Source organism: Streptomyces sp. NPDC008086, from assembly GCF_042957325.1.
Taxonomy (GTDB): Bacteria; Actinomycetota; Actinomycetes; order Streptomycetales; family Streptomycetaceae; genus Streptomyces.
The window spans coordinates 1-56,511 of sequence record NZ_JBIBIA010000006.1 but is presented as its reverse complement, the minus strand read 5'-3'; the positions used below and the strand labels follow the sequence as shown (position 1 = coordinate 56,511).

The 56,511-nt window shown below is 69.9% G+C and carries 57 protein-coding genes and 1 rRNA gene (1 of these 58 only partly in view); 36 read left to right on the top strand and 22 right to left on the bottom strand.

The window, feature by feature from the left end:
* From ACFZBP_RS21525 to ACFZBP_RS21505, 5 genes are all read left to right on the top strand, one after another.
* Positions 1-575: the 3' portion of a LacI family DNA-binding transcriptional regulator gene (locus tag ACFZBP_RS21525; RefSeq protein ID WP_383457346.1), read on the top strand. 448 nt of this gene lie to the left of the window's left edge; the window shows 575 of its 1,023 coding nt (coding positions 449-1,023); its start codon lies beyond the left edge, outside the window; it ends in the stop codon at positions 573-575.
* Positions 576-808: 233 nt separating this feature from the next.
* Positions 809-1,834 carry a trypsin-like peptidase domain-containing protein gene (locus ACFZBP_RS21520; protein ID WP_391415245.1) on the top strand — a complete coding sequence of 342 codons (1,026 nt, stop codon included), beginning with the start codon at positions 809-811 and terminating at the stop codon, positions 1,832-1,834.
* Positions 1,835-1,866: 32 nt separating this feature from the next.
* Positions 1,867-2,061: a hypothetical protein gene (locus ACFZBP_RS21515; protein ID WP_391415243.1), complete on the top strand. Its 195-nt coding sequence runs from the start codon at positions 1,867-1,869 to the stop codon at positions 2,059-2,061.
* Positions 2,062-2,183: 122 nt separating this feature from the next.
* Positions 2,184-2,921, top strand: a complete 738-nt coding sequence (locus ACFZBP_RS21510; protein WP_391415241.1) for a response regulator — start codon at positions 2,184-2,186, stop codon at positions 2,919-2,921.
* Positions 2,918-4,363 (top strand): ATP-binding protein, encoded by a 1,446-nt coding sequence (locus ACFZBP_RS21505; RefSeq protein WP_391415239.1) that lies wholly within the window; start codon positions 2,918-2,920, stop codon positions 4,361-4,363. Before ACFZBP_RS21510 ends, ACFZBP_RS21505 begins: the two co-directional genes overlap by 4 nt.
* On the opposite strand, the gene ACFZBP_RS21500 is transcribed toward ACFZBP_RS21505, so the two are convergent.
* From ACFZBP_RS21500 to ACFZBP_RS21480, 5 genes are all read right to left on the bottom strand, one after another.
* Entirely contained in the window at positions 4,338-4,697 is a 360-nt protein-coding gene (locus tag ACFZBP_RS21500; protein WP_391415237.1) for a hypothetical protein, read from the bottom strand. The genes ACFZBP_RS21505 and ACFZBP_RS21500 overlap by 26 nt on opposite strands.
* Positions 4,694-5,038 carry a DUF6247 family protein gene (locus tag ACFZBP_RS21495; RefSeq protein WP_391415235.1) on the bottom strand — a complete coding sequence of 115 codons (345 nt, stop codon included), beginning with the start codon at positions 5,036-5,038 and terminating at the stop codon, positions 4,694-4,696. Before ACFZBP_RS21495 ends, ACFZBP_RS21500 begins: the two co-directional genes overlap by 4 nt.
* Positions 5,039-5,248: 210 nt before the next feature.
* Complete coding sequence (locus ACFZBP_RS21490; protein WP_391415233.1) at positions 5,249-5,464, bottom strand: DUF397 domain-containing protein; 216 nt, start codon at positions 5,462-5,464, stop codon at positions 5,249-5,251.
* Positions 5,461-5,664, bottom strand: a complete 204-nt coding sequence (locus ACFZBP_RS21485) for a DUF397 domain-containing protein (RefSeq protein ID WP_391415231.1) — start codon at positions 5,662-5,664, stop codon at positions 5,461-5,463. The genes ACFZBP_RS21490 and ACFZBP_RS21485 overlap by 4 nt, the downstream gene beginning before the upstream one ends.
* Positions 5,661-6,494 carry a Scr1 family TA system antitoxin-like transcriptional regulator gene (locus ACFZBP_RS21480; RefSeq protein WP_391415229.1) on the bottom strand — a complete coding sequence of 278 codons (834 nt, stop codon included), beginning with the start codon at positions 6,492-6,494 and terminating at the stop codon, positions 5,661-5,663. Before ACFZBP_RS21480 ends, ACFZBP_RS21485 begins: the two co-directional genes overlap by 4 nt.
* 453 nt (positions 6,495-6,947) lie before the next feature.
* Between ACFZBP_RS21480 and ACFZBP_RS21475 the strand changes: the two genes are divergently transcribed.
* The 5 genes from ACFZBP_RS21475 (at position 6,948) to ACFZBP_RS21455 (ending at position 11,848) form a co-directional block, all read left to right on the top strand.
* Positions 6,948-7,229, top strand: a complete 282-nt coding sequence (locus tag ACFZBP_RS21475; protein WP_391415226.1) for a hypothetical protein — start codon at positions 6,948-6,950, stop codon at positions 7,227-7,229.
* A 42-nt stretch (positions 7,230-7,271) separates the two neighbouring features.
* Complete coding sequence (locus ACFZBP_RS21470) at positions 7,272-7,835, top strand: hypothetical protein (protein ID WP_391415224.1); 564 nt, start codon at positions 7,272-7,274, stop codon at positions 7,833-7,835.
* A 30-nt stretch (positions 7,836-7,865) separates the two neighbouring features.
* Entirely contained in the window at positions 7,866-8,759 is an 894-nt protein-coding gene (locus tag ACFZBP_RS21465; protein WP_391415222.1) for a phosphotransferase, read from the top strand.
* A gap of 125 nt (positions 8,760-8,884) precedes the next feature.
* The gene (locus ACFZBP_RS21460) at positions 8,885-10,945 is read left to right on the top strand and encodes a pectinesterase family protein (protein WP_391415220.1); all 2,061 of its coding nucleotides are present in this window, start codon (positions 8,885-8,887) and stop codon (positions 10,943-10,945) included.
* 153 nt (positions 10,946-11,098) lie between these two features.
* On the top strand, positions 11,099-11,848 hold the full coding sequence (locus tag ACFZBP_RS21455) for a carbonic anhydrase (RefSeq protein ID WP_391415218.1): 750 nt from the start codon (positions 11,099-11,101) through the stop codon (positions 11,846-11,848).
* A 204-nt stretch (positions 11,849-12,052) separates the two neighbouring features.
* Here ACFZBP_RS21455 and ACFZBP_RS21450 read toward each other — a convergent pair whose 3' ends face one another.
* Positions 12,053-13,318 (bottom strand): LmeA family phospholipid-binding protein, encoded by a 1,266-nt coding sequence (locus ACFZBP_RS21450; protein ID WP_391415216.1) that lies wholly within the window; start codon positions 13,316-13,318, stop codon positions 12,053-12,055.
* Between the two features lie 93 nt (positions 13,319-13,411).
* On the bottom strand, positions 13,412-15,226 hold the full coding sequence (locus ACFZBP_RS21445; protein ID WP_391415214.1) for a 5'-nucleotidase C-terminal domain-containing protein: 1,815 nt from the start codon (positions 15,224-15,226) through the stop codon (positions 13,412-13,414).
* Positions 15,227-15,407: 181 nt separating this feature from the next.
* Between ACFZBP_RS21445 and mshD the strand changes: the two genes are divergently transcribed.
* From mshD to pstB, 12 genes are all read left to right on the top strand, one after another.
* Entirely contained in the window at positions 15,408-16,388 is a 981-nt protein-coding gene (mshD, locus tag ACFZBP_RS21440; protein WP_391415212.1) for a mycothiol synthase, read from the top strand.
* 92 nt (positions 16,389-16,480) lie between these two features.
* Entirely contained in the window at positions 16,481-16,867 is a 387-nt protein-coding gene (locus ACFZBP_RS21435) for a GntR family transcriptional regulator (protein ID WP_383457298.1), read from the top strand.
* Positions 16,864-17,751: an ATP-binding cassette domain-containing protein gene (locus ACFZBP_RS21430; RefSeq protein ID WP_391415210.1), complete on the top strand. Its 888-nt coding sequence runs from the start codon at positions 16,864-16,866 to the stop codon at positions 17,749-17,751. The genes ACFZBP_RS21435 and ACFZBP_RS21430 overlap by 4 nt, the downstream gene beginning before the upstream one ends.
* On the top strand, positions 17,748-18,752 hold the full coding sequence (locus ACFZBP_RS21425; protein WP_391415208.1) for an ABC transporter permease: 1,005 nt from the start codon (positions 17,748-17,750) through the stop codon (positions 18,750-18,752). The genes ACFZBP_RS21430 and ACFZBP_RS21425 overlap by 4 nt, the downstream gene beginning before the upstream one ends.
* A complete protein-coding gene (locus ACFZBP_RS21420; RefSeq protein ID WP_391415206.1) occupies positions 18,749-19,729 on the top strand; it encodes a hypothetical protein in 981 nt (326 codons plus the stop codon). The genes ACFZBP_RS21425 and ACFZBP_RS21420 overlap by 4 nt, the downstream gene beginning before the upstream one ends.
* Positions 19,730-19,878: 149 nt before the next feature.
* Positions 19,879-22,251 carry an RNA degradosome polyphosphate kinase gene (locus tag ACFZBP_RS21415; protein ID WP_391415204.1) on the top strand — a complete coding sequence of 791 codons (2,373 nt, stop codon included), beginning with the start codon at positions 19,879-19,881 and terminating at the stop codon, positions 22,249-22,251.
* The gene (locus ACFZBP_RS21410) at positions 22,232-23,500 is read left to right on the top strand and encodes a CHAD domain-containing protein (protein WP_391415202.1); all 1,269 of its coding nucleotides are present in this window, start codon (positions 22,232-22,234) and stop codon (positions 23,498-23,500) included. The genes ACFZBP_RS21415 and ACFZBP_RS21410 overlap by 20 nt, the downstream gene beginning before the upstream one ends.
* Positions 23,501-23,547: 47 nt before the next feature.
* Complete coding sequence (locus ACFZBP_RS21405) at positions 23,548-23,970, top strand: NUDIX domain-containing protein (RefSeq protein ID WP_391415200.1); 423 nt, start codon at positions 23,548-23,550, stop codon at positions 23,968-23,970.
* A gap of 259 nt (positions 23,971-24,229) precedes the next feature.
* Positions 24,230-25,354 (top strand): phosphate ABC transporter substrate-binding protein PstS, encoded by a 1,125-nt coding sequence (gene pstS / locus ACFZBP_RS21400; RefSeq protein ID WP_391415197.1) that lies wholly within the window; start codon positions 24,230-24,232, stop codon positions 25,352-25,354.
* 145 nt (positions 25,355-25,499) lie between these two features.
* Positions 25,500-26,507 (top strand): phosphate ABC transporter permease subunit PstC, encoded by a 1,008-nt coding sequence (pstC, locus tag ACFZBP_RS21395; protein WP_391415195.1) that lies wholly within the window; start codon positions 25,500-25,502, stop codon positions 26,505-26,507.
* On the top strand, positions 26,504-27,559 hold the full coding sequence (gene pstA, locus ACFZBP_RS21390) for a phosphate ABC transporter permease PstA (protein ID WP_383457272.1): 1,056 nt from the start codon (positions 26,504-26,506) through the stop codon (positions 27,557-27,559). Before pstC ends, pstA begins: the two co-directional genes overlap by 4 nt.
* Before the next feature lie 46 nt (positions 27,560-27,605).
* Entirely contained in the window at positions 27,606-28,382 is a 777-nt protein-coding gene (gene pstB / locus ACFZBP_RS21385) for a phosphate ABC transporter ATP-binding protein PstB (RefSeq protein ID WP_030050867.1), read from the top strand.
* A gap of 836 nt (positions 28,383-29,218) precedes the next feature.
* Here pstB and ACFZBP_RS21380 read toward each other — a convergent pair.
* Positions 29,219-30,217: an anion permease gene (locus tag ACFZBP_RS21380; protein ID WP_383457269.1), complete on the bottom strand. Its 999-nt coding sequence runs from the start codon at positions 30,215-30,217 to the stop codon at positions 29,219-29,221.
* A gap of 9 nt (positions 30,218-30,226) precedes the next feature.
* The gene (locus tag ACFZBP_RS21375) at positions 30,227-30,847 is read right to left on the bottom strand and encodes a DUF47 domain-containing protein (protein WP_048585568.1); all 621 of its coding nucleotides are present in this window, start codon (positions 30,845-30,847) and stop codon (positions 30,227-30,229) included.
* Positions 30,848-31,092: 245 nt separating this feature from the next.
* On the opposite strand from ACFZBP_RS21375, the gene ACFZBP_RS21370 reads away from it, so the two are divergent.
* The gene (locus ACFZBP_RS21370; protein WP_062723850.1) at positions 31,093-31,455 is read left to right on the top strand and encodes a metal-sensitive transcriptional regulator; all 363 of its coding nucleotides are present in this window, start codon (positions 31,093-31,095) and stop codon (positions 31,453-31,455) included.
* Positions 31,456-31,505: 50 nt separating this feature from the next.
* On the opposite strand, the gene ACFZBP_RS21365 is transcribed toward ACFZBP_RS21370, so the two are convergent.
* The gene (locus ACFZBP_RS21365; protein WP_383457265.1) at positions 31,506-31,697 is read right to left on the bottom strand and encodes a hypothetical protein; all 192 of its coding nucleotides are present in this window, start codon (positions 31,695-31,697) and stop codon (positions 31,506-31,508) included.
* A 113-nt stretch (positions 31,698-31,810) separates the two neighbouring features.
* A complete protein-coding gene (locus tag ACFZBP_RS21360; RefSeq protein WP_383457262.1) occupies positions 31,811-32,653 on the bottom strand; it encodes a hypothetical protein in 843 nt (280 codons plus the stop codon).
* A gap of 580 nt (positions 32,654-33,233) precedes the next feature.
* Between ACFZBP_RS21360 and ACFZBP_RS21355 the strand changes: the two genes are divergently transcribed.
* On the top strand, positions 33,234-34,799 hold the full coding sequence (locus tag ACFZBP_RS21355; protein WP_391415190.1) for an FAD-binding protein: 1,566 nt from the start codon (positions 33,234-33,236) through the stop codon (positions 34,797-34,799).
* A 94-nt stretch (positions 34,800-34,893) separates the two neighbouring features.
* Here the strand turns inward: ACFZBP_RS21355 and ACFZBP_RS21350 are convergent, their stop codons facing one another.
* The 6 genes from ACFZBP_RS21350 to ACFZBP_RS21325 form a co-directional block, all read right to left on the bottom strand.
* Positions 34,894-35,604 (bottom strand): phosphatase PAP2 family protein, encoded by a 711-nt coding sequence (locus ACFZBP_RS21350; protein WP_391415188.1) that lies wholly within the window; start codon positions 35,602-35,604, stop codon positions 34,894-34,896.
* Between the two features lie 200 nt (positions 35,605-35,804).
* Positions 35,805-36,812: an NlpC/P60 family protein gene (locus tag ACFZBP_RS21345; protein ID WP_383457254.1), complete on the bottom strand. Its 1,008-nt coding sequence runs from the start codon at positions 36,810-36,812 to the stop codon at positions 35,805-35,807.
* A gap of 36 nt (positions 36,813-36,848) precedes the next feature.
* Positions 36,849-38,615, bottom strand: a complete 1,767-nt coding sequence (locus ACFZBP_RS21340; RefSeq protein WP_391415185.1) for a protein kinase — start codon at positions 38,613-38,615, stop codon at positions 36,849-36,851.
* 27 nt (positions 38,616-38,642) lie between these two features.
* Positions 38,643-39,407 carry a trypsin-like peptidase domain-containing protein gene (locus ACFZBP_RS21335; RefSeq protein ID WP_391415183.1) on the bottom strand — a complete coding sequence of 255 codons (765 nt, stop codon included), beginning with the start codon at positions 39,405-39,407 and terminating at the stop codon, positions 38,643-38,645.
* A 66-nt stretch (positions 39,408-39,473) separates the two neighbouring features.
* Positions 39,474-39,815 (bottom strand): hypothetical protein, encoded by a 342-nt coding sequence (locus tag ACFZBP_RS21330; RefSeq protein WP_391415181.1) that lies wholly within the window; start codon positions 39,813-39,815, stop codon positions 39,474-39,476.
* A 79-nt stretch (positions 39,816-39,894) separates the two neighbouring features.
* A complete protein-coding gene (locus ACFZBP_RS21325; RefSeq protein ID WP_383457245.1) occupies positions 39,895-40,329 on the bottom strand; it encodes a hypothetical protein in 435 nt (144 codons plus the stop codon).
* Positions 40,330-41,137: 808 nt separating this feature from the next.
* Between ACFZBP_RS21325 and ACFZBP_RS21320 the strand changes: the two genes are divergently transcribed.
* The gene (locus ACFZBP_RS21320) at positions 41,138-41,554 is read left to right on the top strand and encodes a hypothetical protein (RefSeq protein ID WP_391415178.1); all 417 of its coding nucleotides are present in this window, start codon (positions 41,138-41,140) and stop codon (positions 41,552-41,554) included.
* 137 nt (positions 41,555-41,691) lie between these two features.
* Here ACFZBP_RS21320 and ACFZBP_RS21315 read toward each other — a convergent pair whose 3' ends face one another.
* Positions 41,692-42,651 (bottom strand): oxidoreductase, encoded by a 960-nt coding sequence (locus tag ACFZBP_RS21315; protein WP_391415176.1) that lies wholly within the window; start codon positions 42,649-42,651, stop codon positions 41,692-41,694.
* 146 nt (positions 42,652-42,797) lie between these two features.
* On the opposite strand from ACFZBP_RS21315, the gene ACFZBP_RS21310 reads away from it, so the two are divergent.
* A complete protein-coding gene (locus ACFZBP_RS21310) occupies positions 42,798-43,391 on the top strand; it encodes a WHG domain-containing protein (RefSeq protein WP_391415174.1) in 594 nt (197 codons plus the stop codon).
* A 259-nt stretch (positions 43,392-43,650) separates the two neighbouring features.
* Positions 43,651-44,358 carry a hypothetical protein gene (locus ACFZBP_RS21305; RefSeq protein ID WP_391415172.1) on the top strand — a complete coding sequence of 236 codons (708 nt, stop codon included), beginning with the start codon at positions 43,651-43,653 and terminating at the stop codon, positions 44,356-44,358.
* A 736-nt stretch (positions 44,359-45,094) separates the two neighbouring features.
* Here the strand turns inward: ACFZBP_RS21305 and ACFZBP_RS21300 are convergent.
* On the bottom strand, positions 45,095-45,385 hold the full coding sequence (locus ACFZBP_RS21300; protein ID WP_391415169.1) for a hypothetical protein: 291 nt from the start codon (positions 45,383-45,385) through the stop codon (positions 45,095-45,097).
* Positions 45,382-45,702 (bottom strand): hypothetical protein, encoded by a 321-nt coding sequence (locus ACFZBP_RS21295; RefSeq protein WP_391415167.1) that lies wholly within the window; start codon positions 45,700-45,702, stop codon positions 45,382-45,384. Before ACFZBP_RS21295 ends, ACFZBP_RS21300 begins: the two co-directional genes overlap by 4 nt.
* 149 nt (positions 45,703-45,851) lie before the next feature.
* Between ACFZBP_RS21295 and ACFZBP_RS21290 the strand changes: the two genes are divergently transcribed.
* From ACFZBP_RS21290 to ACFZBP_RS21260, 7 genes are all read left to right on the top strand, one after another.
* A complete protein-coding gene (locus ACFZBP_RS21290; RefSeq protein ID WP_391415165.1) occupies positions 45,852-46,094 on the top strand; it encodes a GntR family transcriptional regulator in 243 nt (80 codons plus the stop codon).
* 376 nt (positions 46,095-46,470) lie between these two features.
* On the top strand, positions 46,471-46,779 hold the full coding sequence (locus ACFZBP_RS21285; RefSeq protein ID WP_062723864.1) for a hypothetical protein: 309 nt from the start codon (positions 46,471-46,473) through the stop codon (positions 46,777-46,779).
* 190 nt (positions 46,780-46,969) lie between these two features.
* Positions 46,970-47,803 carry a hypothetical protein gene (locus ACFZBP_RS21280; RefSeq protein WP_391415162.1) on the top strand — a complete coding sequence of 278 codons (834 nt, stop codon included), beginning with the start codon at positions 46,970-46,972 and terminating at the stop codon, positions 47,801-47,803.
* Positions 47,793-49,127, top strand: coding sequence for a hypothetical protein (locus tag ACFZBP_RS21275; RefSeq protein ID WP_391415159.1), 1,335 nt, complete (start codon positions 47,793-47,795; stop codon positions 49,125-49,127). Before ACFZBP_RS21280 ends, ACFZBP_RS21275 begins: the two co-directional genes overlap by 11 nt.
* Entirely contained in the window at positions 49,124-50,680 is a 1,557-nt protein-coding gene (locus ACFZBP_RS21270; RefSeq protein ID WP_383457213.1) for an SCO6880 family protein, read from the top strand. Before ACFZBP_RS21275 ends, ACFZBP_RS21270 begins: the two co-directional genes overlap by 4 nt.
* 6 nt (positions 50,681-50,686) lie before the next feature.
* Positions 50,687-52,102, top strand: coding sequence for an ATP-binding protein (locus tag ACFZBP_RS21265; protein WP_383457210.1), 1,416 nt, complete (start codon positions 50,687-50,689; stop codon positions 52,100-52,102).
* Positions 52,103-52,126: 24 nt separating this feature from the next.
* On the top strand, positions 52,127-53,719 hold the full coding sequence (locus ACFZBP_RS21260) for a TraM recognition domain-containing protein (protein ID WP_391415156.1): 1,593 nt from the start codon (positions 52,127-52,129) through the stop codon (positions 53,717-53,719).
* A 31-nt stretch (positions 53,720-53,750) separates the two neighbouring features.
* Here the strand turns inward: ACFZBP_RS21260 and ACFZBP_RS21255 are convergent, their stop codons facing one another.
* Positions 53,751-54,314 carry a GNAT family N-acetyltransferase gene (locus ACFZBP_RS21255; protein WP_383457203.1) on the bottom strand — a complete coding sequence of 188 codons (564 nt, stop codon included), beginning with the start codon at positions 54,312-54,314 and terminating at the stop codon, positions 53,751-53,753.
* Between the two features lie 93 nt (positions 54,315-54,407).
* Here ACFZBP_RS21255 and ACFZBP_RS21250 point away from each other — a divergent pair, with 93 nt between their 5' ends.
* Complete coding sequence (locus ACFZBP_RS21250; RefSeq protein ID WP_391415153.1) at positions 54,408-55,700, top strand: histidine kinase; 1,293 nt, start codon at positions 54,408-54,410, stop codon at positions 55,698-55,700.
* A complete protein-coding gene (locus ACFZBP_RS21245; RefSeq protein WP_391415151.1) occupies positions 55,697-56,374 on the top strand; it encodes a response regulator in 678 nt (225 codons plus the stop codon). Before ACFZBP_RS21250 ends, ACFZBP_RS21245 begins: the two co-directional genes overlap by 4 nt.
* 47 nt (positions 56,375-56,421) lie before the next feature.
* Here ACFZBP_RS21245 and rrf read toward each other — a convergent pair.
* Positions 56,422-56,511, bottom strand: a 5S ribosomal RNA gene (rrf, locus tag ACFZBP_RS21240); the annotation flags it as partial.

Genomic DNA, 56,511 nt, shown 5'->3' with positions numbered 1-56,511 from the left:
GGCCCGAGGCCATCGACGACGTCGCCGTCGTCACCGACGACCTGGGCGGCGCGCAGCTCGCCGTACGGCATCTGCTGGAGCACGGCTACGAGTACGTCGCCTGTATGGGTGGCACCGCGGAGACGCCGGCGGTCGGTGACCCGGTCTCCGACCACGTCGAGGGGTGGCGGCGTGCGATGTCCGAGGCCGGAGTGCCCACGGAGGGGCGGCTGTTCGAGGCGCCGTACAACCGGTACGACGCGTACCGGATAGCGCTGGAGATCCTCTCCGGGCCCAGGCGACCGCCCGCGATCTTCTGCTCGACGGACGACCAGGCCATCGGTGTGCTGCGGGCCGCGCGGGAGCTGCGGCTGGATGTGCCGGGGGAGTTGGCTGTCGCCGGGTTCGACGACATCAAGGAGGCGGCGTTGACGGATCCGCCGCTGACGACGATCGCGTCGGACCGGTCGGCCATGGCCCGGGCAGCGGTGGATCTCGTGCTGGATGACGGGTTGCGGGTGGCGGGGTCTCGGCGGGAGCGGTTGAAGGTGTTTCCGTCGAGGCTTGTCGCGCGGCGGTCGTGTGGGTGCGCGTAGCGCTCCGCTGGTTGAGCCGTCATTCGTCTGACGGTGGTGTGTGGTTGCTCGCGCCCACGCGGCGGAGCCGCATATTGATACAGCCCCGCGCCCCTTGGTTGGCTGCATGAAGCCTTTCTGAGAAGTCTCAGCCAGCCGCCCTGAACGGCCTTTACATCGGGCATACGGCCTTCTGCCGGGCTTCTCAGGCGGTGCTCAGGAAGCTCTCATGGTCGGGCGAGAAGCTCATTTCCATGACCGAGAGCTTCCGCCGCAGCGGCGAACACGACAACCCGTACCAGGGCGCTCCCGTGAACCCGGAGTGGCCGCCCCCGCCGTCGTACCAGCCGACGGCACCGACCGCTCTGCTCTCCGAGCCCGTCGCCCAGCGACCGAGGGCGCGGCGGCGGCCCCGTGGTCCCGTCGCCCTGATCGCCGCCGTGGCGATCGTCGCCGCCGCGATCGGGGGCGGCACGGCGTACGGCATACAGGAGCTGACCGGCCACGACACCGTCGCGACCACCAGCTCCACCAGCACCAACGTCGTCCCCTCCAGTCAGAAGGGCACGGTCTCCGGGGTCGCCAAGGCGGTCAGCCCGAGCATCGTCGAGATCAACGCGACCTCGAACGCCGGGTCCTCCACCGGCTCCGGCGTGATCATCACCGGTGACGGCGAAATCGTCACCAACAACCACGTCGTCTCCGGCGCCACCTCGGTCAAGGTGAAGACCAGCGACGGCAAGGAGTACACCGCCGAGGTCGTCGGCACAGACAGCAGCAAGGACCTCGCGCTGATCAAGCTCCAGAACGCCTCCGGGCTGACGGTGGCCACGCTCGGCGACTCCGCCGGCGTCCAGGTCGGCGACGAGGTCGTGGCGATCGGCTCCCCCGAGGGCCTGACCGGCACCGTCACCAGCGGCATCGTGTCCGCGCTCAACCGTGACGTGACCGTCTCGACGGACGAGAGCCAGGGTCAGCAGCAACAGCAGCAGGGCGGCGGCGGTTGGCCGTTCGAGTTCGGTGGCCAGCAGTTCAACGGCGACACCGGGTCGTCGACGACGACGTACAAGGCGATCCAGACGGACGCGTCCCTGAACCCCGGCAACTCCGGCGGCGCGCTGATCGACATGAACGGCAACATCATCGGCATCAACTCCGCGATGTACTCGGCCGCCGGCTCGGGTTCGTCCGACGCGGGCAGCGTGGGCCTCGGCTTCGCGATCCCGATCAACACCGTCAAGGCCGACCTGGCGAAGCTGCGGTCGGGTTCGCAGACCTGACGTCGTAGCGCCCCCAGCTGAAGGAGTACGTCATGATCCAGCAGGTTGAGCACACCGCGACCGGTGCCGGCGCGGCCGACATCGCCCTCGCCCTGGCCGTCGCCGGCGCCCTGCACGCGCCCACGGCCTCGTCCCGGGCGCCGGAGCTGGCGACCGTCCGCAGCAGCGCGGGACGCCGGACCGCAGCGGCCCGCAGCCGTCGCCGTACGGCACGGCGGGCGGCCTGAGCGGCCGCGAGGCCCTCCATTGCCGCGAGGCCGAGCAGACCGAGCAGACCGAGAAGCATGCGAGGCTGAAGGCGTTCAGCCGCTCAGCCCCCGTCCACCGCACCCCCGAGGATCCCGAGCCCATGAGCCCCGCCGATGGCGACCGTGACCCCCAGCGCATCCTGATCGTCGACGACGAGCCCGCGGTGCGTGAAGCACTCCAGCGCAGCCTCGCCTTCGAGGGATACGACACCGAGGTCGCGGTCGACGGCGCCGACGCCCTGGAGAAGGCGACGGCCTACCGGCCCGACCTGGTGGTCCTGGACATCCAGATGCCCCGCATGGACGGCCTGACCGCCGCCCGCCGCATCCGCGGTGCCGGGGACACGACACCGATCCTCATGCTGACGGCCCGCGACACGGTCGGCGACCGCGTCACCGGGCTGGACGCCGGGGCCGACGACTACCTGGTCAAGCCCTTCGAACTGGACGAGCTCTTCGCCCGGGTCCGCGCGCTGCTGCGCCGCAGCTCGTACGCGGCGGCGGCCGATGCGGGCGCGGTGGCGGACGACGAGGCGCTGACCTTCGCCGACCTGCGCATGGACCTCGCGACACGGGAGGTCACGCGGGGTGGGCGGCCGGTGGAGCTGACCCGTACGGAGTTCACGCTGCTGGAGATGTTCATGGCGCATCCGCGCCAGGTGCTGACCCGTGAGCAGATCCTCAAGGCGGTCTGGGGCTTCGACTTCGAGCCGTCGTCGAACTCGCTGGACGTGTACGTCATGTACCTGCGCCGCAAGACCGAGGCGGGCGGCGAGCCGCGGCTCGTGCACACGGTTCGGGGCGTGGGGTATGTGCTGCGGCAGGGCGGGGCGGAGTGAACAGGGTTCTGCGCCGGTACCGCTCGCTCCCGATCCGCTCGCGGCTGGCCCTGCTGGTGGCGGCGGCCGTGGCGTTCGCGGTGGCGGCGGTTTCGGTGACGTGTTGGTTCCTGGTGCAGGGGAAGCTGTACGAGCAGGTCAACGACGACCTGGAGCAGGCCGCGCGGATGAAGCCCGGTCAGTGGGTGGAGCTGCAGAACGCGCTCGCCAACTGCACGGACACACCGCAGACCTCAAGGCCCTTCAGGAATCTGTACACCCAGGTCGTGAAGTCCGACGGGACCCCCTGCGTGACCGACGACTCGATCGGCGCGATCAAGGTCACCCAGGCCGACAAGGACGTGATCAAGGCCGGTCTCAGCCGCCCCGGTGTCATCCACAACGGCACGGCCGTGGACGGTACGCCGGTACGGGTCATCACCGTGCCGCAGCCCGCCCAGAACACCGGCACGGGTGAGCAGACCTACGTGGCCATCAGCATCGCGGTGTCACTGGAGGGCACCCAGTCCACCCTCAACGACCTCGCCCTCATCCTCCTCCTGGTCTCCGGCGTAGGAGTCGTCGGCGCCGGCGCCGCCGGCCTCGCGGTCGCCCGTGCGGGCCTGCGTCCCGTCGACAAGCTCACCGACGCCGTGGAACACGTCGCCCGCACCGAGGACCTGAACATCCGCATCCCGGTCGAGGACGACAGCGAGGACGAGGTGGCCCGGCTCTCCCGGTCCTTCAACTCCATGACGTCGGCCCTGGCCAGCTCCCGCGAGATGCAACAGCAGCTGATCGCCGACGCCGGCCACGAGCTCCGTACGCCGCTGACGTCGTTGCGTACGAACATCGAACTCCTCACCCGCAGCGAGGAGACCGGCCGCCCGATCCCCGAGGCCGACCGCAAGGCCCTCCTCGCCTCCGTCAAGGCCCAGATGACCGAACTGGCCTCACTGATCGGCGACTTGCAGGAACTGTCCCGCTCGGAGGGCCAGCGCGGCGAACGCGTCCAGGTGGTCTCCCTGGAGGACACGGTGGAGTCGGCGTTGCGCCGAGCCCGCCTCCGGGGCCCGGAACTGACGATCACGGCCGACCTCCAGCCCTGGTACGTCCGCGCGGAACCAGCGGCACTGGAGCGCGCGGTCGTCAACATCCTCGACAACGCGGTGAAGTTCAGCCCCGAGGGCAGCACGATCGAGGTCGCCCTTCACGACGGCACCCTCACCGTCCGCGACCACGGCCCCGGCATCCCCGCCGACGAACTCCCCCACGTCTTCGACCGCTTCTGGCGTTCGCCGAGCGCCCGGGCCCTGCCGGGCTCGGGACTGGGCCTGTCGATCGTGGCGCGTACGGTCGAGCAGGCGGGCGGTCAGGTGACGCTGGGGCGGGCGGAGGGCGGGGGGACGGTGGCCACGGTGCGGTTGCCGGGGGCGCCTACGGCTCCGCCGGAGGTTCCGTAGGAGGTTCGTAGACCTGCCAGAAGATCTCTACCACCACGATCTGCGGATCCTCAGTGCGCGGATCAAAGGTATAGATCAGCCAACCCTTGTAGTTGTCGAAGTACAGAATGCGCGGCCCCTTGGGGTCCGTGGACCGTACCGGTTCAACGCTCATGCTTTCCGGGAGCTCGGCATCGCCATCGATCCCCCGGAAATAGGGATCTTTCGCCGTGACCAGCTCAGCGCGACCCTCGTCAACCATCTTCCGTACGTGCTCCGGCAGCGCCTCACGGTAGGCAAGGGCATCGAGCCGCCAGTCCATCTGCCAAGGCGGCCCCATGAACCCGCCGGTCACTCGCCAGGCTCCAGTTCCCGCATGCTGTAGCGGATCTTCGCCACTTCTTCGAGGAGCGCCTGAGCCTCAGAGAAATCGGCGGTTTCCGCGGCACGGCGGTGCAGATCTCTCACGTGAGCGTCGAGGGCGGGATCACGGGCAATCGCGTACTCACACCACCAGCGAGCCATGAAAGCGGACACTGGGCCAACGTCGTATGTGTCGGCAATCGCGCGCTTCCAGTGCCTGTCGAAGTCAGGAAGGAGCTGGGGCGCGTCCTCGACGATGGCCCTGCGCAGCGCGTTCGGCGTCCGCTCGGGCATGGGAGAGACGACGTGATCGGGTTCCGCGTGGGCAGCCATGATCGGTGTCCTCCTTCGACGCGTCGTGTCTACGACCATAACCGCGCTCACCGTCCCCACGCCGAGCGTCCGCGAGCCGGCTCCGCCGGAGGGGGCGGGGTGGTCAGCGGGTCCAGCCCTTGATCGAGCTCGGCGCCGGTGATCGTGTTCTCTGTCATGACGCCACCGTGACCGGCCCGAACCCTTGTCCGTCCCGGTTTCCCGCCCGCTTCACCCGACGGTGGGCATACCCGCCTGAGCCTTGACGCCATCGGTGAAGGCGGACCAGGACGACGCCGAGAAGATCAAGGGGCGGGTCGTCGGGGTCTTGCTGTCGCGGACGGGGACGAGGCCGGGGTGGCCGTCGGCGACCTCGACGCAGTCGTTGGCTGCCCCGAAGCTGTAGGACGACTTTCGCCACACGGCGGTGCTGAGGTCAGGGGTCACGCGGTCTCCTTCACGCCGTGCACGAAGGCGGACCAGGACGACGCCGCGAAGAGCAGCACCTGGCCTGCGGGGACCTTGCTGTCTCGGACGGGGACGACGCCGGGGTGGCCGTCGGAGACCTCGATGCAGTTCGATGCTCCCCCGTCGCTGTACGAAGACTTGCGCCACACGGCGGTGCTCAGGTCGGGGGTTCGATTCATGATCGGTGCTCCTCCAGAAGGCGTTTGATGAACGCCGCCGACTCCACCGGAGGCAGAGCCGCGTCCCTGACCAGATCGTAGGACAAGCGAAAATCCATAACCCTGTCCGGATCCTCAAAGAGCTCGCCGAAGCCGTTGCCCTCCACATAGGCAACGGGATCTCCGACTCTCTGCCACAGCAGGATGAGGTCGCTGCTCATGAGGTCGTGCACGCCAGCGGTGAACGGAAGCACCTGTAGTGCGACCAATGGCAGTTCGGCGGCCTCCAGCAGGTGGGACAACTGGTCCGCCCACACCTTCGCATCAGGAACCGGGCGCCGCAGCGCCCCTTCGTCCAGGATCACGCGGAGACTCGGCGCCGGATCGCTGTACAGCAACTCCTGCCGTCCCATGCGCAACGCCACCTGCTCTTCGACTTCTTCGCCGTTGCCAGCCGTTGTCTGGGCTCCAGACAACCCTGACAACACCGCCCGCGCATAGTCCTCGGTCTGCAACAGGCCCGGCACGCGCAGCTGGAACATCCACATGAGCCGGGCCGTCGCTTCCAGCTCCATGAACCTCTTGTACTTGTCCTTCACGACCTCCTTGCGCGCGTCACGCCACAGGCGAACCAGCAGGTCACCCGAGCTGTGATAGCTGTCCAGGTCCTCCATGACAGCCACCTTGGACAGGCGCTCACCCGACTCCAGCCGACTCAGGTAGCTCTTGTCGTACCCGGTGTCGTCGGCCATCTGCCCCAGCGACTTGCCTGCCTTCTCCCGGAGGAGTTTCAGGGTCCGACCCAGCGCAGCCCGTCCCGATTCCCGCTCCCCGTCAACAACTTCGCCCACGTCACCCCTCCCCGTCGCCTGGCGCCCCAGACAACACCAAACCTCTTCCGCAGAGTACGCCGCACCTGTGACGATCAGGGCACGAACGGTAATCACCGCTCGTCAGACCCCAGCCATGCCAAAACCCCCGCGGCCGATTCGCACTCGGCCCGGGGGCGTGGCCGACGCGTAGAACCCAAGGAGCACCGGCATGCGCGAACGTACCGCCCGACTCGTGAAACCGCTACTGACCGCACTCGTACGTGTACTGCTTCCCAGTCAAGGTCGACACCGGGCGCCAGACGTGCCTCAACCCCCGGCCCGCACAAGGACGTTGACCACGCCAGCCCACCACCCCGTCCAACCCTGCCGCTGCGAGCGCGAACGGATCCTGCAACGCCGTCGTATCCACTGGGCCGCCGCCTACGGCACCAACACCGCCCCACGCCCCAGCACCGAAGCGGAGCTCCCCGCATGAACGCCCCCGACGAACTCCGCCTCCTCCCCTGGGCCACCCCCGACGGCAAACCCTGCTACCTCAGCGCCGACCACGACCACAGCAGGCTCTCCCGGCTCGCCGACGACATGGAGGTGGCCCAACTGGACTCGGGGGAACAGGTGCTGGCCGGCGCCAGGGCCGTCCTGGCCGACAGCAAGGCGGGCGAGCGCGCGGTGCGCTTCGCGCTGACCAGGGCGGTCGAGTCACTCGGCGACGCACTCCGCGTCGCGACCAGCCGAGGCCGGCGTATCCCGTAACCTGCGGCAGATCGGCAGGCTCCCGGAGGGCGGGGTGGACAGGTGACAGGCGCGAACCCGGGGTCGGCCCGTCTGATCGCGACCGTGGACGCCCTGCGGCTGGCGCTGGCGGAGAGCACGGATCTGCTCGACTTCACGCTGGGCGCGGCGATCGACGAGGCGACCGCGGCGGCCGCCGAGGCGGAGGGCGTGCCGCGGGAGTTCCTGGACTTCTGCCGGGTGCTGGACGGGGCGAGTTGCGGGCCGTCCGTGCAGTTGTTCGGGCTGGAGGAGGCCGAGGAGCACCAGTTCTACTGCGGGCCGGTGGTCGACTCGCCGCTGGAGCTGTCCCCGGAGAAGCTGTTCTGTGTCGGGCTGGTCCACGACACCCCGGTCTTCCTCGACCGCGCGGGGAGCGACGGCGTCCTCGGTATCCCGGACGAGCACGGGGAGTGGGTCGACGCGGAGCGCTTCGAGCGGCTCGCGCCGGGGCTGGAGGCGTTCTTCCTGGACCGGGTGGCGACGGCGGAGTATGCGCGAATCGCCCTCGTCGACGACGAGTTGGTGGAGTACGACGACTGGCTGAAGCTGCTGCGCCGGGCCGGTCTCGCGGAAAATCTCGGTTGATCCGGACCTCGGCGTACGAATACTGGCTGCATGACGATGCACGTTGACCAGGTGGACGTGACGGTCGACATCGTCGCCACCCTGGTCCAGGAACAGTTCCCGGAGTGGAGCGGCAAGCCGGTCCGACGGCTGTCGTCGACCGGGACGGTCAACGCCATCTTCCGCATCGGGGACGACCTCTCGGCGCGTTTTCCCCTGCGTCTGGCCGATGCCGACGACACGCTGGCGGTGCTGGAACGGGAAGCCCGGGCGAGCGCGGAGCTGGCACGGGTGGTGTCCCGGTTCCCCGCCCCGGAACCCGTCGCCCTCGGCGGGCCCGGAGCGGGTTACCCCATGCCGTGGTCGGTCCAGACATGGCTGCCGGGGACGGTCGCCTCGGATGCCGACCCGAGTGGGTCACACGCCTTTGCCGAGGACCTCGCGGCTCTTGTCGCCGGCCTGCGGGAGGCCGAGACGCTGGGGCGGCTCGGCGAGGGCCGTGGTGGCGTCCTCACGCACCACGACGACTGGATGGCGCAGTGCTTCGAGGAGAGTGAGGGGCTGCTCGACGTGCCCCGGCTGCGCAAGGTGTGGAGCCGGCTCCGGGAGCTGCCGCGCACGGATGCCGACGTGATGAGCCATCGCGACCTGATCCCCGGCAACGTACTGGTCGCGGGAGACCGCCTCGGCGGCGTACTCGACACCGGCGGCTTCGGCCCGGCCGACCCCGCGCTGGATCTGGTCAGTGCCTGGCACCTGTTGCAGCCGGGCCCGCGGGACGTGCTCCGGCGGGCGCTGGGCTGTGACGACCTGGAGTGGGAGCGCGGCAAGGCCTGGGCGTTCGAACAGGCGATGGGTCTTGTCTGGTACTACGTCGAGAGCAATCCGGCGATGAGTCAGATGGGCCGCCGGACACTCGACCGCATTCTGGAGTCGACGGAGTGACGCGGCCCCGGCCGTAGGCCGCTGCAGGCTCCGTCCCCGGCCCTCACCCCCACCCCGGCAACCTTTCCGCGCGTCGCGGCGACCGCTCCTCGGAGCAACCACCCCCGCACGGAACGGATCGCCTCATGAGCGAGCAGCACAGCAAGGCCCGTCATCGCAGAGGGCGGAAGGCCCTGGCGGCCGGGGTGCCGTTGGCGCTGACCGCCGCCGGCACCCTCGCCTACGGCACGGACCTCGGGCTCTTCGGAGCGGGCGCCCAGCAGCGGGCGGCCGCCGCGACCGCCGCCCCCGCCTGGGCCACCGCCACCGCCGACGGCTTCGCCTCCGTCAACTCCCTCGGCCAGAACGGCACTTACGGCGGGCGGGACGGACAGATCGTCACCGTCAGGACGCAGGCCGACCTGGAGAAGTACGCGACGGCCGCCGAGCCGTACGTCATCGTCGTCGCCGGGACCATCACCATGAGCCCGGTCGGGAAAGAGATCAAGGTCCAGTCGGACAAGACCATCGTCGGGTCCGGGACGTCCGGGCACATCGTCGGCGGCGGCTTCTTCCTCGGCCAGGGGGTCCACAACGTCATCATCCGGAACCTGACCATCCGGGACGCGTACCAGGGCATCTGGAACGACAAGGATCATGATTTCGACGCGATCCAGATGGACGGCGCCCACCATGTGTGGATCGACCACAACGACCTGCGGCACATGGCCGACGGCCTCATCGACGTCCGCAAGGACAGCACGAACGTCACCGTGTCCTGGAACAAGCTGAGCCAGAACAACAAGACCTTCGGCATCGGCTGGACCGAGAACGTCAAGACGGACATCACGATCCACCACAACTGGATCCGCGAGACCGAGCAGCGCAACCCGTCCACCGACAACGCCGCCCACGCGCACCTCTACAACAACTTCCTGGAGGACGCGGCGGGGACCGACATCAAGTCCTCGTACGGCAACTACTCCCGGGGCAGGACCAAGATGGTCCTGGAGAACTCCTACTTCCAGGGCATGAACAACCCCGTCACCAAGGACGGCACGGCCGCCCTGGTGCAGAAGGGCAACACGTTCGTCGGCACCAGCGGGCGCAACGAGAGCGGTGGTACGGCCTTCGACCCGAAGAGCTTCTACGGCTACACGCTCGACAGGACCGCCGACGTCCCGGCGCTCCTCAAGTCCGGTGCGGGGCCGCGCGGTTCCATCGGTACGACGGCCAACGCCAAGGCGGCGGCCACCACCCTCACCGTCGCCAAGGACGGCAGCGGGCAGTACTCGACCGTGCAGGCGGCCGTGAACGCCGTACCCGCGAACAACGCCTCCCGGGTCGTGATCGCCGTCAAGCCGGGTACGTACCGGGAGACCGTCAAGGTGCCGTCCAACAAGCCGCACGTCACCATCCAGGGCACCGGAGGCAGCCGTAAGGACACGGTGATCGTCTACAACAACGCGGCGGGGACGCCCAAGCCGGGCGGCGGCACCTACGGCACCGGGGGCAGCGCCACCGTCGCCGTCGAGGCCGACGACTTCCAGGCCCGGAACCTGACGATCTCCAACGACTTCGACGAGAGGGCGAACCAGAACCTGAGCGGCCACCAGGCCGTGGCCCTGCGTACCGCCGCCGACAAGGTGTTCCTGGACGGGATCATCACCGAGGGCGACCAGGACACCCTGCTGCTGGACACGGCCGCGAAGGACCGGCTCGGCCGGGTGTACATGAAGAACTCCTACGTCACCGGCAACGTCGACTTCATCTTCGGCCGGGCGTCGGCCGTGATCGACCGGTCGGTCATCACCCTGAAGAAGCGCTGGGACGGCACGTCGGCCGGCTATGTCACCGCCCCCAGCACGGCCGCGAACCGCAAGGGCATCCTGATCGCCAACTCGGCCGTGAACGGCGACGTCTCCGCGTCCAGCTTCTATCTGGGCCGCCCCTGGCACGCGGGCGGTGACGCGACCCTCGACCCCCAGACGACGGTCCGCAACACCACCCTCAGCGCGGCGGTCAGGTCCACGCCCTGGACGGACATGAGCGGCTTCTCCTGGAAGGACGACCGCTTCGCCGAGTACAAGAACACGGGCGCGGGAGCCGGGGGCGCGAGCGGGGACCGGCCGCATCTGACCGACGCGCAGGCCGCCGGGCAGGAGGTCGCGGACTGGCTGGGCGACTGGACGCCGACGGCTTCCTGAGCGCTCCCTGAGGTGCCGTTCGCCCGTTCAACGTCAAGGCGGGCGCGGGGGATCGTCAAGAACGGTCAATCGATCGATCATTACTTCTCCGCACCCGTCCATGATTCAGCAAGGTGAAATTCTGGTTCGAATCTCGGGCGTACGTTCCAGTCCGTGAACTCTGACAGAGCCAAGCGGTTCGCCCTTCCTTCTCCCGCCCGCCGCGCACTCCTGCGGTTCGGGCTCACCGGGACCGCGGCGCTGGGGGCCACGGCCGCCCTCGGCGCCGTTCCCGCCGCCGCGACCCCCAAGGCCCCCGCGCCTTCCTCGCGCCCCCGCCCGAGTACGCCCCAGGAGGCCCTGCGTGAACTCGCCGCGGGCAACCAGCGCTGGCGCACCTTCCGGGAGCGGCACCCCGACGAGTCGCCCGCCGTGCGGCAGGCCCTGACGGCCGGTCAGCACCCCTTCGCCGTCATCCTCGGCTGCATAGACTCCCGGGTCCCGCCGGAGCTGGTCTTCGACCAGGGCCTCGGTGACCTGTTCGTCGTGCGCTCGGCCGGCGAGGTCCTGGACGAGGCGGTTCTCGGCAGCATCGCCTACGGTCCGCTGGAGCTCGGGACACCGCTGATCGTGGTGCTGGGACACCAGTCGTGCGGTGCCGTGACCGCCGCCGTCAAGGCGGACGAGACCGGTGAGCGGCTGCCGGCGCACATCCAGTACCTCGCGGACCAGATAGCCCCCAACATCGACCACACCAAGGAGGGCGACGCCCGCATCGCCTCCACCATCGACGCCAACGTACGGGCTGTCCGCGCCCGCCTCGCCGCGGAGCCCGACCTCGCCGCGATGGTCGACGCCGGCAAGCTGGCCGTCGTGGGCGCGCGGTACGACCTGACGAACCAGCGGGTCAGCCGGGTCGCCTGACGCCCGCGAGCGACTCCCCCGGTATGTCCGGCGTCAGTGGAAGCCGAGCATGCCGGGGGAGTCGATGTCGACGGTGAGGAAGCCCGGAGGGTAGTCGGGCTCCTGCTCCGTCAGGATGATCGACATGCCTCCGGTCTCCATGCGCTATGGAGCAGATGGTCCGGATTTCTACCGACCCGCCCGAACGTGTGAGCACCAGGCGACTCAGCGGGAGCCGCCGATCACCAGCCCCGTCCCCTCCAACCGCACCCTGATCCCGTCCTCCTCCACCCGCACGTCCCGCAACCGCACCTGCCCGCTCGGCGGCTCCGGCAGGCGGAAGCCCAGGGAGAGCTGGTCGGCGAGGACCGGGCGGGTGAGGCGGGGCAGGGCGTCGAGGAGGGCGGGGTCGAAGCCCAGGAGCGCCAGGAGCTGCGGGTGCTCGAGGGCCAGGTCGATGAGGTTCAGCCGCATGGCCTGGTGGATGAAGCGCGGGGTGCCGGTCAGCTCTGTCAGCCTGGACTCGTTGCGCAGGGCCGCGCGGACGACCGAGTCGGGCACTCCGAGGCGCCGTACGACCGACGGGATCGACAGGAGCGCCTTCGCCTTGCGGGTCTCGTGGGCGAGGCGGGCCGCCGACTTCCGGCTCAGGTGCAGGCCCTGCGAGGTGCGGGCGCCGGGGCGGTACGTGGCCAGGTCGCCGATGTCCAGGCGCATGCCGCCGATATGCGTGGCGATGCCGCGGTCGCCGTTGCGCACGATCCGGGCCTCGGCACGCAGATCGAGGTCGTGCCCGGCGACCGGCAGGGTGCCGCGCGCCCGGACCCGGTCGTGGCCCTCGCCGGTGAACGTCACCTGGGACGCGCCGAGTTCACGGTTCAGGTCGGCGAAGGAGAGCAGGACGTCGCCCTCCAGGTGGGGGACGTCGGCGCCACGCACCGAGGTCGGACCGTCGGTGTCGAGGCGTACGTCTCGTGCCGTCGCCGTCACCTGGGCGAGCGAGACGCGGTCGGCGGCCACGTCGGGGACGGTCACCTTCACCGAGTCCAGCCGCTCGTCGACGAGCTGGGTGAGGAAGGGGAAGCCGTCGATCTGGACCTCGGGGGCGGCCGCCAGGTGCAGGCGGTCCTTGAGGGTGTCCGCCGCTCTGCGCTCGGCGTAGAGGAGGGCCCAGCGGTCGGCGAGGGTGAGGAAGGCGGCGAGGACGAGGACGCCGACCACGGCCTTCATCGCGAGCGGAAGCCCCGCGAAGCGGCCTCGGCGCCGGCGGCGGCCGTTGCGGCGGTGGTTGGGCGGGGCCCAGGGATCGTCCTGGGCCTCCGCGCCGTCCCGCTCGTCCGGCTCTCCCGGCTCTTCCCGTATGCCCTCGCGGAGGAATTCATCGAGCGGGCCGTCGTCCGTCGGACCGTCCAGCGGTCCGTCGTCCAGCCTGCCGAGCTCCTCGTAGGGGTTTGTATAGGGATGCGTCGTTATGTGGTGGGGGGAACGCATCGGCCCATCCGACCATGCGCACACCCCCCACCCGCAACCTCTACCGGGGGTTTGCGATCTAGTTCACGCCGGTTCACAAAGTACTGCGTTGAACTACTGCACGACCGTGATCCGGTTCGCCGCCGGCGGCGAAATGGGGCTGCCGGCCGAGGAGTTGGCCGTCAGGTACTTCTCCAGCACCGTCAGGTCGTCCGTGCCGACCAGGTCGTTCGTGCCCTGCCCCAGCGTGGGGAAGCCGTCGCCGCCGCCCGCGAGGAAGTTGTTCGTGGCGACGCGGTAGGTGGCGGCCGGGTCGACGGCCGCGCCGTTCAGCTTGATCGAGTCCGTGACCACCCGGTCGGCGCCCGACTTCGTCAGGTCCAGCGTGTACGTCAGACCCGACGACACCTGCAGGACCTTCGGGGAGGCCGTGTTCGTGCCGCTGACCTGCTCCTTGAGTACCTGGATCAGCTGCGCGCCGGTGATGTCCTGGAGGTTCACCGTGTTGGAGAACGGCTGCACCGTGAAGCCCTCGGCGTAGGTCACCACACCGTCGCCCTCGCTGCCCTTGGCCGCGTAGGTGAGCGGCGCGCGGATGCCGCCGGGGTTCATCAGCGCGAGGTCGGTCTCCGGGTCCAGTTCCTTGCCGTACGCCAGCTGCGCGTCGGCGATCAGGTCGCCGAGCGGGGACTCGGTGCCGGTGCTGGGGATGTCGGCGGAGATGTAGCCGATCGCGCGGTTGCCGATGGGCGCCGCGAGGGTGTTCCACCGGTCGATCAGCGCGGTCATGTCGGGCGCCTTGGGGACGTCCCGGGTGACCACGTGGTTCGCGGACTTCACGGCCGTACGGGCGATGTCGCCGGTGAAGCGGTCGTACGTCAGCGTGGTGTCGGTGTAGAGGCGGCCGAAGGACGCGGCCGACGTCACCATGCGGGGCTTGCCCGCCGGGTCGTCGATCGTGCAGACGTACGCGGCGTGCGTGTGGCCGGTGACCAGCGCGTCGACCTGCGGCGTGATGTTCTTGGCGATGTCGACGATCGGGCCGGAGATGCCGTCGCCCGCACCCGGCGCGTCACAGTCGTAGTTGTACGAGGAGGAGGCCGGGGCCCCGCCCTCGTGGATGAGGGCGACGATCGACTTCACGCCCTGGCGCTGGAGCACCTTGGCGTACTTGTTGATCGTCTCGACCTCGTCCTTGAACTTCAGGCCCTTGACGCCCTCGGCGGAGACGACGCCCGGGGTGTCCTCCAGGGTCACGCCGATGAAGCCGACCTTGACGTCCTTCTTCTTCCACACCCAGTAGGGCTTGAGGATCGGCTTGCCGGTCTTCTCGTCGAGGACGTTCGCGGCGAGGTAGGGGAAGTCGGCGCCCTTGAACTTCCTGCCCTCGACGTAACAGCCGGCCGTGGGGTGGCAGCCGCCGTTCTGCAGGCGGGCCAGTTCCCTGGCCCCCTCGTCGAACTCGTGGTTGCCGACGCTCGTCACGTCCAGGTCGAGCTTGTTCAGCGCCTCGATCGTGGGCTCGTCGTGGAAGAGGCCCGAGATGAGCGGGGAGGCGCCCACCATGTCACCGCCGGCCGCGGTGATGGAGTACTTGTTGCCCTCGCGGGCCTGGCGCAGATGGGTGGCCAGGTACTCCACACCACCGGCGTCGATGGTCTTCGTCGTGCCGTCCGGCTGCACCTCGGTGACTCGCCCGGAGGAACCGGCCGGCGGCTCCAGGTTGCCGTGCAGGTCGTTGAAGGACAGCAGCTGGACGTCCTGGTAGCGGTTGAAGTGGTGACCGTGGCCGCCCTTCGCCGAGCTCTCCGGCGTCGCCGTCGCGGGAAGCGCCGCGGCCAGCGCGCCGACGGTGGCGAGTCCGGCGGCGGTGGCGACGAGCGCGTACGTACGGCGTCTGCGGTGCTGCTGGTGGGATGTGGCTGACATCCGCCCCCCTGTGAGTCGTGGATGACACGTCGGTCCTGGGTGACCCGCGTGTCGTGAGTGACATGGCCCCGTCGGGCGGCAGCCTAGAGTCAACGCGCGTAGCGCGACAGGGGGTTCCTGGTTACAGCCTGGTTGCTTCTGTGCCGGGACTTTGCCGGAGGCGCCCCTTACCCTCGTACGCATGACCAGCGACGACACCGCACACCCCCTGCCGACCCGGGCCATCGAGACCCACGCCGCGCTCACCCCGGAGCAGACCGAGGCCGTACTGGAGCTGCTCGCGGAGGCCGCCCGGAGCGACGGGCAGCAGGCGGTGTCCGAGCAGGGGCGGCTGCAGCTGCGGTATCACATGGCGTCGCGAAGCGACTCCGTTGAGGGTGGTGGTGGGCGACGGGCGGACGGGGCACGCGAGGGGGTGTCGCATCTGCTGCTGACCGTCGCCGACGAACTGGTCGGCTACGCCCAGTTGGAGGACACCGACCCGGTCGAGGCCCCGGCCGCCGAGCTGGTCGTCCACCCGGCGCACCGCGGCCACGGGCACGGCCGCGCGCTGGGCGCGGCCCTCCTGGGCGCGTCCGGCAAGCGGCTGCGGGTGTGGGCCCACGGCGGCCACGCCGCCGCCCGCCACCTCTCCCAGGTCCTCGGCCTCACCCTGTTCCGCGAACTGCGCCAGATGCGCCGCCCGTTGGCGGACCTGTCGCTGCCGGACCCGGTGCTCCCCGAGGGCGTCACGGTCCGCTCCTTCGTGCCCGGCCAGGACGACGCGGCCTGGCTCGCGGTGAACGCCGCCGCCTTCGCCCACCACCCCGAACAGGGCTCCCTCACCCAGCGCGACCTCGACGACCGCAAAGCCGAGCCCTGGTTCGACCCGTCCGGTTTCTTCCTCGCCGAGCGCGACGGCGAGCTCGTCGGCTTCCACTGGACGAAGGTCCACGCCGAGGAGGGCCTCGGCGAGGTGTACGTCCTCGGCGTCCGCCCCGGCGCGCAGGGCGGAGGCCTCGGCAAGGCCCTGACCACCATCGGGCTGCGCCACCTGTCCGCCCAGGGCCTCCCCACCGCCATGCTCTACGTCGACGCCGACAACAAGGCGGCGGTGTCGGTCTACGAACGCCTCGGCTTCACCACGTACGAGACGGACCTCATGTACCGGACCGAGACCTGACATACCCCTCTTAAGGGGCGGCAGGCTTGACGCCGCCCCTTTCTTTCCACCACCCTTTCACTACTCAATTAGTGAAAGGGTGGTGGAACGGAATGGTCGACTACCGCATCGACCGACGCTCCGGCGTAGCCACCTACGTGCAGATCGTCCAGCAGACCAAACAGGCCCTGCGCCTGGGCCTGTTGGAGCCCGGCGACAAGCTGCCCACGGCCCGTGAGGTCGTCGAGGCGACCGCCATCAACCCCAACACCGTCCTCAAGGCCTACCGCGAACTGGAACGCGAGGGCCTGGTCGAGGCACGCCGGGGACTCGGGACGTTCGTGCGGCGCGGACTGAACACCGCGCCCGCGGAGTCCCCCCTGCGCACCGAGTTGGACGCCTGGGCCCAGCGGGCCCGCGAGGCCGGGCTGGACCGCGACGACGTGGACGCGCTCTTCACCGCAGTACTGGACACGCACTTCAAGGGGGACGATTCATGACCGAGACCGCCATCGAGGCGGCCGCACTGGGCAAGGGGTTCGGGCGACGGCGCAGGCAGGCCCTGGACGCCTGCTCCTTCCGGCTCCCGGCAGGCAGCGTGTGCGCCGTCGTCGGCCCGAACGGCGCCGGTAAGTCCACACTGCTCTCCCTGGCCGCCGGACTGCTGCGCCCCACCGACGGCACGATCACCGTCCTCGGCGCCGCCCCGGCCGCGGTCCGCGAACGCCTCGCGTACGTCGCCCAGGACAAGCCCCTGCACCCCCAGCTCACCGTCGCCGACACCCTGCGCTACGGCCGCGAGCTGAACCCCGGCCGCTGGGACGACCGGGTCGCCGGACGGATCGTCGCCGAGGGCGAACTCGGACCCGACGCCAGGATCCGCACCCTCTCCGGCGGCCAGCGCACCCGCGTCGCCCTCGCGCTCGCCCTCGGCAAGCGCCCCGAGCTGCTGCTCCTGGACGAGCCGATGGCCGACCTCGACCCGCTCGCCCGGCATCAGCTGATGGCCACGCTCATGGCCGACGCCGCCGAACACGGCACCACGGTTGTCATGTCCTCGCACGTCGTGGCGGAACTGGACGGCGCCTGCGACCACCTCCTGCTGCTCGGCGCCGGCCGCGTCCGCCTCGCCGGCCCGCTGGACGACCTGCTCGCCGCGCACCGCCTCGTCACCGGCCGGGCCGACGCATCGCTCGACCCGCACACCGTCGTCGAGTCCCGCACGACAGGACGTCAGGTCACCGCGCTCGTACGGCCCGAGGGTCCCCTCGGGGAGGGCTGGCAGGCCACCGCCCCGACCCTGGAGGAGCTGGTCCTGGCCCACCTGCGCGCCCCCGAGACCCCGGCCCTGCGGCTCGACGAGGTACGGGAGGCCGCCGTATGACCGCCGTGACGACCCTCGACACGTCCACCGCCCGCACGTCCTCCCGGGGGCCGCGCGGACTGCTCTGGGCGATGCTGCGACTGCACCGCTGGGCGCTGTGGTTCTGGCTACCGCTGGTGGCCGTCGGCGCGGGAGCGCTGCTGTGGGCGTACGGTCCCGGGGCGGACGCCGCCTGGGCCGAGTACCACAAGGCGGGGTGCGGCTCGACGACGGCGACCGGCCTGGACTGCGACCTCGTCGGTCCCGCCTACACCCGGTACGACACGGTCGTCGGCGTCGGCGTCGGAATCCTCGCTCTCGCCCCCTTCCTCGTCGCCGGCTGGGCCGGCGCCGCGCTCATCGGGCGCGAACTGGAGAACGGCACCGCCCAGTTGGCCTGGACGCAGTCCGTCTCCCCCGCCCGCTGGCTGGCCGCCAAACTCGCCGTCCCGGCCGCCCTGATCACCGCCGGCATGCTCGTCCTCACACTGCTGCACCGCCTGCTGTGGTCGACGGACGGTCAGCTGCGCGAGGCGATGGGGTCGGGTCACTGGTACGAGGGCACCACCTACGAGGCCAACGGCACCCTCGCCACCTCCTACGCCCTGCTCGGCCTCGCCGTCGGCGTCCTGGCGGGCCTGCTCCAGCGCCGCGCCCTGCCCGCGCTCGGCCTGGCGGTCGTCGTCCTCGCACTCCTGGCGACCGTGCTCGGCACCGTGCGCCCGTACCTGTGGCCGCTGAAGACGCTCACGAACAAGCACGAGTACCCGGCGTACATCGGCATGGTCGTCGACGAGGGCGCCCTCACCTCCACCGGCGCCCGCGTCGCGGACCCCATCTGCGTCGACAACGCCAAGTGCCTCGCCGACCACGACATCGTCGGCTTCTACCGCGACTACCACCCCTCCTCCCACTTCTGGCCCCTCCAGCTCGTCGAGACCGGCATCGTCCTCGCCGTCACCGCACTGGCGGTCCTGATCGCCTTCCGGCTGCTGAACGGCCGTACGGGAGCCGCCGTATGACCACCGCACCGTCCGCCGCGACGGCCCCCGCCACCGGCCGGCCGCCCCGCGGCCCCCGCGGCCTGACCTGGACCGTTCTGCGGCTGCACCGCCCGACGCTGATCCTGTGGGCGGTCGTCGTCCTCAGCGGCGCCGCGGTGCTGCTGTGGGCCTACGGACCGGGTGCCCACGCGGCCCAGGCGGAGTGGGACCGGGTGTGCGCCGGCCGCGAGGCCTGTGTGTGGGGCGACCCGATCTACGACTTCGACCGCGTCTTCAGGGCGGCCGGATCCGGCCTGACCTGGCTCCCGGCGCTCGTCGCCGCCTGGGCGGGCGGCGCCCTCGTCGGCCGCGAGCTGGAGAACGGCACCGCGCGTCTCGCCTGGACCCAGGGCGTCACCCCCACCCGCTGGCTGGCCGCCAAGCTCGCCGTCCCGGCGGTCCTGCTCACGGCCGGCACGACCGTCCTCGTCCTCCTGCACCACCTGGTCTCCGACGCGCACCCGCTCCCGCTGGGACGCTGGTCCTGGTACACCGAGGACAACTTCCAGGCCAACGGCACCGCGGCCATCGCCGCACCCCTGCTCGGTCTGGCGCTCGGCGCCCTCGCGGGCCTGCTCCTGCGCCGCGCGCTCCCGGCCCTCGCCCTCGCGCTGGTCGCCACCGAAGCACTGGGTGCCCTCGCCACCGCCGCGAGCCGCAACCTGGTGCCCTGGGAGACCGCGGTCGGCACCCTGAAGACCGGCTACCGGACACCCGCGCACATCATCACCGGCGACCAGGGCGCCCTCACCTCCACGGGCGCCCGCGTCCCCGACCCGCTGTGCGTCGACGACACCCAGTGCCTCGCGGCCCACAAGATCGTCGGCTACTACACCGACTACCACCCCTCCTCCCACTTCTGGCCCCTCCATCTGGTCGAGACCGGCCTCCTGCTGGGCGCCGCGACGCTGGCCACCGCCGCCGCCTTCTGGCTGCTGCGCCGCCGCACCCCCTGAGAACCCCGCCCGTACGTCCCTCCACGGGGGGAGGGACGTACGGTCCGGACCGACGGACCGTCACCTGGACGCCCGCGAGCCGCCCCCCGCTATCCCACACGCCATGTCTCCGTAACCGTTGGTTCAGACGGGCTTGCGACGCTCGGCCAATGACGCCCGCCGTGCCAGAGGCCTCGCCGCCCCCCGAGCGGTCCGCGGGGAACGGGGACGCCCGACGCCTCCCGATGACGCTCCCGCCCGCCGCTTCCGACGCGCCCGTAATGCTCGCAACGCGGAACAATGGGCACATGAGCCAGCCATCCAACGCCCAGGCACAGGTCCAGCACGCGCAGCCCTCCGTGGGCTCCATAGCGGCCCACCGCCCGCACACGGTCTCGGCGGTCGTCTCCGACCTGGAACCCGACATCGACGCCGACCTCGACGCGTACGAGGTCACCGAGATCGAAGGTGTCCAGCTGCCCCAGGGCCGGTTCCTGGACCGGGAGCGCAGCTGGCTCGCGTTCAACGAGCGGGTCCTCGAACTCGCCGAGGACCCGAACACACCGCTCCTCGAACGGGCGAACTTCCTGGCCATCTTCGCCAGCAACCTGGACGAGTTCTTCATGGTCCGCGTCGCCGGTCTGAAGCGCCGTATCGCCACCGGTGTCGCCACCCGGTCCGCGTCCGGCCTGCAGCCCCGCGAGGTCCTGGAGATGATCTGGGCCCGCTCCCGCGAGCTCATGGCCCGGCACGCCGCCTGCTACCACGAGGACGTCGCCCCCGCGCTGGCGGAGGAGGGCATCCACCTGGTCCGCTGGAACGAGCTCACCGAGAAGGAGCAGGCCCGCCTCTTCACGCTCTTCCGGCACCAGATCTTCCCGGTCCTGACCCCGCTGGCGGTCGACCCGGCACACCCGTTCCCGTACATCTCCGGCCTGTCCATGAACCTGGCCGTGCGCGTCCGCAACCCCGTCAGCGGCACGCCGCACTTCGCCCGCGTCAAGGTGCCGCCGCTGCTCTCCCGGTTCCTGGAGGCCTCCCCCGGCCGGTTCGTCCCGCTGGAGGACGTCATCGGGGCCCACCTGGAGGAGCTCTTCCCGGGCATGGAGGTCCTGGAGCACCACGCCTTCCGGGTCACCCGCAACGAGGACCTGGAGGTCGAGGAGGACGACGCGGAGAACCTCCTCCAGGCCCTGGAGAAGGAGCTCATGCGGCGCCGCTTCGGGCCGCCGGTGCGCCTCGAGGTCGAGGAGAACATCAACCAGGAGGTCCTGGACCTGCTGGTACGCGAGCTGAAGATCAGCGAGGCCGAGGTCTACCCGCTCACCGGCCCCCTGGACCTCACCGGTCTCTTCCGCATCGCCTCCATCGACCGGCCCGAGCTGAAGTACCCGAAGTTCGTCGCGGGCACGCACCGGGACCTGGCCGAGGTGGAGTCGGCGTCCGCGCCGGACATCTTCGCGGCCCTGCGCAACCGCGACGTGCTCCTGCACCACCCGTACGACTCCTTCTCCACCTCCGTGCAGGCGTTCCTCGAGCAGGCGGCCGACGACCCGGACGTCCTCGCGATCAAGCAGACCCTGTACCGGACCTCCGGCGACTCGCCCATAGTCAACGCGCTCATCGACGCCGCCGAGGCCGGCAAGCAGGTCCTCGTCCTGGTCGAGATCAAGGCCCGCTTCGACGAGCACGCCAACATCAAGTGGGCGCGCAAGCTGGAGGAGGCCGGCTGCCATGTCGTCTACGGCCTCGTCGGCCTCAAGACCCACTGCAAGCTGTCCCTCGTCGTCCGCCAGGAGGGCGAGACGCTACGGCGGTACAGCCACGTCGGCACCGGCAACTACCACCCGAAGACGGCACGGCTGTACGAGGACCTGGGCCTGCTGACGGCCGACCCCCAGGTCGGCGCGGACCTCTCCGACCTCTTCAACCGCCTGTCCGGCTACTCCCGCCGCGAGACCTACCGCCGCCTGCTGGTGGCCCCGAAGTCCCTGCGCGACGGCCTGGTCTCGCGGATCAACAAGGAGGCCCAGCACCACCGTGCCGGGCGTCCGGCCTACGTCCGCATCAAGGTCAACTCCATGGTCGACGAGGCGATCATCGACGCCTGCTACGGCGCGTCCCAGGCGGGCGTGCCCGTCGACATCTGGGTCCGCGGCATCTGCGCGATCCGCCCGGGCGTGACCGGGCTGTCGGAGAACATCCGCGTCCGCTCGGTCCTCGGCCGCTTCCTCGAACACTCCCGGGTCTTCGCCTTCGGCAACGGCGGCGAGCCCGAGGTGTGGTTCGGCAGCGCCGACATGATGCACCGCAACCTCGACCGCCGTATCGAAGCCCTGGTCAGGGTCACGGACCCGGCCCACCGCGCCGCGCTCAACCGGCTCCTGGAGACCGGTATGTCCGACACCACCGCGTCCTGGCACCTCGGCCCGGACGGCGAGTGGACCCGGCACGCGACGGACACGGAGGGCCAGCCCTTGCGCAACGTCCAGGAGATGCTCATAGACGCCCGGAGGCGCCGGCGTGGCACAGCAACACCTTGATCCGACGGACCCCACGGCCGGGGCGCTGACCGGGGACGCCCTCGCGGGCTACCTGCGCGCCCAGGCCACGGAGTTCCTCCGCGCCCTGCGGCTGCACCGGGAGACCGGGGGCGGCGCGTCCAACGGCACGGAGGAGTCCGTCGACGCGGCCCGCGCCCTGCGCCGCTCGGCCCGCCGCATCAGCGCCAGCCTCCACACGTTCCGCCCCTTGCTGGAGCCCGACTGGTCGGAGGCCATCCGCCCCGAACTGGCCTGGCTCTCCGGCACCCTCGCCCTGGAACACGCCTACGTCGCCCGCCTGGACCGCCTCCTCCTGGCCCTGCACCGCTTGTCGGGAGCACCCGTACTGCCGACCCAGCTGCCGACGCCGGATGTGCGGGGGGCGGGTGCGGGGGGCGGTACGGCGGGGGTGACCGTGGGCGCCCGTCCCGACGGATCGAGGACGAGCGGTCACCCGACGCCGGGCCACAACGATGCGGCGACGGGCGAGCGGGCCACCACGGCCGCGGGCAGCCGCGCGGGCGCGGCTGCGGGCAGTCGTGTCGCTGGGGCGGCGCACGTGCCGAGGGGAGCGGTACCCGGGAGCACCGGCTCCCCGGCCTCCCCGGCGCCCGCACCGGACCGCGGCAACCTGACGGTGGGCGCGGCCAAAGCGGGCGCCCTGCTCGACCGCCAGCTCACCCTCGCCCGGACCCGGGCCCACTCCAGTGCTCTGCAGGCCCTGGGAAGCAGCCGCTTCCACGCCGTCGCGGACAGCATCGCCGTACTGGCCAGCGAGGTCCCCCTCACCACCGCCGCGGCCACCACCGACCTACGTCCCCTCGCGGCCGCCGCCGAGGAGCGCCTCACCGACGCCGTGGCGGCACTCCCGCTGGTGACCGCCGGCCACCCCTACAACGCGGAGGCCCTGATCCACGGCCTCTCCCCGGACCCGGCCCCGCACCCGCAGGACGCCCCCTGGCACCAGGTCCGCCTGCTGCTGCGCCTGCACCGCTACGCCCGCGAGGTCCTGCACGGCGACACCGACCCCGTCGACGTACGGCTGCTCGCGGCCGGCCAGTCCCTGAACCGGCACCGCGACGCCTCCGAGGCGGCGGCCGCCGCGGCCCAGGCGGCCCGCACCCCGCGCATCGCCCCGGCGACGGCGTACGCCCTCGGCGTGCTGCACGCCGACCAGCGGCACGAGGTGGAGGCGGCACGGTTCGCGTTCCAGCAGTGCTGGCAACGGCAGACGGTGGGCACGCCCTAGGCCGGGTACTCCGACCAGGCCCACCCCGGCAGAAGGAGGCGTCCTCGGTGACGTACGCCAACGACCCCACCGTCCAAGCGGCCGGCTGCGTCCTGTGGCGCCGCTCGCCGGTCGACGGTGAGCTGGAGATATGCCTCATCCACCGGCCGAAATACGACGATTGGTCCCATCCGAAAGGCAAGCTGAAACGCGACGAGGACCACCTGGCCGGAGCGCTGCGCGAGGTCGAGGAGGAGACGGGGCACTCCGCCCGGCCCGGCGTCGAACTGCCGAGCCTGCGGTATCTGGCCAACGGCCGCCCCAAGGAGGTCCGCTACTGGGCGGCCGAGGCGGGCCCCGGCACGTTCACCCCGGGTCCCGAGGTGGACCGTCTGCTGTGGCTCTCCCCGACGGCCGCGCGCAGCCGGCTGACCCAGCCCAGAGACCGCTCGCTCGTGGACGCACTGCTGGCGTCGCTGCGGCCGGCCTAGGACGGGGCCTGGTCCGCACCCGATCCGCACAAAGTCTCGGGACGCTCCCGTGTCCTCGACGTAAGCGTTCCGTGACCTCACCGCACCGTCCCCAGGGGTTCACCCCTCGTTCATTTACGCCCTTCGGCGGCTTCACCTGTTCTGCCTAATTTCGGCCTTGCACGATGACGGACCGCGCCCCGGGGGGACGGTCCCGCATCGCCCATTCTTCGCACGCCGCCGAATTCAGGACGGCGGCTCCTGGAAGGAACTCCCTCAAGTGAAGCTTCAGCGCAAGAACCGGCGGGCTATCGCTCTCGGCGCTCTCGCCGTCTCCGGCGCCCTGGCCCTCACGGCGTGCGGCTCCGACGACACCGGCACCACCGGCAACGGGGGCGCCTCCAGCGCCGCGGCCGGCAACATCAAGTGTGACGACGCCTCGGGCCAGCTGCTCGCCGACGGCTCCTCCGCGCAGAAGAACGCGATCGACGCCTGGGTCGCGCAGTTCACCGCGGCGTGCAAGGACGTGCAGATCAACTACAAGGGCGGCGGCTCCGGCGCCGGCGTGACCGCGTTCACCCAGGGCCAGGTCGCCTTCGCCGGTTCCGACTCCGCGCTGAAGCCCGAAGAGGTCACCGCCTCCAAGAAGATCTGCTCCGGCGGCCAGGGCGTCAACCTCCCGATGGTCGGCGGCCCGATCGCCGTCGGCTACAACGTCTCGGGCGTCGACAACCTCGTCCTGGACGCCTCGACGATCGCCAAGATCTTCGACAGCAAGATCACCAACTGGAACGACCCGGCGATCAAGAAGCTGAACCCCGACGCGAAGCTCCCCGACCTGAAGATCCAGGCGTTCCACCGCTCGGACGAGTCCGGCACCACGGACAACTTCACCAAGTACCTGATCGCCACCGCCAAGAAGGACTTCCCCTACGAGGGCGGCAAGGCCTGGCAGGCCAAGGGCGGCCAGTCCGCTCCGCAGTCCTCCGGCGTGGCCCAGCAGGTGAAGCAGACCAACGGCGCCATCGGCTACTTCGAGCTGTCCTACGTCAAGGACAACATCAAGGCGGCCAAGCTCGACACCGGCGCCTCCGCCCCGGTCGAGGCCAACATCGCCAACGCCACCAAGGCCATCGCGGCCGCCAAGCGTGTCGGCACGGGCAGCGACTACGCCCTCCAGCTGGACTACAACACCAAGGTCGAGGGCGCGTACCCGATGGTCCTGGTGACGTACGAGATCGTCTGCGACAAGGGCAACAAGGCGGCCACCCTGCCCGGCACGAAGGCCTTCCTGACCTACATCGCCTCCGAGGACGGCCAGAAGATCCTCACGGAGAACGACTACGCCCCGATGCCCGAAGAGATCATCACCGAGGTTCGCAAGACCATCTCGAACCTGAGCTGACCTGAGTGCGGTCCGGTCCAGGGCCTCAAGAACCCCGGACCGGACCGCATCGTCCGGTGCACCGCCGCCCGGAGCCGTCGCCGATCGCGCACGGCTCCACCGAGCCGCCGCAGACCGCGTACGGCTCCGCAGACCGGAGAACCTGATGGACATATCGACGAAGAGCACTCAATCCCCCCTCCCCGCTCCACAGCCGCCGACGACCGAGCAGCAGCGCGCGGCCCGCGGCGCCACCCGACCCGGTGACCGGATCTTCCTCGGTCTCTCCCGCGGGTCGGGCATCCTGCTGCTGGTGATCATGGCCGCCATCGCGGTCTTCCTCACCTACCGCGCGGTCCTCGCGATCAGTGAGGACGAGGGCAACTTCCTCACCACGTTCGAGTGGAACACCAACACGGTCCCGCCGGTCTTCGGAATCGCCGTCCTGGCCTTCGGAACGATCGTCTCCTCGATCATCGCCATGGTCATCGCGGTCCCGGTCGCGGTGGCCATCGCGCTGTTCCTCACGCACTACGCCCCGCGCAGACTCCGGGGCCCCATCGCGTACGTGATCGACCTGCTCGCCGCCGTGCCGTCCATCGTGTACGGCCTGTGGGGCGCCATGATCCTCGTACCGCACCTGACCGGCCTCTTCGGCTGGCTGGACGAATACCTCGGCTGGACCGGCATCTTCTCCTGGGAGGGCGGCGCCCCCCGCTCGATGTTCACGGTCGGCATCCTGCTCGCGATCATGATCCTGCCGATCATCACCAACGTCAGCCGCGAGGTCTTCCGGCAGGTCCCGCAGATGCACGAGGAGGCGGCCCTGGCGCTCGGCGCCACCCGCTGGGAGGTCATCCGCATGGCGGTCCTCCCGTTCGGCCGCTCCGGCGTGATCTCCGCCTCGATGCTCGGCCTCGGCCGCGCCCTCGGCGAGACGATGGCCGTGGCCACCGTGCTCTCCCCCGACTTCATCATCCACGGCAGCCTGCTCAACCCGGGCGGTGGAACCTTCGCCCAGAACATCGCCAGCAAGTTCAGCGAGGCCACCGAGTTCGGCCGGGACGCGCTGATCGCGTCCGGTCTGGTCCTGTTCGTCATCACCCTGCTGGTCAACGGCGCGGCCCGCGCGATCATCGCCCGCCGCAAGGAGTACTCGGGGGCCAACGCATGAGCAACGCCACCATCGCCGACAAGCGCCCCAGCACGCTGCGCGGCGCCCGCCTGCCCAAGTGGTCCCCGTACGCCATCGCGGCCGGCTCGGTGGCCGTCGCGATCGGCATCGGCCTGGCCGCCGGCCTCGACAGCCGCGTCCAGTGGGGCCTGATCGCCGGACTCCTCTACGTCCTCGCCTCGTACGTCATCGCCGCCCGAGTCGAGGGCCGGCGCCAGGCGAAGGACCGCGTCGCGACCTCCCTGGTCTGGGTCGCCTTCCTGCTGGCGGTCGTCCCGCTGGTCTCCCTGGTCTGGACGACCATCGCCCGCGGTGTGAAGGTCCTGGACGTCTACTTCCTGACCCACTCCATGGGCGTGGTCCCCGACTCCCAGCCGGGCGGCGGCATCTACCACGCCATCCTCGGCAGCCTGGAGCAGGTCGGCCTCGCCACGCTGATCGCCGCGCCGATCGGCGTGCTGACCGCGATCTACCTGGTGGAGTACGGGCGGGGCGGCCTCGCCCGGTCCGTCACCTTCTTCGTCGACGTCATGACGGGTATCCCGTCGATCGTCGCCGGCCTGTTCATCCTCAGCCTCATGCTGATGTTCGACATGCAGCCCTTCGGCTTCGCCGGCTCGCTGGCGCTGGCGATCCTGATGATGCCGGTCGTCGTCCGCTCCACGGAGGAGATGCTCAAGCTCGTCCCGAACGAGCTGCGCGAGGCCTCGCTGGCACTCGGCGTGCCCAAGTGGCGCACCATCCTGAAGGTGGTCCTGCCGACCTCCATCGGCGGCATCACCACCGGCATCATGCTGGCCATCGCCCGTATCGCCGGTGAGACCGCGCCCGTGCTGCTCCTGGTGTTCGGCAGCAAGTTCATCAACGCCAACCCCTTCGAGGGCGCGCAGGCGTCACTGCCGCTGTACATCTACCAGCAGTACGGTTCCGGTGAGACCCCGGCCTACGACCGTGCCTGGGCGGCGTCTCTCACGCTGATCGCCTTCGTGATGATCCTCAACATGGTGGCCCGCGGAATCGCCCGCTGGAAGGCCCCGAAGACCGGTCGCTGACGCGCGGCCATACAGCGACCGACTGATCTGGAAGTGAAGTAGAGACATGGCCAAGCGAATCGACGTGAGCGGGCTCACCGCCTACTACGGCTCCCACAAGGCGATCGAGGACATCTCGATGACGGTCGAGCCGCGCTCGGTGACGGCCTTCATCGGCCCGTCCGGCTGCGGCAAGTCGACGTTCCTGCGCACGCTGAACCGTATGCACGAGGTGACGTCGGGCGGCCGGGTCGAGGGCAAGGTCCTCCTCGACGACGAGGACCTGTACGGCCCCGGCATCGACCCGGTGTCGGTCCGCCGTGAGGTCGGCATGGTGTTCCAGCGCCCGAACCCGTTCCCCACGATGTCGATCTTCGACAACGTGGCGGCGGGTCTGCGCCTGAACGGCAGCTACAAGAAGAGCGAGCTGCAGGACGTCGTCGAGAAGTCCCTCAAGGGCGCGAACCTCTGGAACGAGGTGAAGGACCGCCTGAACAAGCCCGGCTCGGGCCTGTCGGGTGGCCAGCAGCAGCGTCTGTGCATCGCGCGCGCCATCGCGGTGGAGCCGAACGTCCTCCTGATGGACGAGCCCTGCTCCGCCCTGGACCCCATCTCCACCCTCGCCATCGAGGACCTCATCGGCGAGCTGAAGGAACGCTTCACGATCGTCATCGTGACGCACAACATGCAGCAGGCGGCGCGCGTCTCCGACCGCACGGCCTTCTTCAACCTCGCCGCCGTCGGCCAGCCCGGCAAGCTGATCGAGATCGACGACACGGAGCGCATCTTCTCCAACCCGTCCGTCCAGGCCACCGAGGACTACATCTCCGGCCGCTTCGGCTGACAGACCCCTCGCGGTGCTGCATGGCGGTGCCACCGCGAGGCAGATAAAGGGCCCGCCCCCTGGCTCCCGGGGGGCGGGCCCGTCTGCTTGGCGACGCCTGCGGCGGCCCGTTGCGGTCGGGTGGGCGGGTGGTTGGGTCGGGGCCGCGCCGGAGGCTGTCCATCCTCGGTCCGGTGCTGGACCCAGCCCAGGAGGCGCCGTGTCTCGACACCGGACTCCGCGGGCGGACACCCCCCGACACGTCCCCTTCGCACCGTCGGCGACCGCGGGTCCGTGGGGGCACGCCGCCCCACCCGACCTGGCGCCGCGCCCAGTCACGCCCCTTCAGCGACCGCCCCAACCCCAGCCGCGCTTGAGCACAAGGCCACAGCACTGCGCCCCCCCACACAGGGCGACGGACCGTCGCAGGCCACCCGCCCTTCGAGCACAAGACCATCCCCAGCCCCAGGCCCTTCCAGCCCGTCCGGCATTTGAGGACAAGACCGTCCCCACCCCCACCCACCCGCAGGGGACTACGCCGCACCAGGCACTCCCCCCAGCCCGTCCGCCGTTCGAATACAAGACCATCCCCCACCCCCACCCACCCGCAGGGGACTACGCCGCACCAGGCACTCCCCCCAGCCCGTCCGCCGTTCGAGCACAAGACCATCCCCCACCCCCACCCACCCGGCAGGGGGCTGGGCGGCCCAGGAACCCCCCTCCAGCCCGTCCGGCGTTTGAGGACGAGGCCGTTCAGGCCGATGGGGGTCCAGGGGGCGGAGCCCCTTGGCGGGGTCGAAGGGGCGGAGCCCCTGGGGATGGGACGGGTAGGGGCGGCGGGGGCGAAGGACGGACGGCTACAGGAACGCCAGGTTCACGACCCCGAACGCCGCAGCCGCCACCACCGCAGCCGCAGGCATCGTGATGAACCACCCAAGGACGATGTTCTTGGCCACACCCCACCGCACGGCATTGACCCGCTTCGTAGCCCCCACACCCATGATCGCGGAAGTGATCACATGCGTCGTGGAGATCGGCGCCTTGAACAGAAACGCCGTAGTGAACATGATCGACGCCCCCGTGGTCTCCGCGGCGAACCCCTGCGGCGGATCCAGCTCAATGATCTTCCGCCCCAACGTCCGCATGATCCGCCACCCCCCGGCATACGTCCCCAGCGACAACATCACCGCACAGACGATCTTCACCCACACCGGAATCGGATCGCCGTAGTCCTCGACATCGGCGATGACCAGCGCCATCACCACGATGCCCATCGTCTTCTGCGCGTCCTGAAGACCATGCCCCAGCGCCATCCCGGCAGCCGACACGGTCTGCGCGATCCGGAACCCCCGCTTGGCCTTGTGCGGATTGGCCCGCCGGAAGATCCACATGATCGCGGTCATCACCAGATACCCCGCGCACAACCCCACGATCGGCGACACGAACATCGGGATGACGATCTTCTCCAGCACCCCGCTCCAGTACACCGTGGTCCCCCCGGCCAACGCCGCCCCCACCATCCCGCCGAACAGCGCGTGCGAGGAGGAGGACGGCAGCCCGAAGTACCAGGTGACGAGATTCCAGGTGATCGCGCCCACCAGGGCCGCGAACAGAATCCCCATCCCCTTCGAGCCCTCGGGCGTCTGGATCAGCCCCTCACTGACGGTCTTGGCGACCCCGGACCCGAGAAAGGCACCGCCCAGATTCATCACCGCGGCCATCGCCAACGCCGCCCGCGGCGTCAGCGCCCGCGTCGACACGGACGTCGCGATGGCGTTCGCCGAGTCGTGGAAGCCGTTGGTGTACGTGAAGAAGAGCGCGACCCCGATGGTCGCGACCAGCGCGAAGGTGTCCATGTGGCGGTCTCAGGACTCCTTGACGGCGATGGTCTCCACCGTGTTCGCCACATGCTCGAATGCGTCCGCCGCTTCCTCCAGCACATCCACGATCTGCTTGAGCTTGAGGACCTCGATCGCGTCGTACTTGCCGTTGAAGAGGTGCGCGAGAAGCTTGCGGTGTATCTGGTCGGCCTGGTTCTCGAGGCGGTTGACCTCGATCCAGTACTCCGTGAGGTTGTCCATCGTGCGCAGGTTCGGCATGGCCTCGGCCGTGAGCTCCGCGGCCCGCGCCAGCACCTCGATCTGCTGCTCGACGCCCTTGGGCAGTTCCTCGACGTTGTAGAGGACGACCAGGTCGACGGCCTCCTCCATGAAGTCCATGATGTCGTCGAGGCACGATGCGAGGTTGTAGATGTCCTCGCGGTCGAACGGCGTGATGAACGAGGAGTTCAGCTGGTGGAAGATCGCGTGTGTGGCGTCGTCACCTGCGTGTTCCGCGGCCCGCATACGCTCTGCGATCTCGGCCCGGCCGGCGGTGTCCGCCCCGAGCAGTTCCATCAGGAGCTTCGAGCCCGTGACGATGTTGTCCGCGGATGCGGCGAACATGTCGTAGAAGCTCGTCTCCCGGGGGGTCAGACGAAATCGCACGTGAGGGTCCTCAGGAAGCGTCGGTTCGGTCAGGCTGATGCTAGGCGCATCATCCGGCCACGGCTAATGGGCCGTCCTCCAGTGTCGCCCATCAGGCAGAGTGGTCGGCACGGGGGCTGCCCAGTGGTCCAGTCCAACGGCCGTTCGCGGCATCGGCCACAGGCCCTATACCCAGCAAAGTCCGGTACGATATACCCAGTAGGGGTATGTGAAGTCATGTACGCGGTTTACGTCTGGAGGACGCGATGACGACCACCGAGGCCGGCGCGGCCGCGCCCTCCGAGGCGGAGGGCACCCCCGCCGTCGTGACCGACCACGACCGCGGCATCCACGGCTACCACAAGCAGAAGGACGAGCACCTCAAGCGCCTGCGCCGGATCGAGGGCCAGATCCGCGGCCTTCAGCGCATGGTCGACGAGGACGTCTACTGCATCGACATACTCACGCAGGTCTCCGCCTCCACCAAGGCCCTGCAGTCCTTCGCCCTGCAACTGCTGGAGGAGCACCTCCGGCACTGCGTCGCCGACGCGGCCCTCAAGGGCGGCGCGGAGATCGACGCCAAGGTGGAGGAGGCCACGAAGGCGATCGGCCGACTGCTGCGCACCTGACGAGCACAGCCGGAGCGCACGGCAGGAGTGCACAGCCCAAGTGGCCGAAATCATCCCCCATCGACGCCCCGCTCCTCGACGGCCCGCTCCTCCGCGACCCTCAGCACCTCGTCGATGCTTTCCAGACTGAGCCGGTCCTCGCGGGCGGTCGAGGCCGCGATGATGAGCTCTCCGCACAGCTCGATCTCGGCGAGGGCCACGTGGTCCTGAACTGCCGTACCGCCGACCGGAGCCACGCGCATCACCTCTTCTCTGCCGTTACCGACTTCCTAGAGTAGGGAGCGGCATACACACCGCGCATGGCACGGACGGGCTAGTTCTTGACGCCCGTCACGCCCGCACACCCCGGCCCTCACTACTCGGCGATCTTCCCGGCGTAGATGTCGTCACCGTCCGGCAGCCGTACGTCGACGGGGGCCCCGAAGTCGTACAGCAAGGTCGTCGAGGCCACGGCGACGGCGTCCTTCTGCTGCCCGTTGACGAAGCTGAACCGGTGCCGGACCTTCCGGATCCGCCCGTCGTCGTCGAGGTACACGTCGAACGGGACCTCGTCCGTGGCGAACCCTTTCGCCGCCGCCGCAAGCGCTTCCGAATTCCCGTCGGAGGCCTCCCGCGAGGCAGCCCCGAGATCCGCGGTCCCGCGGTAGTGCCGCACCGCCGTACCCGCGACGTCCGTCTCCCCCACATACGTCGCCGTCCGCGCCCCGCGCAGCACCTCGGCGGCGACGTACGGGTCGGTGGCACCGCCGGTGACCAGGTTCCCGTCCGACAGCGACCGCGTATCGACCCGCACCCACTTGTCCGCGGGCACACCCGCACCGCGGTTCTTCATGAACAACGCCCCCGGCGCCAGCAACTCCATGATCGGCCGCTGCGCCGTGGCCCCCGCCGGATCCTGCGGCAGCAGCACCTTCAGCCGCCCGCGCTGCTTCCGGAAGTCGTAGACACCCTCACCGCGGATCGTGACGCGCGTCCCACCCGTCGCCATCTCCATCGAGGTCCGCGCCTTGGAACTCCGGGCCCCGACCAGCGCGTCGGCGGCCCGCCGCACCACCCGCACCGCGTCCCCGTCCCGCGCGTCCCCCACAGCGGCACCGCTCTGCGCCACACACCCGCTGCCCGCCAGACAGACACACAGGACCCCCGCCGCAACGCCCGCCCCGCGCCTCTGCCTGTGCTGCTGCCGCCGCTTGGTCATCGCCTGCCTACCCCCAGCCGGTACGTCCGTCACGGGCCCCCTGTCGTTCCGGTTAACGACGAGTAAGTGCCCCCGTCACGCACACCGGGCGCGTCGCGTCTACTTGCCCTGGGTAACGTTGTCGGTGTGGCACAGCAGGACGGACCAAAACCGGACGCCCCCGCGGAACACCGCACGACAACAGTGGAGAAGGGCCGCTTCTGCACAGCCCACTGCACCTGCGGCTGGCACGGCCCAGCCAGACGCGCCCGCAGCCTGGCCCGATCGGACGCCCAGGGACACGCCGGCACCTGAGGCCGTATCCACGCTTCGTACTTCGCCTCACATCCGCCGACGCCACTCTTCGACGCCGGTCCCGATCTTTCAGCCCGTCCGGCGTTTGAGGACGAGGCCCGGAGGGCCGATGGCGGGGTCTGGGGCGGCAGCCCCAGGGGGGTCGAAGGGGCGGAGCCCCTTCAAGGGATGGGACGGGTAGGGGCGGCGGGGGCGAGAACCTCCCGACCCGCACCGCAGGACCACCGCGCCATGGAACCCCACCCCTCTCCACCCCGTCTCGTCTCACGAACCCCCAGGAGGCGACATGGAACGGCGTACCTTCATCGGCGGCACCGCAGCAGCCCTCACCGCCCTGACGGCAACCGCCTGCAACGGCACCAAGAGCACCAGCTCCGGCACGGGCACCCGCACAGCCACCGGCACCGCCACCCGCACCCGAACCACCGCCGCCTCCACCCCAGCCAACTGGACCGCCCTCGCCAAGGACCTCGACGGCCGCCTCATCCGCCCGGGCGACGCCGACTGGAAGTCCGCCCGCCTGCTCTACAACACCCGCTTCGACAACCTGAAGCCCACCGCCGTCGCCTACGTCGCCCACCCCGACGACATCCGCACCACCCTCGCCTACGCCCGCGCCCACAACCTCCACGTAGCCATCCGCAACGGCGGCCACTCCTACGCCGGCTGGTCCTCCGGCAACAACCGCCTGATCATCGACGTCTCCAAGCTCAACCGCGTCCGCGCCACCGGCAACACCGCCGTGGTCGGCGCCGGCTCCAAACTCATCGACGTCTACCGGGCCCTCGCCGCCAAGGGCGTCACCATCCCCGCCGGCTCCTGCCCCACGGTCGGCGTCTCCGGCCTCACTCTGGGCGGCGGCCACGGCGTCACCTCCCGCGCCTACGGCCTGACCTGCGACAGCCTCACCCAGGCCACCCTGATCACCGCGGACGGCAAGCAGCTCACCGCCAACGCCACCACCCACAAGGACCTCTTCTGGGCCCTGCGCGGCGCCGGCAACGGCAACTTCGGCGTCGTCACCGAGCTCCAGTTCAAGACCCACCCCGCCCCTCAGGCCGTAACGGCGTACATGACCTGGCCCTGGTCGAAGGCGGCCAAGCTGATCAAGGCGTGGCAGGAGTGGGGCCCGACCCAGCCCGACGAGATCTGGTCGGCGCTGAGCATCTCGAACCACGCGGGCGGCAACCCGACCATCACGGTCGCGGCGTTCTCGCTGGGCACCTACAACGAGCTCAAGAACGCGGTGGACCGCCTCGCCGACCGCCCCGGCGGCCCCGGCCCCGCGAGCAACGTAGCGATCAAGCGCCGCTCGTACGAGGAGTCGATGGAGCTGTACGCCAACTGCTCGTCCTTCACCTCGGACGCCCAGTGCCATCTCCCCGGCTCCACCCCGGGCCGCTCCCCGCAGGGCGCGCTGAGCCGCGAGACGTACTCCGCGAAGTCGGACTTCTTCGACCGTTCGCTCTCACCGGCGGGCATCCAGACCCTGATGCGGCAGATGCAGTCGGTCCGCGGCGGCTCCGGAAGCGTCGCCCTCACGGCCCTCGGCGGAGCCGTCAACCGTGTCTCCCCGACGGCGACGGCCTTCGTGCACCGCCGCTCCCGCATGCTGGCCCAGTACATCGCCTCCTGGCGGGCCGGCACGTCCGGCTCCACGGCCCAGTCCTGGCTGACGTCGGCCCACGACGCGATGCGTCCGTACGCCTCGGGCGCCGCGTACCAGAACTACACCGACCCGACGCTGAAGAACTGGCGCAAGGCGTACTACGGGGACGCGGCGACGCGCCTGACGAAGCTGAAGAAGCAGTACGACCCGGAGGGCTTCTTCACCTACCCGCAGGCGCTGTAGCCACCATCACGGCTCCGTGTCCCCCGCTCCTCCCCGCCCTCGGCTAGGACCTGCCGTCAAAGTCGCACGGCAGGCGGGAAGGTGACGACTGGCCCTAGGCCGCGAGGTCCCGCTCCTCGGCGTCGGCGGCCTCTTTCCTGGCCCCCGGAATCACGGCCTTCTGCCCTCCCGCGCGGGAGCCGCCCCGCGCTTTGATCAGCCACCCGGCCCTGGGCGAGCGTTCGATGGCGGACATCAGGGGCGTCAGCAAGGCCATGGCCAGCGGCGACAGCAGCAGGGCGACGGCGGTGCCGAGCGCGAACCCGCCGATGACGTCGGTGGGGTAGTGCACGCCCATGTAGACCCGGCAGAACCCGCCGAGCAGCGCGAGCCCGATGCCGACCAGCCCGAACCTCCGGTTGGCGACGAACAGGCCGACGCCGAGGGCCATGACGATCGTCGCGTGGTCGCTCACGAAGGAGTAGTCGGTCTTGCCGCTCACCAGGACCTCGAGCCCCTGGTGGTCGAGGAACGGCCGGGGCCGCTCGACGAACCCGCGGATCGGCACGTTCACCAGGACCGCGATCCCCGCGGCCAGCGGCGCCCACACGAGCGCGGCGACGGACGAGGCGGCGTCCTCGTCGCCCCGGCGTCGCACGGACCACCAGCACCACACGACGAGCAGCACCAGGGCGAGCACGATCCCGTACTCACCGACGTACTCCATGACCCGGTCGAACCAGTGCGGTGCGTCCTTGGCCAGGCCATTGATGTCGAAGAGCAGGTCGACGTCGGGGTTCGACCCGGAATCTGCGAGTCCAGCCATATGCCGCGGCCCCTTCATCGTCTCTTCGCTCGGCGCATCGTACGTACGCCGCTCCGCCCACCCCCGTGGTTGTAGATCCGGCTACGACACCAGGAACGCACGGCCCCTGTTGATACGTTCCACACTCCACTGAATGATCACGCAGACGTTATCGAAGAGAGACCCATCACCGCAGTTCAGGGGGTGGGTTCACGCTCCGTCTACACCGTCGTGGGCAGCGCTTTCGCGCCATCTTCGGTCACCCGGGTGGCGCCGAAGTAGTCCGGGGTGTCGATCGGGTCGAACCGGATCACAGCACCCGTTCTCGGCGCGTCGATCATGTACCCGCCACCCACATAAATCCCGACATGCCGGATCGCCCGGGAGTTGGTGAGGTCGTCCGAGAAGAACACCAGATCCCCCGGCAACAACTCGTCCCTGTCCGGATGCGGCCCCGCGTTGTACTGATCGTTCGCCACCCGCGGCAACGAGATCCCCACCGTCTCGTACGCGGCCTGAGTCAACCCCGAACAGTCGAACCGTCCCCCGTCCGCAGCACTGCCCTCCCCACCCCAGAGGTAGGGCGTCCCCAGCTTCTTCTGGGCGTAGTAGATGGCGGCGGCGGCTTGTTTGGAGGGGTCGACGCGGCTGACCGGCGCGGCGAAGCTCTGCTCCAGGGTCGTGATGGTCTTCACGTAGTTCTGGGTCTCCTTGTACGGCGGCACGCCCCCGTACTTGATGACCGCGTACGCCCCGGCGTTGTAGGACGCGAGCATGTTCCTCGTCGCGTCGCCGGGTACGTCCTTCACATAGGAGGCGAGCTTGCAGTCGTACGACGCGGCCGACGGAATCGCGTCCTTCGGGTCCCATACGTCGCGGTCGCCGTCCCCGTCGCCGTCCAGCCCGTGCGTGGCCCACGTCCCCGGGATGAACTGCGCGATCCCCTGCGCCGCCGCCGGGCTCTGGGCCTTCGGGTTGAACCCGCTCTCCTGGTACAGCTGGGCGGCGAGCAGGGCGGGGTTGATGGCGGGACACAGATTCCCCCACTTCTGCACGAGCGCCGAGTAGGCGGCCGGCACGGCCCCCTTGGCCAGCGACCTGGACGCTCCGCCCGCACCGCCCGCGAGGTTCCCGGCGACGACATAGACCCCGACGACGAGCAGCATCACGAAGCTGAGCCCCGCCGCGACAGCGGCACCCGCCACGATCCATGCCTTACGCACCGTCAACCGCCCCTCGCCTGACAGGAGTCCGCTCGCGCCAGTTTAGGAGCTTCCCACGTGGAAGCCATGGCAACCGATGCTCTCGTAATCCGTCGGACTGCCGTTGACGTGGTAGAAGACGACCGTCCAGTCACCCGGGTCGTTGGTGACGGGAATGGCCTCGTAGGTGTCGCCGTCCGCCGAGTGCTCCTGGAAGTCGTCGGGGTACACCAGATCGACGAACCCGCCGTCCTTCCAGTGCTTGAAGATGTCCTGCGGCCTGCTGGTGTAGCCGACGCCCAGGTTCGGGGACTTGTTCGGCATGCCCGTGTCCGGATCGATGTCGTGCGGCGACTTCACACCGACCGAGACGTAGTAGGGATCGGGCTCCTTGGTCTGCGCGTCCGCGTACTTGAAGCGGAAGGAGATCTTCGCCCGCTGCCGGACATTCCCGCCGTCGACGTCATCGGCGTCGACCACGCTGTACTGAAGCTCCATCGGCGCGCTGACCGCACCGACCTGTCTGCACTCGCCGCGCCCCGACTGCGCCTCGTACGGGTCGTCGGAGAGGGTCCAGTTGGCGACGGATCTCTTGTTGTTCACGATATGGTCCGGGACTTTCGTCGACGCGGACGTGTTGCTCCCGGACGGTGACGACGTAGCCGACGACGCCCCGTCGCCCTGCGCCCGCGACCCGCCGCCCTTCTCTCCCTGCCCATCCAGCATCCGCAGGGTCACAGCGGACGCCGTCCCCACCACGACCGCGACGGCGAGGGCCACGATCCAGGGTGTACGACGCGACCGGCCCCTCTCCGGTACGGCTGTCGGCGTCGACGGCGCGAGCGTCGGTACGTACGCCGGGACGGCCGTCGGCACATAGCCGGGCCCCGCGGTCGGCGGATACGTCGGCGGGGTCGGCGTCCCGTGCCCCGGCGGCACCAGCCCGGCCACAACCGCCGCCCCGAGGTCCTGGGGCACGGCCTCGGCATCGCCGCTGAGCCGCCTGTAGAACGGGTCCTCGGCCAGCGCGGAGGACACCGCGCAGCGCGCGACGACGGCGTCGAGCCCAGGCCGCCGCACAGGGTCCTTCGCCACGCACTCCCTTATCAGCGCGGCCAGTTCGGGAACGACGCCCTCGACGTCGATGTCCTCGTGCACGACGCGATACGACACGGCGTGCGTGGGCCCGGAGCCGAACGGTGGCCGACCGGTCACGGCATATGCGAGGGTCGCGCCGAGTGCGAACACATCCGCCGCCGCGCCCACCTGATTGCTGATCAGCACCTCGGGGGCGGTGTACCCAGGCGTACCCGGAGCAAGGCCGGTCTGCGTCAGAGCGGTGTCGGCCGCACCGCGGGCGATCCCGAAGTCGATGAGCAGCGGCCCCTGCGGAGAAAGGATCACGTTCTGCGGTTTGAGGTCCCGGTGCGTCACTCCGTAGCCATGCACGCTCGCCAGCGCCTCCGCCAGAGCCGCGAACAGCCGCCGGGCACTGTCGGCCGGAAACGCCCCCCGCTCCCCCACCGCCCGACTCAAAGTAGGCCCAGAGACATACTCGGTGGCCAGCCAGTACGGCGCCGACTCCAGCGAAGCGTCGATCAGGTTGGCCGTATACGCACTACGCACCGCCCGCACCGTCTCGACCTCACGCCGAAACCGCGCCAACGCCTCCGGATGGTCCGTGATCTCGTCCCGGATCACCTTGATCGCGACCAGCCGTCCACCCGGCGACCGGGCGAGATAGACCTGCCCCATGCCACCCGCCCCGAGCCGAGCGAGCAGCGTGTAGGCACCTATGTGTGCCGGGTCCCGATCCTTCAGTGCGTCCACGGAACCGACCTTGCCACAGAGATCAGTTCAGCGGGGCGAGGCCCGTCCCGCCTCCCGGTACAACCCCGCCGCCTCCACCCCGAACACCACGCTGAACGACACGTCCGCCGTGGCCCCACCCCCGTCGTGCCCGCCGAGCACACCCACGACCGCCCCGTCCCCGTTGATCCACGGGCTCCCGCTGGTTCCGCCGCTGAAGCCGGGGCACTCCACGCGCTGCTGGCGGCGACCGTGCGGAGTCGGCTTGTCGGTGCAAACGATCGGTGCCGGACGGGCGTTGGGGTACCCGGTCACGGTCACCGCCGTCGCCCCGGTGGCCATCCCCGCGACGAACCGATTGCCACCGACGACGTCCTCGACCCGCCCCCCTTGCCCACGCCCACCCCGGCCCGCAGCCACCACCGCGAACGCCACGTCACTGTCCTCGTCCCGCCCGTGCACCCACGCCTGCGGCAGAAACCGCCGCCCGAGCCTCCACACCCCGTACGGCGCCTTCCCGTCCCGGTACCCGGGCGCGAAGTCGACCTCCGCGTCCCCGGTCCGGTCCAGGCAGTGCGCCGCGGTGATGACGAGGTCGTGCCGCGGGCTGTGCACGACGGAGGCCGTGCAGAAGCGCCGGCCGCCCGCGAACAGGGCCCCGACCCGAGCCGTCGGCACGGTGGCCGCGGCGACGGCGGTGACGCCGAAGGGCCCCGACCCGTCGTCGGCCGCCGCCCCGGAGGCCGAGGTGACGGAGGCGACGGCGAACAGAACGGCGAAGGCGTGGAAGGCGGAACGTGAGGTGCGTTTCATCGGACCCCACCGTTCCGCATGAAGGTGAGAAAAGAGTCAGACCGCCGGGATGGAGAGAAGAGAGAGTCAGGTCAGCCGTCGGCCCATCTTCGCCGACTGCCGATTGTGACCCTTCGTGTCCCACCACTCTTCCAAATGGGCATGGACGAGATGCACGAGCTGCCGCATTCGGTCGGGAGGGGGCGCGGGCGAGGTGAGTACGTCCGCCCAGGATTTGTCCTCCCAGGGCAGATTGACCACCCAATGCTCATCCGGGTGGCCCTGACGGCCCACAGTCAGCCAGTACGTGAATATCGCGCTGCGGTCCGGACGGTGCTCGACCGACATTTTGTTCACGTCGAAACGAATTCCGTCCGCAGTGACGTACGAGCGACTGAGGACCTGCTCAGCCGGTGTCTGTTCCTCCACGGGTACTCATCACCCTTCCACCTCGACCCACGCCCCGATCCCGGTCCGGACCGATCCCGGTCCGGACCGATCCCGCGACTCAGCAGCGAACAGCGCCCGCGGCGGCCCTCTGGTCCACCTTGTAGGCCGTCAGCAGGTCGTTGGTCCCCGCCGGGGTACCAATGATGGTGCGGAACTTCTCGACCCGCGGGCACTGGTTGGCGTAGGTGGAGTAACCACCGCGGCCGTTGGGGTCCCCGGACCATATGGCGGCGTCGATCTTCCGGTCCATCGTGCTGTTCCAGCCGTGCCGCGCCTTGATGTGCTTCCAGCCCCACGTGCTGGTGCCGCAGCGCAGGGTGAAGACCTTGGGCCCGCGGAAGTACTTCTTCAGAACGTAGTTCCGGCTGTGGCTCCTGCACTTGGCGTCAAAGCTGTCGGCCCGTACGGAGGCGGCCTTCGTGGAGGCCGCGGATTCCGAGGACGACGCCGGAGAAGCCGGAGAGGCCGCGGAAGCGGAACCCGCGGCCGGCATTACCAGTGCCGAAATGGCGGCAGCGCCACACAGCGCCGTCTTGACAGAAGTGTTGTGAAGCATGTGTTCCCCTCGTGTTCTCCCCGTGGTCAGCGGGGAGTTGGTGTGAAACGCCTCGTTGATGACGCCGTTTCACCGTTTCATCGCCGATCGCGCCCCGTCAACCAAAAACAACTCAGGCTGTCCCGACGCGTTTTTCACCATAGGGCACCCCACTGACAATCACCCGTAAGCCCAACCGCCCGGCCGCAGAGGGTCAGTCCCGTCCGGCCCCAGACAGCCAGTTCCGTCTGGGGCGGCACAGCGGAGACCCGGCGAGCAGCCCCGGTGCCGCCCCACGCTCCACCTCGGTGCGATGGGTCGGGGTGCCCGTGACGCCGCCGTAGGCATCGTGAGTCCGGTGCGCCGGCCCCGAGGATCCGCAGCGCCACGGCGAGTTCGGCACCGCGCCGCGTGCCCGGGGCCCCGGTCGTCGTCACCACGGTGCCCGGGGCCCCGGTCCCCGTCACCACGGCGGTACGCGCACCCGCGCCCGCGTGCCGGGCGAGCACCCCGCCCGAGACACAGGGCCTCGTCATCCGGGTGGGCGACCACCCCGAGCAGGATCGGCATCGACGACGCGTTCGCCGCCATCCCCACCGACCAACCACCCCCGGCCACGACCACCCACCCACCCACCCACCTGAGTACGCATACTCAGGCGCAGCCCGGCCCGCAACGGCAAACTGTGCCCCGCCCACTCAGCTGACCCAGCTACCTCAGCTGTCTCAACTGACCTATCCGCACCGCGACTTCAGGGGGAACGAACGTGAGACGAACCAGCCGCGTCCTGGCCACGACGGCGCTTGCGGCCTGCGGACTGACCGGCCTGGGGGCGGCGCCCGCCACCGCGTCGACCGACGTCCTGCTGCCCCACCCCGGCCCGGAGGGTCTGGTGTGGGTGCAGGAGCACACCGGAGACGGAGGTGTCGCGTCCGGTGGCGCATGGGACCGGCTGCCGACGGTGCTCACCGTGGCGTGCGAGGGCGGCGGCGACGTAAGGGTGACGATGTCGCAGGAGTCGCAGATCGCCGCGTTCTCGGTCGACTGCCCGGCCGACGAGGCCGGGGTGGGCTCCGTGACCATGGACCCCGGCGTGGTCCGCCCCGGGTCCTTCGTGATCGGCGTCGACACGTCGGCGGACAACATCCGCTGGGCCCTCACGGTGACCCAGCCGGAGTCCTGACCGGCCCAAACCCTGACCGGCGGCCGACCCGACCCGCCAGATCCCTGACCGGCCGACCCCTGACCTGGCCCGCCCGCGACCTGACCGGCCCGCGACCTGACCGGCCCGCCGTACGGCGTACGCCAACCAGCCTCGCCCTACCGCTCGACCCCCACCGGGTCGACACCACTCCCGCCCCCGACCTCAGCGGCCCCGACCTCACCCTTCCCCAACGGCCAGCTCACCCCCGTCAGTTCCTCCGAAACCGTCCACAACCGCCGCGCCACCCCCGCATCGCTCGCCGCCACGGACCGTCCCACCAGCGTCGGCGCACCCCGCATCTCGCCCAAACCGTCGGGTCCGACGTAGCTCGCGCCGGGCAGGTCCTGTGTCGCGGCGTACAGCGTCGGCAGCGCACCCGCCCGGTCGTCCTGGGCGAAGAACCGGTTGCCGATCTTCATGAACCCGCGCATCACCGCGCTCCCCGCATGGCTCTGCAGGTTGGTGGCGGCATAGCCGGGGTGCGCGGCCAGCGCGCGGACCGGGGAGCCGGACGCCGTCAGACGGCGCTGGAGTTCCAGCGTGAACAACAGGTTCGCCAGCTTGGACTGGGCGTACGCGCGGTTCGGGTCGTAGCCGGACGCCCAGTTCAGGTCCTCGAACCGGATCCGCGCGCCGAACCACCGGTGCGCACCGGACGACAGCGTCACGACCCGGTCGGTGACATACGGCAGGAGCAGGTTCGTCAGCGCGAAGTGGCCCAGGTGGTTCGTGCCGAACTGCATCTCGAAGCCGTCCGCCGTCCGCTGCTCCGGCACCATCATCACGCCGGCGTTGTTGATCAGCAGCTCCAGCGGCCGCCCCTGCCACCCGTCCGCGAACTCCCGCACGGACGACAGATCCGCCAGATCCAGGCGCCGCACCTCCGTACTGCCGTTCACCGTCGCGGCCGCCGCCCGCCCGCGCTCCGGATCCCGTACGGCGAACACGACGTGCGCACCCGCGCGGGCCAGCGCGTCAGCCGCCCGGAGGCCGATCCCGCTGTTGGCGCCGGTGACGACGGCGGTACAGCCGGCGAGGTCGGGGAGGCTCGTGGCGTCCCATGTCTGTTTGGCCATCTCGTCATCTCCTCATTCGACCCTGCGGCCTGATCCGCACCGCAGTCATTCCTCGAATGTAGGCGCCGCCAACAATGCTGTCAATGACAACAATGATGGCGGCGCCAACAAAGATGGCACCGCCAACATCAGGCTACGATGAGCCCATGCCCGAGACCCGCCCCTACCACCACGGAGACCTGCGCGCCGCCCTGCTCGCCGCAGCGGAACGCACCCTGCGTGACAAGGGCGCGGCCGCCCTCTCACTGCGCGAACTGGCCCGCGAGGTCGGCGTCAGCCACGCCGCCCCCGGCCGGCACTTCAAGGACAAGCAGGCCCTGCTCAACGCCCTGGCCCTGGCCGGGTACGAGCGGCTGGCGCAGACCCTGGACGCCGCCGAGAACCCCGCGCTCCCCCTGGAGCCGCGCCTCACCGCCCTCGCCCGGGCCTACCTCGGTTTCGCCATCGACAACGCCGCGCTGCTGGAGCTGATGTACGCCCGCAAGCACGAGCCGGACGCCTCCGAGCAGATGGCCGCGGCGGTCGAGGCGACGGTGGGAAGCCTCGTACGGGTCCTGGCGGACGCCCAGCGGCGGGGCGAGATCATCGACGGCGACCCGGAGGAACTCAACCTCGTCACCGGCGCCGCCCTGCACGGTGTCGCCGCCTTCATCTCCGCCGGCTGGCTGACGCCGGAGGCCGCACTGGCGGGCGTGGAGGGCCTGGTGCACCACTTGCTGCACGGCCTGAAGCCCCGCTGACAGCTCGGGCCTTCCGGATCGTTCATGACGGGCATGTTCTGCGGGCCCGCCACAAGCGGATGGAGAGTGGGCGCGGGCCACTGGGCGGACTCGATGGACACCGGCGACAGTGGCCGCCCGGGCTCACCGCATCATCGCGCCGGTTGCTCAAATCAAGCTCAGGAAATCACGCTTGTGATGGTCGTATGCATGCCGTTACGCCTAGTGTTCCTGGCACTTGATCGCCACGGGGGGCGATCCACCAGGAAATGGTGGCTTGATGAGCAGAGCCCGGATATCCAGAAAAGTCCTGGCCCTTACCTGCCTGACTGTCATCGCCGGACTGACCACCGGCGGCACCGCAGTCGCTGAGGAGCCGTCACCGACGGCCACTGACACCACCGTCGTCGAGACCGCTCCGCCGCCGGAGCCGGAGGAAACCGACCTCATCGAGGGCGCTCCCACCGGCGAGGCCTCTGCGCCGACAGAATCGCCTGTACCGGATCCCACCATGGGAGACGACGAGATCAACCTGCCGACGTCCAAACCGAGCGCCACACTGGACGCGAGGCCCTGCGAGCCGGGCTACCGCTACACGCCTACCAGTAAGAGCGAGGACTTCCACAAGGGTGTCGGCGCGGAGCAGGCCAAATACAACGGCACCTCTCGCACCGCGAGGTCCACCTTCACCTCCGAAGTGACCGGCAAGGTCGGCATCGCCTTCAGCGGCGAACTGAAGGTCGGGGGCACGGTCGTAGTTGCCGAGATCGAGGGCAAGTTCGGCGTCAACGTGTCCGTTGAACTCACGGCCAAGCTGGGCAACACGATCGCCGTCAACACCCCGCCCAAGCGGACCACCCACGCCCGCTACGGCGTGTACCGGCTCAAGTCCTACGGCTATAACCAGTACGTGTACGCCAACTGCACCAAGGGCGTGAAGAAGAACATGACCGTCTACATGCCCCACCGGACCGGCTGGGTACTGTGAGAAACCAAGTGACAGTCCACTCGCGGACAGCGGCTCTTCTGCTGGTGACCCTGGCCGCAGCGGGCTGTACCTCCAGCACTGACACGCACGATGCTGTCACGACTCCGGCACCCACGACGTCGAACCCGCCGACCAGCCAGCACAGCAGTGCGCTCACGCCTCCGCCGCTCGATTCCGAGACCGGTGAGGTCGTCGCCGGCGAGCGTGACGAAACCCGCGGCAACGCGAGCTTCTCCTTCGTGGCACGGGCACTGTCAAGGTGTCAGTGCCTGCACTGGGAACGGACTTTTCCCTCGAGTGCAGCACGCCAGAGCCCGCCGTAACCTACAACCAACTCGCCATGAACGCCGCCCACAAGGCCGGCACCGTGGCAGTCACGGCCCCCTCGACCGTCACCTGGGCCCTCACCGTCGGACGCGGCAACGTTGCTGAACAGGATTCCCCCGCAACGCAATGACACCCGTCATTAGCCCGGCACGCTGACGGCCAGTCCGCAATATGAGGCTGGCCGTCAGGGCGCACATCGCGCAATCAGTGATTACAGCCGAACGAACCGGCCCCGGAGCGCAAAGAGCACGCTTCGAGCGGGGCTGCCTCGACTGACCCGTCGACCCGCGGACGCGGGTCCACCGCCGAGGGGCGGTGCGGAAAGCCCGACTCGAACCGGAGCAGCAAGTCCTGCCACCCACTCCAGCTCCCGACCATCCCGCCCCGCCCCCGGCAGACACCACTCGGCTCACTCCCTGCCGACCACACCTCCGTACGGCACCGCACCCCCGACCATCATGCCGACGCATTCCTCAAGCGCCGCGTGCAACGGCGACACGAAGGCGGCGAGTTCGACGTCCGACACGTCACCCGCCTCCAGTGCGGCCCCGACGACCGCCACCAGGACGGCTGCGGCCTCCAGGGCGTGCTTGTCGGCCAGCGCCTCCAGAAGGCCACCTGCGCGCGCGACGACGAACGCCTCCTTGCCGGTGGCCGGGTCGACACCAAGGCTGCGGGGACGCCACGCGTCGTTACTCATACGGCGGCCTCCCACGGGAAGTGGTCCTGCCCCCTGGCGGCGAGAGCGGCAGCCCGACGCCGCTGCTGTCGCAGACGCCACCGCTCACGCTCGTCACGCTCGCGTTCCCATACGACGACGTACGGCCGCACCAGTGGCTGACCGTCGGCGGCGATGACGCCGGCCCGGCACAGCCGGGTTCGCCGCGCGGGCGCGGGACGACATGTGAGAGGGGGCGGACAGGACCTGCGGTCGTCTGGCACCGGTACCGGATCGGCGCGGTGCGCTCCGCGTCCGGGGAGGAAGAGGCTCAGGATGGCGGCCAGTAGGCTGCGCATGGGTCGACTCCAGTTCAGTCGGCTCAGGCCCCGGTGAGGAAGTAGCCGCTTCCCGTCGGGGCCGTTCTGTCTTCGGAAGCCACCTTACCCGTAGATAACCGTGGATAACCACGGATGCATGGAATGCCATGGTCACCCACGCTGACCTCATGGAGCTTGACCGCACGCGTCCGCTGTGGCGCCAGATCGCAGCGGAGATCATCCGACGCATCAAAGACGGCACGTATCCGCCAGGCAGTCGCGTGCCGTCCACCCTGGAAGTCGCCCAGGAGTTCGGCGTAGTGAACGCCACGGCGGCGAAGGCCATGCGTCACGTACGGGAACAGGGCTGGACGCGCGGCGAAGTCGGGCTGGGGACCTTCGTGGTCGACCCGCTGCCTCCTTCCCCCTAAACCCCCACCTAGCCCCCACCCCTGTCGGGCCGTCAGCTCACACACCCCACCGACGCCCGTTCACCACAGCCGGATAACCTCACCCGCAGAACACCGGCACGACCACCCCCCACCAACTCACCCGACCGGCCGTCAGAAACGGCATCCGGCGTGAGGAGGCCTAACGACGCAACCACACGACAGGTTCCGCTCAGGCCTCATTGCCCGGCGTGACCTGCCGTGATACACAGAGTGACCATACGAGGTATTCGTACGAATCCCGCCCATCAATGACGCCAAGTCGACATACGACAGCGCCATCGTCGGCGAGAATGAGGCCTGACCTCTGCGCACCGCAGGGGGACTGCGGAACTACCCAACAGGGGCGGTGACTTACATGCTCTTTGCGGCCGATAAGGGCGACATCAACACCATCATCGGCGGGATCGCTCCGGACTGGGGTCCCTTCGGCGCACTGGGGAACGAAGCGAAGACGATGATCCAGGTCGTCATGGCTGTCGCCATCCTGCTCTGCCTCGGCATCGCCATCTGGGGCGCGGCCAAACAGCGCATCGGCGCGACCGCTCTGCGCGACACCTTCAGCGCGGAGCAGGGCAAGGGGCTGATCATCGCCGGTCTGACGGGCGTCTTCATCATCGGCTCACTGGGCACGCTGTTCACCATCGTGTACGGCATGGCCGTCTAGACGGCTCCGTCCCGCCCGTCCGCTCCGGGCACTCCCGGCCACCCTCGTCCCCCACCCATCCCGTCGTGCCCACCGGCTGAGGTTGCGTTTCCCTGATGTCGAGTCACCACACCGCGCCCATGCGGGAACCAGCACGGCTACCGTCGTACTCCTACGTGTGTCCGTCCGACGTCGAGGGGGCGTACGCGGAATGAGTCTCGGAGACGAGCGGGAGTCCTCCGGCGGATACGGAGGCACCGGCCAGACCCGCACCCGCCTGCCCGAAAGCGGCGGTGACGTGTACGGCGGCGCCCGACGCGGCGGCCGTTCGTCCTCCCGAAGCCTGGTCACCGTGGTCGGCGTCGTCGTCCTCCTCATCGCCGCGATCGCCTTCGCGAACCGTGGAGGCGATGACTCCGGTTCCTCGACGGGCGACGAAAACCAGCCGAAATCGTCGACTACGGCGGCGAGTGGGACACGGCCGGTGGATGGGAAGGCCGGGGGGATTCCGACCGGGTACGCGCACGACGAACAGGGGGCTCAGAGTGCGGCGGCCAACTATGGCGTAGCGCTGGGCTCGGCGGACATGTTCAACGCGGCCAGACGGCACGACATCGTCGACACCGTCTACACCCCCGATGTCGCCGCCAGTCGGCTGCCCGAACTGGACAGCGTGTACTCCCGCGAGAGCTTCTTGAAGAGCATCGGCCTGAACAAGGACGGCACCGCACCGACCGGCCAAACCTTCATCTCCCGGGTCATCCCAGTCGGCACCAAGGTCACCTCGTTCACCACGAGCAACGCCACCGTCGAACTCTGGTACACCTCGCTGTTCGGCCTGTCCGGCGACGGCTCGACCAACCCGGTGTCGGAGAGCTGGTTCACCACGACCTACCAGCTGAAGTGGGTCGACAACGACTGGAAGGTCACCAACTTCCAGCAGAAGGACGGACCTGTGCCGGTCGGTCGGGACCAGAGGGCCTCCACTGCCGATGACATGACGAAGGCCGTCGAGGAGTACGGAGGCTTCACGTATGCGCGCTAACCGCCGTTTCCTCAAGGTCACCGCGGCGCTGGCGGCCGTACAAGCCACCGCCGTGCTTCTGGCCACCCGTGCCGTCGCCGCACCGACGCCCTCCCCCACCCCGTCGTCGAGCAACGACCCCTGCGACCTCATCCGCGGCCCCGCCAAGGACTACTGCGAAAAAGACAACGGCGGCAGTAACCGCACCGGCGGCGGATCCACCCTCGACGACCCCACCGCCACCCTCGACCCCCTCTCCTCCCTCGCCAAGGGCTGCGCCGAAGCCGCCGCCTGGACCGTCGACAAGCTCAGCGAGGCCGTGAAGGAGACCGCCAACGTCGACTTCACGAACCCCAAGTTCCTCCAGCAGTACGCGGTCGTCTTCGCGGCGTCGACGATCCTCACCCTCCTCCTCTGGCTCCTGGCCGTCGCCAAGCGAGCCGTCCGAGGGGTCCCCCTCAGCACCGCCATCTCGGAGGCCATCGGCTTCCTCTGGCTGACGGTGCTGGCGTCGGCGTTCACCCCGCTGATCCTCTACACCGTCGTATCGGCCACCGACGGCGTCACGGACGTCCTCGCGAAAACGACGGGCGACCAGACGGACACGTTCTTCGGCACCTTCTCCGGCGCCCTGGAGAAGGGCCAGGACATCGGCGGCGGCCCGATCATGCTGATCGTGGTCTCCCTGGTCTCCATCCTCGCCGCCGGCATCCTCTGGCTGGAGCTCGTCATCCGAGCCGCCCTGCTCTACGTGGGCGCCCTCCTCGGCACCGTCGTCTACGCCGGCCTGGTCGACAAGAACCTGTGGGGCCACGTCCGCCGCTGGGCCGGCATCATGATCGCCGTCATCCTCGTGAAGCCGGTCATCGTCATAGTGCTCGGCCTGGCCGGCGCCCTGTCCGCCGACGACGGCCCGAACGCCTTCTCGGCCGTCGTCTCCGGCCTGGCCATCATCCTGCTCGCCATCTTCGCGAGCGCGATGATCTACCGCTTCGTGCCCGGCTTCGGCGACGAACTCGCCGGCTCCCGCAACAACCGCATCATGCGCGGCGCCGAAGGCAAGGCCGCCGCCGTGATCAGTTCCCCGGCGACCCTCGTCGCCCAAGGCATCAAGACCCACAGCTCCCGCGCGGACAACCAGGGCGGAGGAGGCCAGTCCGGCTCGGGCGCCCGCCCGTCCAACCCCGCCTCCGGCGGCGTCGCCGCACACAGCTCGCGCTCCTCGAACGGGGGCGGCGGATCTGTCCCCTCCGCCGCACCCGCACCCCGCTCGGGCAGCCCGGTGAACACCCCCCACGCCAGCAACACACGTAACAGCAATCGTTCAGGAGGTGACGGGCGTTGACGACCGAGTCCCACGTGTCCCACGCGGTCACGCCCCGCCGTTCATATCTGATCGGCCGCGCCCGGCCGAACGCGATCGTCGGCCGCAACCGCGAGACCGGCGAGATCGCGCTGATCATCGCGGGCGCGTTCCTCGGCATGATGTGCGGGCTGCTCGTCCCCGTCCTGTCCCTGCGCATCGTGCTGCTGATGGGCTTCCCGCTGGTCGCGCTGGCCGCGGTCTACGTGCCGTACAAGCACCGGACCTTCTACAAGTGGTTCGAGATCAACCGCAGCTACAAGCGCACCCTCCGCCGCGGCACCGCCTACCGCTCGGGCGCCGTCGAGGCCGGCACCCACCTCGACGGCCGCGAGGTCGAGGTCGGCCCGCCGCCCGGCATCGGCCGCATCACCTGGCTGGCCGCGCCCTTCGGGCCCGACGAGATCGCCGTACTCCTGCACGCCGACCGGCGCACGGTCACGGCCGCCATCGAGATCGAGGGCCCCGGCGTCGGCCTGCGCGACTCCGAGGACCAGGAAGCACTCGTCGACCGCTTCGGCACCCTGCTGAAGCACGTCGCCAACGGCGACGGATTCGTCACCCGCCTCCAGATGCTCGCCCGCACCCTCCCCGCCGACCCGGACGCCCACGCCAAGGACGTCGCCCAGCGAGGCGACGACCGGGCCCTGGGCTGGCTCCAGCAGTCGTACGACCAGCTCCAGTCGATGGTGTCCACGAGCAGCGAGCAGCACCGCGCGTACCTCGTCGCCTGTATGCACTTCACCCGCGAACTGGCCGCCGAGGCCCAGGCGATGGCCCGCGCGGCCCGCCCGCACGGCGGCAAGGTCGACCGGGACGCCGGTCTCGCGGTTGTCATGGCCCGCGAGCTGACCGACATCTGCTCGCGCCTCCAGGAGGCCGACATCCGCGTCCGCCAGCCCCTCGGCCAGGGCCGCCTCGCCTCCCTCATCCACTCCATGTACGACCCGGACCACCCGATCGACCACATCCAGGCGATGACCAAGCGCAACGCCTGGCCGGCCGAACTCGACGCCATGGAGCCCACGTTCCTCCAGGCCAAGACCCGGGAGTCGTCCACCCGAGCCCCCTGGTGCCACGCCACCGCCTGGGTGAAGGAGTGGCCGATGACCCCGGTCGGCGTCAACTTCCTGGCGCCGCTCCTCGTCCACACCCCGGACGTCATCCGCACGGTCGCCGTCACGATGGACCTCGAACCCACCGAGGTCGCCATCGAACGCATGCTCACCGAGAAGACCAACGACGAGGCGGAGGCCAGCCGCGCCGCCAAGATGAACCGCACCGTCGACCCGCGCGACATCGCCGCCCACAACCGTCTCGACCAGCGCGGAGAAGACCTCGCGAGCGGCGCCGCCGGCGTCAACCTGGTCGGCTACATCACCGTCTCCTCCCGTTCCCCCGAGGCCCTGGCCCGCGACAAGCGGACCATCCGGGCGTCGGCCGGAAAGTCGTATCTGAAGCTGGAATGGTGCGACCGCGAGCACCACCGGGCATTCGTGAACACACTCCCCTTCGCCACCGGCATTCGGAGGTAGGACCTGATGCGGGACCCGCTGTCCGTCCTCACCGAGGCCTTCACGTCCTTCCTCTTCGGGAAGGTCGAGACGACCCGGCTCCCGGTGCGCACGTCGACGGGCCAGGCGCAGGCGGTCTACCTCCCGACCGCCGCCCCCGGCCTCGGCGACTCAGGCGTCATCATCGGCCGCGAGGTGTACTCCGGGAAGGGCTACATCTACGACCCCTTCCAGCTGTACGGCCAGCAGCTCCCCGCCCCCCACTGGCTGGTCCTCGGCGAGTCCGGCAACGGCAAGTCCGCGCTGGAGAAGACGTACGTCCTGCGCCAGCTGCGCTTCCGCGACCGCCAGGTCGTCGTCCTGGACGCCCAGGGCGAGGACGGCGTCGGCGAGTGGAACCTCATCGCGCAGGAGCTGGGGATAACCCCCATCCGCCTGGACCCGACAGCCGCCCTCGACATGGGCATCCGCCTCAACCCGCTCGACCCCGCGATCACCACGACGGGCCAGCTCGCCCTGCTCCGCACGATCATCGAGGTCGCGATGGGCCACGGCCTAGACGAGCGCTCCGGCTTCGCCCTGAAGGTCGCGCACTCCTACGTCAACGAGACCATCCTCGACCGCCAGCCCGTCCTCACCGACATCGTCGAACAGCTACGGCACCCCGAGCCGGAGTCGGCCGAGGCGATGAACGTCGCCATAGACGACGTACGCGCCTGGGGCCTGGACGTCGCGCTGGTGCTGGACCGTCTGGTCGACGGTGACCTGCGCGGCATGTTCGACGGCCCCACTACGGTCGGCATCGACCTCGACGCGCCGCTCATTGTGTTCGATTTGTCCCACATCGACCGCAACTCCATCGCCATGCCGATCCTGATGGCGATCGTGGGCGTATGGCTGGAGCACACCTGGATCCGCCCCGACCGGAAGAAGCGCATCTTCCTGGTCGAGGAGGCCTGGCACATCATCAACAGCCCCTTCGTCGCGCAGCTGTTCCAGCGCCTGCTGAAGTTCGGCCGCCGCCTCGGCCTCTCCTTTGTCGCCGTCGTCCACCACCTCTCCGACGTCGTCGACGGCGCCGCCGCGAAGGAGGCGGCCGCGATCCTGAAGATGGCCTCGACCAGGACGATCTACGCCCAGAAGGCCGACGAGGCAAGGGCGACCGGCCGCGTCCTCGGCCTGCCCCGCTGGGCCGTGGAGATCATCCCGTCCCTCACCCCCGGCATCGCCGTCTGGGACGTCAACGGCAACGTCCAGGTCGTCAAACACCTGGTCACCGAGACGGAACGCCCCCTGGTCTTCACGGACCGCGCGATGACGGAGTCCTCCACCGACCGCGACCTGACCGACGACGCCCTGCGCGCCGCCGAACTGGAGGCGGAGGAACGGGCGGCGGCCTTCGTGGAACAACACCTCGGCGACTCCGAATCGACGGTGGCCTAGGCCGGCACAGGGCAGGGAGGCAGTGTGAGACCGGACGACCGCCGAGCACACCGGGACCACCGGGACGGCCAAGGGGGCATCCCCGACGGCCTGCTCATCGGCATACTCGCCTTCCTCCTCGGCATGACCCTGCTGGTCTGGACGGCCACAGGCCTCGCCGCCCTGCTCGCCCACGGCTCCTGGCCCTCCGGCGTCACCTTCACCCGCACCCCCCTGGCCATGCGCTCCCTCATCGCCCACCCCCAGGACATCGCGGCTGCCTGGCCGGACACCCCGACCGAGCAGCTCTCCGGCTACGGCCTGGTCTGGGGCCTGTTCATCGGCCAGCTGATGATCCTGCTCGTCCTGGCCGTGTTCGTACTGGGCACGGTGGCCCGGTGGCGCGCGGTCAGGGCGGGACGGCGGGAGGCGAAGGCGGGGAGGACCGAGGGCGGGGAGACAGCGGCGCCGATACCGCATGAGGCCACCGCACCGCGCGATGTGGCCGCACCGCACGTCGTTCCCGCGCCCAGAACGGCGCCGAAGCCGGACCGACAGCCCCAGCCCCAGCCCCAGCCCCAGCCCCAGCCCCAGGCGACGGTACCTTCCGACGCCGACTGGCAGACGACGGCCACCACGCCCCCGGATCTCAGCAAACCGACGGCACCCGGAGCCGACCTCCGAGCGGCTCGGCCCACCGAACGGGTAGGCGGGTGGGAAAGGCTCTTCGTAGCCCCCAGAGAAAGCCGCCAGTCAACCGCAACCCAAGCAGTACAGGACGCGGAAGGCCCCACCCTGGTAGTCACCTCAAACCCAGCCCTCTGGCAGGACACCAAGGACGCCCGCGCAAAACTGGGCCCCGTCCTCCTCTACGACCCCACCCACCTCTGCGACACCCCGTCCCGCCTCCACTGGTCCCCCGCCACAGGCTGCGAGGACAAGCAGACAGCAGTGGCCAGAGCCGCCGCCCTCCTGACCCCGGTCCGCCCCACCTCCCGCCTCGACCAAGCGGTCAGCGACACCGCGGAAACCCTCCTCCGCAGCTACCTCCATGCCGCCGCCATCGACGGCCGCACCATCCGCCACGTCCACCGCTGGTCCCAGGGCGCCCAACTCCAGGACGCCGTACGCATCCTCCGTACGAACCCGAAGGCCGCCCCCGGCGCCGCAGGCGAACTCGAAGCCGCCCTCACAGCCCACCCGGAACGCCGGGACATGGCCCAGGAGTTGACCACCAGAGCCCTCTCGGCGCTCTCCACCGTCAACATCCGGGAGTCCTGCAACCCAAACCGAACTGATGCCCTCACCTTGGATTCCTTCGTCCACGAAGCGGGCACGCTTTACGTGGTGGGTGAATCCATCGAGGACCCCCGAGCCAACCCGGGCGCCATGCCACTCCTGACGGCCCTCGCCGCAAGCGTGGTCGAGCGCGGCCGGCACATGGCCGAACGGTCATCCTCCGGTCGCCTCGACCCACCACTGACGCTCGTCCTGGACGACGTCGCCGCCGTGGCTCCGCTTCCCCAACTGCCGGAGCTGCTGGCCACCGGAGCGGACCGGGGCATGCCGACCCTGGCCCTGCTCCGGTCCCGGGAACAGGCCCGCTCCCGCTGGCCGCACGACGAACTCCCGGTCTGAACCTACGAGGCACCCCCGAGCAGGCGGCTCGTCATGGCCGCTCCATGACGAACTCCAACTCGACGTCGTCCGGCTCCTCCCCCAGCGACACGGTCACCCCACTCGGCACGAACCCGGCCCTCCGGTAGAACCGCTGCGCCCGCCCGTTCTCCTCGTGCACGATGAGCCGCACCCGCTCCACACCCCGCGACCACGCCCACTCCAGCCCCGCGTCGAACAGCACGTCGGTCAGCCCGCTCCCCCGCTCCTCCGGCCGCACGAACACACCGACGACGTGCCCCTGCTTCCGCTCCACCACGGCCCCGGCCCAGTCGGTCGTGCCCGGCTCCTCCACCAGCACGGTCAACGTCCCGACCCACACACCGTCCGGCCCCTCGGCAATGATCTGCTGCGCCCGGTCGGCCCCCACACAGGCACCGGCGGCCCGCTCCTGCCAGAAGGAGTCCGGCCGTGCCACGGCCTGCTCATAGGTCTCCAGAAAGGCAAGCGGCGCGATCGGATCCCGCAGCGCGGCAAGCCGCAACTCCTTCGCGGCAGCCCACTCGTCGGCTCGTATCGACCGGATGACATAGGCCCCGGGGCTCGTGGTGCTCATGGCCGCAACCGTAGTACCTGGGTACGACATCACTCACCGCGAATACGGCCCACGGCCCTGTGCCACCTGCCGAAAACCCCGCACGATGGACCGGTGACGCAAGAGCGAGCGACGGAAGAACGGACGCGGGAACAGCAGGCGCCGCAAGAACGGACGCCGGAACCCCTCACCCAGCACGTCCACCGCATCACCCGGCACGTGCGCGCCTTCGACCGACGCCACCCCCTCGTCTGGGACCTGCACCTGACCGGCTTCTGGGTGACGGCGGCCCTGATCGACTACTACGGCGGCGGCTGGCTCAACGTGGCCCGCGACCGCGCCAACCCGGACTGGCTCGTCCTCACCCTGAGCCTCGGCCTCTCCGTCCCCCTCCTCCTGCGCCGCACCCACCCCCGGGCCGTACTCCTCGCCATCGCCCCGTTCGCCCTCGTCAACGCCTGGACAGGCATCGCCCTCCAGGCCTTCCTGCTCCAACTCCTCGTCGTCTTCCACCTCGCCCTGCGCCGCCCGCACCGCAACCTGTGGTGGGCCACAGCCCTGATCCTCGCGCCCATGTCGGTGCTGGCCGCCCGCCACCCACAGGGCACCCCGGACCAGGACATCGTCCCCGTCCTGATGTCCGTCGTCGTGGCGGCAGCCATCGGCATCACCGTCCGCACCCGCCGCGACCACACCGAGGCCCTCGAGGACCGCGCTCGCCGCCTGGAGATCGAACGCGACCAGCAGGCCCAGCTCGCCGCCGCCGCCGAACGCGCCCGCATCGCCCGCGAGATGCACGACATCATCGGCCACAACCTCTCCGTCATCACCGGCCTCGCCGACGGCGGCAAGTACGCGGCCGCCAAGTCCCCGGAACGCGCCACCCAGGCCCTGCACGCCATCGCCACCACCAGCCGCCAGGCCCTCGGCGAACTACGCCGCCTGCTCGACGTCCTCCGCGACGAGGACCACCCCCGAGCCCCCCAACCGGAACTGACCCCCCAGCCGACCCTCACCGACCTCGCCCAACTCCTCGAAGGCGTACGAGCCGCAGGCCTCCCCGTCCACACCACCACCCACGGCACCCCCACCCTCCCCCCGGGCCGCCAACTCACCGTCTACCGCGTCATCCAGGAAGCCCTCACCAACACCCTCAAACACGCCGGCCCCGGCACCACAGCGGCCATGGAGCTCTCGTACGAGGAGAGCGGCGCCGTCACCGTCACCGTGACCGACACCGGCAGGACAGGCCCCACCCACCCCGCCCCACCCTCCGGCGGCCGCGGCCTCCCCGGAATGCGCGAGCGAACCGCCCTGTACGGCGGCACACTTGAGGCCGGCCCACGCCCGCACCCAGAACAGGGCTGGCGCGTCCACCTGCACCTCCCGGAGGAAACCCCGCAGTGACCACCGTCCTCATAGCCGACGACCAGCCCCTGCAGCGCTTCGGCTTCCGGATGCTCCTGGAGAGCCAGGACGACATGACCGTGCTGGGCGAAGCGGCCAACGGCAGCGAGGCCATCCGCATGACCGCCGAACTGAGCCCCGACGTCGTCCTGATGGACGTCCGCATGCCCGGCCTCGACGGCATCGAGGCCACCCGCCGCATCACCTCCTCCGGCGACCGCACCCGAGTCCTGATCCTCACGACCTTCGACCTCGACGAGTACGCCTACGCCGGCCTCCGCGCCGGAGCCTCCGGCTTCCTCGTCAAGGACGCCCAGCCGGAGGAGCTCCTCTCAGGCATCCGCGCGGTGGCCACGGGCGACGCGGTCGTAGCCCCCAGCCTGACCCGCCGCCTCCTCGACGCATACGCCCACCACCTACCGTCCCAATCCCCTGCAGCCGGCCCGAACGCGTCATCCCCGGACCCCCGCCTCACCCCCCTCACCGACCGCGAACGCGAGATCCTCAAGGTGATCGGCCAGGGCTGGACCAACACGGAGATAGCCACGCGCCTCCACCTGGCCGAGTCCACGGTGAAGACCCACGTGGGCCGCATCCTCGCGAAGACCGGCTCCCGTGACCGAATCCAGGCGGTGATTCTGGCGTACGACACGGGCCTGGTGAAGCCCTCCTGAAACGCGAAAAGGCCCACACCGTAAGGTGTGGGCCTTTTCTAAAATTTGTTCGGCGGCGTCCTACTCTCCCACAGGGTCCCCCCTGCAGTACCATCGGCGCTGTAAGGCTTAGCTTCCGGGTTCGGAATGTAACCGGG

Excerpts from the sequence above, each read along its gene's own strand:
- ACFZBP_RS21475 (WP_391415226.1), top strand. The coding sequence starts at position 6,948 with ATGAACGCCCCCGACGAACTCCGCCTCCTCCCCTGGGCCACCCCCGAC.
- ACFZBP_RS21445 (WP_391415214.1), bottom strand. The coding sequence starts at position 15,226 with ATGTCAGCCACATCCCACCAGCAGCACCGCAGACGCCGTACGTACGCG.
- ACFZBP_RS21280 (WP_391415162.1), top strand. The coding sequence starts at position 46,970 with ATGAGTCTCGGAGACGAGCGGGAGTCCTCCGGCGGATACGGAGGCACC.
- ACFZBP_RS21370 (WP_062723850.1), top strand. The coding sequence starts at position 31,093 with ATGACGACCACCGAGGCCGGCGCGGCCGCGCCCTCCGAGGCGGAGGGC.
- ACFZBP_RS21420 (WP_391415206.1), top strand. The coding sequence starts at position 18,749 with ATGACCACCGCACCGTCCGCCGCGACGGCCCCCGCCACCGGCCGGCCG.
- ACFZBP_RS21360 (WP_383457262.1), bottom strand. The coding sequence starts at position 32,653 with ATGACCAAGCGGCGGCAGCAGCACAGGCAGAGGCGCGGGGCGGGCGTT.
- ACFZBP_RS21300 (WP_391415169.1), bottom strand. The coding sequence starts at position 45,385 with ATGAGTAACGACGCGTGGCGTCCCCGCAGCCTTGGTGTCGACCCGGCC.
- ACFZBP_RS21425 (WP_391415208.1), top strand. The coding sequence starts at position 17,748 with ATGACCGCCGTGACGACCCTCGACACGTCCACCGCCCGCACGTCCTCC.
- ACFZBP_RS21255 (WP_383457203.1), bottom strand. The coding sequence starts at position 54,314 with ATGAGCACCACGAGCCCCGGGGCCTATGTCATCCGGTCGATACGAGCC.
- pstB (WP_030050867.1), top strand. The coding sequence starts at position 27,606 with ATGGCCAAGCGAATCGACGTGAGCGGGCTCACCGCCTACTACGGCTCC.
- ACFZBP_RS21350 (WP_391415188.1), bottom strand. The coding sequence starts at position 35,604 with ATGGCTGGACTCGCAGATTCCGGGTCGAACCCCGACGTCGACCTGCTC.
- ACFZBP_RS21285 (WP_062723864.1), top strand. The coding sequence starts at position 46,471 with ATGCTCTTTGCGGCCGATAAGGGCGACATCAACACCATCATCGGCGGG.
- ACFZBP_RS21355 (WP_391415190.1), top strand. The coding sequence starts at position 33,234 with ATGGAACGGCGTACCTTCATCGGCGGCACCGCAGCAGCCCTCACCGCC.
- ACFZBP_RS21415 (WP_391415204.1), top strand. The coding sequence starts at position 19,879 with ATGACGCCCGCCGTGCCAGAGGCCTCGCCGCCCCCCGAGCGGTCCGCG.
- ACFZBP_RS21515 (WP_391415243.1), top strand. The coding sequence starts at position 1,867 with ATGATCCAGCAGGTTGAGCACACCGCGACCGGTGCCGGCGCGGCCGAC.
- ACFZBP_RS21325 (WP_383457245.1), bottom strand. The coding sequence starts at position 40,329 with ATGCCGGCCGCGGGTTCCGCTTCCGCGGCCTCTCCGGCTTCTCCGGCG.
- ACFZBP_RS21310 (WP_391415174.1), top strand. The coding sequence starts at position 42,798 with ATGCCCGAGACCCGCCCCTACCACCACGGAGACCTGCGCGCCGCCCTG.
- ACFZBP_RS21460 (WP_391415220.1), top strand. The coding sequence starts at position 8,885 with ATGAGCGAGCAGCACAGCAAGGCCCGTCATCGCAGAGGGCGGAAGGCC.
- ACFZBP_RS21315 (WP_391415176.1), bottom strand. The coding sequence starts at position 42,651 with ATGGCCAAACAGACATGGGACGCCACGAGCCTCCCCGACCTCGCCGGC.
- mshD (WP_391415212.1), top strand. The coding sequence starts at position 15,408 with ATGACCAGCGACGACACCGCACACCCCCTGCCGACCCGGGCCATCGAG.
- ACFZBP_RS21365 (WP_383457265.1), bottom strand. The coding sequence starts at position 31,697 with ATGCGCGTGGCTCCGGTCGGCGGTACGGCAGTTCAGGACCACGTGGCC.
- ACFZBP_RS21275 (WP_391415159.1), top strand. The coding sequence starts at position 47,793 with ATGCGCGCTAACCGCCGTTTCCTCAAGGTCACCGCGGCGCTGGCGGCC.
- ACFZBP_RS21380 (WP_383457269.1), bottom strand. The coding sequence starts at position 30,217 with ATGGACACCTTCGCGCTGGTCGCGACCATCGGGGTCGCGCTCTTCTTC.
- ACFZBP_RS21295 (WP_391415167.1), bottom strand. The coding sequence starts at position 45,702 with ATGCGCAGCCTACTGGCCGCCATCCTGAGCCTCTTCCTCCCCGGACGC.
- ACFZBP_RS21335 (WP_391415183.1), bottom strand. The coding sequence starts at position 39,407 with ATGAAACGCACCTCACGTTCCGCCTTCCACGCCTTCGCCGTTCTGTTC.
- ACFZBP_RS21465 (WP_391415222.1), top strand. The coding sequence starts at position 7,866 with ATGACGATGCACGTTGACCAGGTGGACGTGACGGTCGACATCGTCGCC.
- ACFZBP_RS21450 (WP_391415216.1), bottom strand. The coding sequence starts at position 13,318 with ATGCGTTCCCCCCACCACATAACGACGCATCCCTATACAAACCCCTAC.
- ACFZBP_RS21485 (WP_391415231.1), bottom strand. The coding sequence starts at position 5,664 with ATGAATCGAACCCCCGACCTGAGCACCGCCGTGTGGCGCAAGTCTTCG.
- ACFZBP_RS21495 (WP_391415235.1), bottom strand. The coding sequence starts at position 5,038 with ATGGCTGCCCACGCGGAACCCGATCACGTCGTCTCTCCCATGCCCGAG.
- ACFZBP_RS21510 (WP_391415241.1), top strand. The coding sequence starts at position 2,184 with ATGAGCCCCGCCGATGGCGACCGTGACCCCCAGCGCATCCTGATCGTC.
- ACFZBP_RS21430 (WP_391415210.1), top strand. The coding sequence starts at position 16,864 with ATGACCGAGACCGCCATCGAGGCGGCCGCACTGGGCAAGGGGTTCGGG.
- ACFZBP_RS21520 (WP_391415245.1), top strand. The coding sequence starts at position 809 with ATGACCGAGAGCTTCCGCCGCAGCGGCGAACACGACAACCCGTACCAG.
- pstA (WP_383457272.1), top strand. The coding sequence starts at position 26,504 with ATGAGCAACGCCACCATCGCCGACAAGCGCCCCAGCACGCTGCGCGGC.
- ACFZBP_RS21290 (WP_391415165.1), top strand. The coding sequence starts at position 45,852 with ATGGAGCTTGACCGCACGCGTCCGCTGTGGCGCCAGATCGCAGCGGAG.
- ACFZBP_RS21435 (WP_383457298.1), top strand. The coding sequence starts at position 16,481 with ATGGTCGACTACCGCATCGACCGACGCTCCGGCGTAGCCACCTACGTG.
- ACFZBP_RS21305 (WP_391415172.1), top strand. The coding sequence starts at position 43,651 with ATGAGCAGAGCCCGGATATCCAGAAAAGTCCTGGCCCTTACCTGCCTG.
- ACFZBP_RS21265 (WP_383457210.1), top strand. The coding sequence starts at position 50,687 with ATGCGGGACCCGCTGTCCGTCCTCACCGAGGCCTTCACGTCCTTCCTC.
- pstC (WP_391415195.1), top strand. The coding sequence starts at position 25,500 with ATGGACATATCGACGAAGAGCACTCAATCCCCCCTCCCCGCTCCACAG.